The 56,356-nt window shown below is 69.4% G+C and carries 49 protein-coding genes and 1 pseudogene (1 of these 50 cut by a window edge); 22 read left to right on the top strand and 28 right to left on the bottom strand.

What is annotated here, in order from left to right:
• The 6 genes from EEY80_RS17935 to EEY80_RS17910 form a co-directional block, all read right to left on the bottom strand.
• Positions 1-397, bottom strand: partial view of a DUF1217 domain-containing protein gene (locus EEY80_RS17935; protein WP_126978927.1) — the start only. It extends 449 nt beyond the left edge of the window; only the first 397 of its 846 coding nucleotides appear in the window; it begins with the start codon at positions 395-397; its stop codon lies off the left edge, out of view.
• On the bottom strand, positions 394-798 hold the full coding sequence (gene flbT / locus EEY80_RS17930) for a flagellar biosynthesis repressor FlbT (RefSeq protein ID WP_126978925.1): 405 nt from the start codon (positions 796-798) through the stop codon (positions 394-396). Before flbT ends, EEY80_RS17935 begins: the two co-directional genes overlap by 4 nt.
• The gene (gene flaF / locus EEY80_RS17925) at positions 795-1,247 is read right to left on the bottom strand and encodes a flagellar biosynthesis regulator FlaF (protein ID WP_126978923.1); all 453 of its coding nucleotides are present in this window, start codon (positions 1,245-1,247) and stop codon (positions 795-797) included. The genes flbT and flaF overlap by 4 nt, the downstream gene beginning before the upstream one ends.
• 92 nt (positions 1,248-1,339) lie before the next feature.
• The gene (locus EEY80_RS17920) at positions 1,340-2,578 is read right to left on the bottom strand and encodes a flagellin (RefSeq protein WP_126978921.1); all 1,239 of its coding nucleotides are present in this window, start codon (positions 2,576-2,578) and stop codon (positions 1,340-1,342) included.
• 201 nt (positions 2,579-2,779) lie between these two features.
• Complete coding sequence (locus tag EEY80_RS17915) at positions 2,780-3,127, bottom strand: hypothetical protein (protein ID WP_126978919.1); 348 nt, start codon at positions 3,125-3,127, stop codon at positions 2,780-2,782.
• On the bottom strand, positions 3,124-3,417 hold the full coding sequence (locus EEY80_RS17910) for a rod-binding protein (protein WP_126978917.1): 294 nt from the start codon (positions 3,415-3,417) through the stop codon (positions 3,124-3,126). Before EEY80_RS17910 ends, EEY80_RS17915 begins: the two co-directional genes overlap by 4 nt.
• Before the next feature lie 1,671 nt (positions 3,418-5,088).
• On the opposite strand from EEY80_RS17910, the gene fliK reads away from it, so the two are divergent.
• Both fliK and EEY80_RS17900 read left to right on the top strand, forming a co-directional pair.
• On the top strand, positions 5,089-5,604 hold the full coding sequence (gene fliK / locus EEY80_RS20530) for a flagellar hook-length control protein FliK (RefSeq protein WP_164738308.1): 516 nt from the start codon (positions 5,089-5,091) through the stop codon (positions 5,602-5,604).
• Between the two features lie 24 nt (positions 5,605-5,628).
• The gene (locus tag EEY80_RS17900; protein ID WP_126978913.1) at positions 5,629-6,324 is read left to right on the top strand and encodes a flagellar hook capping FlgD N-terminal domain-containing protein; all 696 of its coding nucleotides are present in this window, start codon (positions 5,629-5,631) and stop codon (positions 6,322-6,324) included.
• 45 nt (positions 6,325-6,369) lie between these two features.
• On the opposite strand, the gene metC (EEY80_RS17895) is transcribed toward EEY80_RS17900, so the two are convergent.
• Positions 6,370-7,536 carry a cystathionine beta-lyase gene (metC, locus tag EEY80_RS17895; RefSeq protein ID WP_126978911.1) on the bottom strand — a complete coding sequence of 389 codons (1,167 nt, stop codon included), beginning with the start codon at positions 7,534-7,536 and terminating at the stop codon, positions 6,370-6,372.
• A 118-nt stretch (positions 7,537-7,654) separates the two neighbouring features.
• Here metC (EEY80_RS17895) and EEY80_RS17890 point away from each other — a divergent pair, with 118 nt between their 5' ends.
• From EEY80_RS17890 to EEY80_RS17870, 5 genes are all read left to right on the top strand, one after another.
• The gene (locus EEY80_RS17890; RefSeq protein WP_126978909.1) at positions 7,655-8,695 is read left to right on the top strand and encodes an amino acid ABC transporter substrate-binding protein; all 1,041 of its coding nucleotides are present in this window, start codon (positions 7,655-7,657) and stop codon (positions 8,693-8,695) included.
• An 86-nt stretch (positions 8,696-8,781) separates the two neighbouring features.
• A complete protein-coding gene (locus EEY80_RS17885; protein WP_126978907.1) occupies positions 8,782-9,978 on the top strand; it encodes an amino acid ABC transporter permease in 1,197 nt (398 codons plus the stop codon).
• Between the two features lie 3 nt (positions 9,979-9,981).
• Positions 9,982-11,103, top strand: a complete 1,122-nt coding sequence (locus tag EEY80_RS17880) for an amino acid ABC transporter permease (protein ID WP_126978905.1) — start codon at positions 9,982-9,984, stop codon at positions 11,101-11,103.
• A 19-nt stretch (positions 11,104-11,122) separates the two neighbouring features.
• The gene (locus tag EEY80_RS17875; protein ID WP_126978903.1) at positions 11,123-11,890 is read left to right on the top strand and encodes an amino acid ABC transporter ATP-binding protein; all 768 of its coding nucleotides are present in this window, start codon (positions 11,123-11,125) and stop codon (positions 11,888-11,890) included.
• A 165-nt stretch (positions 11,891-12,055) separates the two neighbouring features.
• Complete coding sequence (locus EEY80_RS17870; protein ID WP_126978901.1) at positions 12,056-12,655, top strand: glutathione S-transferase family protein; 600 nt, start codon at positions 12,056-12,058, stop codon at positions 12,653-12,655.
• Between the two features lie 120 nt (positions 12,656-12,775).
• Here the strand turns inward: EEY80_RS17870 and EEY80_RS17865 are convergent, their stop codons facing one another.
• The 14 genes from EEY80_RS17865 to ubiE form a co-directional block, all read right to left on the bottom strand.
• The gene (locus EEY80_RS17865; RefSeq protein WP_126978899.1) at positions 12,776-14,128 is read right to left on the bottom strand and encodes an MmgE/PrpD family protein; all 1,353 of its coding nucleotides are present in this window, start codon (positions 14,126-14,128) and stop codon (positions 12,776-12,778) included.
• A 48-nt stretch (positions 14,129-14,176) separates the two neighbouring features.
• Positions 14,177-15,550, bottom strand: coding sequence for an MmgE/PrpD family protein (locus tag EEY80_RS17860; RefSeq protein WP_126978897.1), 1,374 nt, complete (start codon positions 15,548-15,550; stop codon positions 14,177-14,179).
• An 8-nt stretch (positions 15,551-15,558) separates the two neighbouring features.
• Positions 15,559-17,211 (bottom strand): hydantoinase B/oxoprolinase family protein, encoded by a 1,653-nt coding sequence (locus EEY80_RS17855; RefSeq protein WP_126978895.1) that lies wholly within the window; start codon positions 17,209-17,211, stop codon positions 15,559-15,561.
• The gene (locus tag EEY80_RS17850; RefSeq protein ID WP_126978893.1) at positions 17,208-19,322 is read right to left on the bottom strand and encodes a hydantoinase/oxoprolinase family protein; all 2,115 of its coding nucleotides are present in this window, start codon (positions 19,320-19,322) and stop codon (positions 17,208-17,210) included. Before EEY80_RS17850 ends, EEY80_RS17855 begins: the two co-directional genes overlap by 4 nt.
• Positions 19,323-19,495: 173 nt before the next feature.
• A complete protein-coding gene (gene metC / locus EEY80_RS17845; protein ID WP_235829901.1) occupies positions 19,496-20,638 on the bottom strand; it encodes a cystathionine beta-lyase in 1,143 nt (380 codons plus the stop codon).
• A gap of 120 nt (positions 20,639-20,758) precedes the next feature.
• Positions 20,759-22,642 carry an ABC transporter ATP-binding protein gene (locus EEY80_RS17840; protein WP_126978889.1) on the bottom strand — a complete coding sequence of 628 codons (1,884 nt, stop codon included), beginning with the start codon at positions 22,640-22,642 and terminating at the stop codon, positions 20,759-20,761.
• Positions 22,642-23,562 (bottom strand): ABC transporter permease, encoded by a 921-nt coding sequence (locus EEY80_RS17835; protein WP_126978887.1) that lies wholly within the window; start codon positions 23,560-23,562, stop codon positions 22,642-22,644. The genes EEY80_RS17840 and EEY80_RS17835 overlap by 1 nt, the downstream gene beginning before the upstream one ends.
• A complete protein-coding gene (locus EEY80_RS17830; RefSeq protein ID WP_126978885.1) occupies positions 23,562-24,542 on the bottom strand; it encodes an ABC transporter permease in 981 nt (326 codons plus the stop codon). The genes EEY80_RS17835 and EEY80_RS17830 overlap by 1 nt, the downstream gene beginning before the upstream one ends.
• A gap of 60 nt (positions 24,543-24,602) precedes the next feature.
• Entirely contained in the window at positions 24,603-26,213 is a 1,611-nt protein-coding gene (locus tag EEY80_RS17825) for an ABC transporter substrate-binding protein (protein ID WP_164738307.1), read from the bottom strand.
• Positions 26,214-26,507: 294 nt separating this feature from the next.
• Positions 26,508-27,152 (bottom strand): GntR family transcriptional regulator, encoded by a 645-nt coding sequence (locus EEY80_RS17820; protein ID WP_126978881.1) that lies wholly within the window; start codon positions 27,150-27,152, stop codon positions 26,508-26,510.
• A gap of 185 nt (positions 27,153-27,337) precedes the next feature.
• Entirely contained in the window at positions 27,338-29,686 is a 2,349-nt protein-coding gene (locus EEY80_RS17815; protein WP_126978879.1) for a molybdopterin-dependent oxidoreductase, read from the bottom strand.
• A 227-nt stretch (positions 29,687-29,913) separates the two neighbouring features.
• Positions 29,914-30,981 carry a selenide, water dikinase SelD gene (gene selD / locus EEY80_RS17810; protein WP_126978877.1) on the bottom strand — a complete coding sequence of 356 codons (1,068 nt, stop codon included), beginning with the start codon at positions 30,979-30,981 and terminating at the stop codon, positions 29,914-29,916.
• 78 nt (positions 30,982-31,059) lie between these two features.
• Entirely contained in the window at positions 31,060-32,586 is a 1,527-nt protein-coding gene (ubiB, locus tag EEY80_RS17805; RefSeq protein WP_126978875.1) for a 2-polyprenylphenol 6-hydroxylase, read from the bottom strand.
• Positions 32,587-32,590: 4 nt separating this feature from the next.
• Positions 32,591-33,340: a bifunctional demethylmenaquinone methyltransferase/2-methoxy-6-polyprenyl-1,4-benzoquinol methylase UbiE gene (gene ubiE, locus EEY80_RS17800; RefSeq protein WP_126978873.1), complete on the bottom strand. Its 750-nt coding sequence runs from the start codon at positions 33,338-33,340 to the stop codon at positions 32,591-32,593.
• Positions 33,341-33,439: 99 nt separating this feature from the next.
• Here ubiE and mutM point away from each other — a divergent pair, with 99 nt between their 5' ends.
• From mutM to EEY80_RS17750, 10 genes are all read left to right on the top strand, one after another.
• Complete coding sequence (mutM, locus tag EEY80_RS17795) at positions 33,440-34,303, top strand: bifunctional DNA-formamidopyrimidine glycosylase/DNA-(apurinic or apyrimidinic site) lyase (RefSeq protein WP_126978871.1); 864 nt, start codon at positions 33,440-33,442, stop codon at positions 34,301-34,303.
• Positions 34,304-34,408: 105 nt separating this feature from the next.
• Positions 34,409-35,185, top strand: a complete 777-nt coding sequence (locus EEY80_RS17790; protein ID WP_126978869.1) for an enoyl-CoA hydratase — start codon at positions 34,409-34,411, stop codon at positions 35,183-35,185.
• Positions 35,186-35,287: 102 nt separating this feature from the next.
• Complete coding sequence (gene rpsT / locus EEY80_RS17785; protein WP_126978867.1) at positions 35,288-35,557, top strand: 30S ribosomal protein S20; 270 nt, start codon at positions 35,288-35,290, stop codon at positions 35,555-35,557.
• A gap of 485 nt (positions 35,558-36,042) precedes the next feature.
• Positions 36,043-37,470 carry a chromosomal replication initiator protein DnaA gene (gene dnaA / locus EEY80_RS17780; protein ID WP_126978865.1) on the top strand — a complete coding sequence of 476 codons (1,428 nt, stop codon included), beginning with the start codon at positions 36,043-36,045 and terminating at the stop codon, positions 37,468-37,470.
• A gap of 176 nt (positions 37,471-37,646) precedes the next feature.
• Positions 37,647-38,765, top strand: a complete 1,119-nt coding sequence (gene dnaN / locus EEY80_RS17775) for a DNA polymerase III subunit beta (RefSeq protein ID WP_126978863.1) — start codon at positions 37,647-37,649, stop codon at positions 38,763-38,765.
• A 55-nt stretch (positions 38,766-38,820) separates the two neighbouring features.
• Positions 38,821-39,945, top strand: a complete 1,125-nt coding sequence (gene recF / locus EEY80_RS17770; RefSeq protein ID WP_126978861.1) for a DNA replication/repair protein RecF — start codon at positions 38,821-38,823, stop codon at positions 39,943-39,945.
• Positions 39,942-40,376: a VOC family protein gene (locus tag EEY80_RS17765; protein ID WP_126978859.1), complete on the top strand. Its 435-nt coding sequence runs from the start codon at positions 39,942-39,944 to the stop codon at positions 40,374-40,376. The genes recF and EEY80_RS17765 overlap by 4 nt, the downstream gene beginning before the upstream one ends.
• Positions 40,377-40,386: 10 nt before the next feature.
• On the top strand, positions 40,387-41,007 hold the full coding sequence (locus EEY80_RS17760) for a LysE family translocator (protein WP_126978857.1): 621 nt from the start codon (positions 40,387-40,389) through the stop codon (positions 41,005-41,007).
• A gap of 84 nt (positions 41,008-41,091) precedes the next feature.
• On the top strand, positions 41,092-43,542 hold the full coding sequence (gene gyrB / locus EEY80_RS17755) for a DNA topoisomerase (ATP-hydrolyzing) subunit B (protein ID WP_126978855.1): 2,451 nt from the start codon (positions 41,092-41,094) through the stop codon (positions 43,540-43,542).
• Between the two features lie 76 nt (positions 43,543-43,618).
• Positions 43,619-44,020 (top strand): DUF2177 family protein, encoded by a 402-nt coding sequence (locus tag EEY80_RS17750; RefSeq protein ID WP_126978853.1) that lies wholly within the window; start codon positions 43,619-43,621, stop codon positions 44,018-44,020.
• Here the strand turns inward: EEY80_RS17750 and EEY80_RS17745 are convergent.
• From EEY80_RS17745 to ubiA, 3 genes are all read right to left on the bottom strand, one after another.
• The gene (locus EEY80_RS17745) at positions 44,017-44,346 is read right to left on the bottom strand and encodes a hypothetical protein (protein ID WP_126978851.1); all 330 of its coding nucleotides are present in this window, start codon (positions 44,344-44,346) and stop codon (positions 44,017-44,019) included. The two genes, EEY80_RS17750 and EEY80_RS17745, sit on opposite strands and share 4 nt — an antisense overlap.
• 84 nt (positions 44,347-44,430) lie before the next feature.
• Entirely contained in the window at positions 44,431-46,920 is a 2,490-nt protein-coding gene (locus EEY80_RS17740) for an OmpA family protein (protein WP_126978849.1), read from the bottom strand.
• A gap of 63 nt (positions 46,921-46,983) precedes the next feature.
• Complete coding sequence (gene ubiA, locus EEY80_RS17735; protein ID WP_126978847.1) at positions 46,984-47,964, bottom strand: 4-hydroxybenzoate octaprenyltransferase; 981 nt, start codon at positions 47,962-47,964, stop codon at positions 46,984-46,986.
• A 43-nt stretch (positions 47,965-48,007) separates the two neighbouring features.
• Between ubiA and EEY80_RS17730 the strand changes: the two genes are divergently transcribed.
• The 4 genes from EEY80_RS17730 (at position 48,008) to EEY80_RS17710 (ending at position 51,512) form a co-directional block, all read left to right on the top strand.
• Positions 48,008-48,730, top strand: a complete 723-nt coding sequence (locus EEY80_RS17730) for a 16S rRNA (uracil(1498)-N(3))-methyltransferase (RefSeq protein WP_235829899.1) — start codon at positions 48,008-48,010, stop codon at positions 48,728-48,730.
• Positions 48,727-49,569, top strand: coding sequence for a GNAT family N-acetyltransferase (locus tag EEY80_RS17725; RefSeq protein WP_126978842.1), 843 nt, complete (start codon positions 48,727-48,729; stop codon positions 49,567-49,569). Before EEY80_RS17730 ends, EEY80_RS17725 begins: the two co-directional genes overlap by 4 nt.
• Positions 49,566-50,102, top strand: a complete 537-nt coding sequence (locus tag EEY80_RS20200; protein ID WP_205749151.1) for a hypothetical protein — start codon at positions 49,566-49,568, stop codon at positions 50,100-50,102. The genes EEY80_RS17725 and EEY80_RS20200 overlap by 4 nt, the downstream gene beginning before the upstream one ends.
• A 63-nt stretch (positions 50,103-50,165) precedes the next feature.
• Positions 50,166-51,512, top strand: coding sequence for a glutamate--cysteine ligase (locus EEY80_RS17710; RefSeq protein WP_126978836.1), 1,347 nt, complete (start codon positions 50,166-50,168; stop codon positions 51,510-51,512).
• 3 nt (positions 51,513-51,515) lie between these two features.
• Here EEY80_RS17710 and plsY read toward each other — a convergent pair whose 3' ends face one another.
• Genes plsY through EEY80_RS17690 form a run of 4 tightly spaced genes read right to left on the bottom strand, consistent with a single transcriptional unit; the run spans position 51,516 to position 56,029 of the window.
• Positions 51,516-52,127, bottom strand: a complete 612-nt coding sequence (gene plsY, locus EEY80_RS17705; protein WP_407920743.1) for a glycerol-3-phosphate 1-O-acyltransferase PlsY — start codon at positions 52,125-52,127, stop codon at positions 51,516-51,518.
• Positions 52,124-53,416, bottom strand: a complete 1,293-nt coding sequence (gene pyrC / locus EEY80_RS17700; RefSeq protein ID WP_126978834.1) for a dihydroorotase — start codon at positions 53,414-53,416, stop codon at positions 52,124-52,126. The genes plsY and pyrC overlap by 4 nt, the downstream gene beginning before the upstream one ends.
• 4 nt (positions 53,417-53,420) lie before the next feature.
• Positions 53,421-55,070, bottom strand: a complete 1,650-nt coding sequence (gene rmuC / locus EEY80_RS17695; RefSeq protein WP_235829898.1) for a DNA recombination protein RmuC — start codon at positions 55,068-55,070, stop codon at positions 53,421-53,423.
• Complete coding sequence (locus tag EEY80_RS17690) at positions 55,067-56,029, bottom strand: aspartate carbamoyltransferase catalytic subunit (RefSeq protein ID WP_126978832.1); 963 nt, start codon at positions 56,027-56,029, stop codon at positions 55,067-55,069. Before EEY80_RS17690 ends, rmuC begins: the two co-directional genes overlap by 4 nt.
• Before the next feature lie 112 nt (positions 56,030-56,141).
• Here EEY80_RS17690 and EEY80_RS20315 point away from each other — a divergent pair.
• Positions 56,142-56,356, top strand: a pseudogene (locus EEY80_RS20315) (hypothetical protein); the annotation flags it as partial.

The raw sequence follows: 56,356 nt of genomic DNA, 5'->3' as shown, positions 1-56,356 counted from the left end.
CGTCCGGAAAACCGGACAGGACCGTGCGCGGCGTCGCGAAATCGCCGAAGCCGAAGGCCGAGGACAGCTCCAGATAACTCTTGTCCGACAGCCGGTTCGCCAGCGCCTTTTCGTCGAGCGTGCCCTCGTCGAGGACCGTCTCGATGAAATGGCGGTTGCCGATGTCGTCCTGCAGCCCGAAGGCGCCGAGCGCCACGGTCAGAAGCCGCCGGTCCGCCACCAGATCGGCCGCCGTCCGCGCCGTGGCGATCTGGTCGCGGAAATGCGCCACGTCCCGGGCCACCGTCGGCTGGCCGGCAAAGGCGGTCTTCTGTGCCTCCATCGTCCGGTTCAGGTAGGTCCAACCGGCAAAGCCGCCCGCGGGCAGGACCACGGAATAGGTTCCGCCGAGGATCATGGGCGCATCGCGGCCATCAGCCGCTCCTCCCGGGGCAAAAGGCTGCGCAGTGCCTTGAGCGCCTGATAGGGCTGTTCCTCGATCACGGCGGCGGTGGCGGCCGTCAGATGCGCGCGGCTGTCGGGATCGGTCAGCACCTGGCTGAGCTGCTCGATCCCGCGCAACAGCTGCATCCGGGCCGCGGCGGGTTCCGCATCGCCCGACAGCACCAGCTGCGCCACATAGCAGACGCGGCGGACCGGGGTCGTCACCTCCTCGGGATGGATCGCGTCGCGCAGGCGCAGGATATGGGCGTTCGGCGTCATGATGGCCAGGCGCGAGCGGCGTTCGCCATTCTCGATGACGGCGCCGTTGATCAGCACCCGTTCATGCGGGCCGAGCTTGAGGACGAGCCCGCTCATCGGGCCGCCCCGCCGGGCGCGGCTGCGGGAAGCGCCGGGTCGCCCGCCCCGGGATCCGCGACGGGATCCTCCCCGGCATCCGCCACGGTGCCGCGCAGCCCGCCCATCACCGCGGTGTTCACGTCGACCAGAACCTCGGCACTGGCCTCGCCCGCCAGCACCTTCGACGAATGCGACAGGGTGAACTGCGCGAGGTACAGAAGCCGCGCCCGCAGCGTCGCCGGCAGGCCATTATCCGGCCGGGCAAGGTCGGCGGCCAGCGTCGTCCACAGGCGGCGGTTGTCGTGAAGCGCGCGCGCTAGGGCCGAAAACCCCGGCCGGCCCTGCTGATGCGCGGACCGGAGCCGCTGGGTGATCCGGGCGAAGAGGTCGTATTCCACGCTGCGCGGGGTGCGCAGCGGCGAAGCCGGGCTGCCATAGGCCGACTGCGCCAGATGAATGGCGTTCACGTTTGGTCCTTCCGCAGACTGGGATTTCGTTCATGACGCGGCGGCCGGAACGGCCGTCAGCGCGGGGGCGGGTGGCCCGCCCCCGGCCGGCGTCACTGGAACAGCGCGAGGATGTTCTGCGGCTGCTGGTTGGCGATCGACAGCGCCTGGATGCCCAGCTGTTGCTGGGTCTGCAGGGCCTGCAGGCGCGCCGAGGCTTCCTCCATGTCGGCATCGACGAGCGAGCCGATGCCCGACTTCATCGCGTCGGTCAGCTTCGAAACGAAATCGGCCTGGGTCTCGATCCGACCTTCGACCGAACCGAAGGCCGAGGCGGCGGCGGTGGCGGTGTCGATCAGCGTCTCGATCGTGGACAGCGCGGCGGTCGCGCCGGCTTCAGTCGAGACGTCGATCGAGGCGAGGGCGCCGAGCCCGCCCGAGTCCGCGTTGGTGTACTGGCCGCTGACGGTCAGGTCGACGGTTCCGTCGTTGGTGAAGCTCAGCGTGCCGGGCGTGCCGCTGTCGTAAGAGACGCTGAGCCCGTCGATGTCGAGCGCGTCGATGGCGTTCTTCAGGCCGAGCGCGATGACATCGGGGATCGAGCTGTCGGGCGAACTGTCGCCATCCGCATCCAGCACGTCATCTTCGGTCAGGGTGTAGGATACCGACTCGCCGCCGATCTGCAGGGTGATCTTGTCCCCGGCCGCCCAGGCGTTGGTGCCGTCCTGCAGCTCGATCGTGTCGGTGCCGCCGGCGGCGTCGAGGCTGAGCACGAAGGTGTCGGCCGCGTTCGAGATGGTGCCATTGGTCGAGGAGGCGAAGACGTCGTTCGCCGTATAGTCGCCGGTCGACAGGTTTTGCGCGCCGACGGTGATGGTGGAGGCGCTGACATCGCCGCTGCTGTCGCGGTCCAGCGACGACAGGATCGTGGCACCCGACGCCGAGCCGTCCACGAGGTTCAGCCCGTTGAACTGAGCGGCCGAGATCACGGATTCGATCTGGTCGATCAGCGCCTCGACATCCGTCTGCAGCGTGGCGCGGTCGACATTCTCTTCCTGCCCCGCGACGATCGTCTTCTTCATCTCGGTCAGCAGGTCGGTGATCGACTCGGCCGCCTGGCGCGCCACGGCGACGGTGGATTCGCCGAGCGCGAGGCTGTCCGAGATTGCCTGGAACCCGGCGACATCCGATTCCATCACCTTCGAGATCGACCAGACCGCTGCGTTGTCCTTGGCGCTGGCGACGGTCTTGCCGGTGGAGATTTCCGACTGGGTCTTTTCGAGATCGGAATTGATGGCCTTCAGGGTCTGCAGCGCGACCATCGCGCCGTTGTTCGTGAGGATGCTCGACATGGGGTCGTCCTTGATGGGCGGCGCTTTGCGCCGGGTTGCACGGGCCGCGACACGCGGCGATTGTGCCATTCTGACCAAGGCGCGCAGGTTGCGCGCCGCCCCGTTCCGGGATGCAGGTCCGACCATCGGCCCCAAGTTCTAAGCCTTCGCTAAGCGCGGCGGCGCTTTGCGCCGGATTTGACGCAAATGCCGGCTGCCGGTTCAGGTCCGGACCAGGGTGCCGCCGTTCCGCCCGATCTCCGCCGGCCGGCCGAAGGCGTCGTAGGCCTGCAGGCTGTCGCCCGCGCGGCGGATCGACTGCACTCGGCGCAGGGCGCCGCGCAGCCCCTTCAGCACCGCCCCGAGCCGGCGGCGGTTGCTTTCCGCCCGCGCGCGCAGGGTGCGGAGCGATGCCGGGTCCGCCGCGGGCAGCGCCCGGTCGATCTGCGCAAGCACGGCCTCCGCCTCGGGGGCGAGCGCGGCGAGGCGGCGCAGGTCACGGGCGGCCAGCGCGCCCTCCTCCATCTCGATGAGGGCGCGCAGGCGTTCGATCGTCTCGAGTTCCGTCATGGGTCAGCCTTTGTCACGTTGGTGTGGGTCTTGAGGGCGTTGAAGATCGACTCGGCCAGCCCGATGCCGCCGTGCCGGACCAGCGCCCGGGCCTGTTCGTCGCGCCAGAGCGAGGCGAACTGCGCCTCGCCCGATCCGCCGCCCAGCATGTCGCGCGCGGCGCCGAAACCGGCGGCGCCCAGAATCTCGGACAGGAAGACGGCTTCCAGCGCCTCGGCGGCGGCGCGCAGCCTGCGGTCCGCATCCGGGGGCGGAAGGGAGGGGGGCGGGGCAACGGGCAGGGGAGTCATGGTCCGATCCTTCGAAGTTTCGCGATCCTGTCCTGCCGGCGGTAAAGATCGGGTAACCGTGGCTCGGCAATCTGGCCCCCGAATGCGAGAGGTCCGATGCGGATGCCCCCTGATCCCTGCCCCTGCCTGCCCCCGATCGCGCCGCCACAGCTCGCGGCACCCGGCCTTCCGTCATTCGCGGCGCCGGGCGCCGCCGCGGGCGGTCCGGTTCCGGTGGGGGAGTTCGCGCGCGCCGTCTGGGCGGCGTCGGGCCTTGTGCCGGCCGGGGGGGCGGTCGCAATGCGAGGCGACGCGCCTGCTGTGGGCGCGCCTCCGGCCCTCCTGCTGTCGGCGCCGATGGTCCCGGCTGGCCCGGCGGCCGATCCGAGCGTTCCGGTGCCGGCCGGACCCGCTGTTCCGGCTGCCGCAACCTCGGCGCCCCCTCCTGCGGCGAAGGGCGCCTTGGCAGCACCGGCTCCGGACGCGGCGTCGCTGTGGTCCGCGGCCGGGACGAGACAGGATGCGCCGGCCCCTCCCGCAGCGCCAGACCGAGGCGCGGAGGCCCCACCCGCGCCGGACGGCGGCGCGGAAGCGGGACCTTTCCGGCCGGAGCGTCTGGAGGACGACCCGGCGCCGCCACCGGCGGTCACGCCATGGAACATCGTGGTGCCGATGCGCGCTGCACCCGCCGCAACTGGCGTGGAGGCCGGGCCTCGCGCGGACCGGACCGTTATGGCAGCGGCGCGGGGGGCGGCATATGCTGCCGCGTCGGACCCATCGGCTGGGACGCGCCCTGTCCGGTCGTCGCCGGTCCCGGCCTCCGCCCGAGATGGTCAGCCGGTTGGACCAGAGGTTCCGGCGGGCGCCGGGATGTCTTCGGGCGTTTCGCAGCAGGAGGGATCGGGCCAGGAGTCAGGCGCGCCACTCAAGGTGGCGCGCGGCGCAATGGCGGTCCCGGACCGCTTCGAGGCGAACATGACGCCCCGTTCGCCGCAGGCTGCCCGTGATGCCGCGCCGGTGCCCGCCCGGGCCGCCAAGCCGCCGCAGGCGATGCATGACCCTGCGGCGGCTTCGGACCCGACCGAGCCTTTGCTGGTGCGGGGGGGCGATCGCACGGCCGGCGGCCTCCCGGCGACGGAGAAGGTTCGCTCGGTCCAGCTGGCCACAGGGTCCAAGGGTCATTCCATCGCCCCGCCGGCGCCGGTGAAGGTGGGGCCGGCCATGGTCGAGGTGCCGTCACCGAACGCGGCGCCGGCGGATGCACAGGCCGCGGATGTGCGTCCGGTCGCTGCGCCCGGGCAAGTCTTAGCCGGACCGCCGCGGGAGACGGCGACCGGCATCGGAGACCCGGCCCGGGCGGCAGCCATCGTGGCATTGGCCGATGTCGCGGCCGCCCGTCGCGACCCCATATCGACCGCGCCGATGCCGTCGCTGTCGGCAGTCGACAGCCTCTGGCCCTTGGCTCAGCAAAGCGCGCCTTCGGCCGCGGCCTTTGTCACAGTGGCTTCGCTCGAACATGCCGGGGCCGCGCCGCCCGACCATGCTCCGCCGATCCAGCCCGCTGCCGTTCCGGCGGCGCGCGGCGAGCCGGCAGAGGCGACTCCAGGTCCGCCCCGGACCGAGGCGCCCGCGGCCGGCGGCACAGCCCTGACCGCGCCGCCGTCCGCGCCGGCCGACTTGCAAGGGGCCGACATGCAGCGGGCCGACATGCAGCCGGCGAAGATCGCAGCCGCCCCCGGCACTGACCCGCCGCGCCCTGCCGCCGCGCCGCCGCCCGCTCCATTTGCCGCGCTTCCGGCCGCGCCGGACGAACCGGCAGTGCTGCGGCAGGTGGCGGACCATCTTGCGACCGGCCCGGACCGACCCGTCGAACTGACCCTCGCCCCCGAGGAACTGGGCCGGCTGAGGCTGACGCTGACGCCGGTCGACGGGGGGATGACGCTCTCCGTCGCCGCCGAACGGCCGGAGACGCTGGATCTTTTGCGACGCAACATCGACGGGCTCGCGCGCGAACTTCAGTCGCTGGGTTATGCGGAACTGTCCTTCAGCTTCGCGCAGGACCAGCGCCATCCGCGCGATCCGCCGGCGGGGCCGCTGCCCCGAACGGCGCCCGACGGCCCGGGCGTCCGGCCCGGGACAGCCGCGACCCCGCCCGCCACCGCCGCCATGGACCGCCCGGCCGGATCGGCGCTCGACCTGCGGCTGTGATGCCGCCCCAAGACAGGAGCCCACATGCCCGTTACCGATTTCGCCGGCAGCACGACATCTGGTGCCGCATCGTCGACAGGCGCGGCCACGACGGCGGCGTCCTCGACCGCGGCGACGCTGATCGACAGCGACTTTCAAACCTTTCTGCAGCTGCTGACGGAACAGCTGAAGAACCAGGACCCCACCAATCCCGTCGATTCGACCGATTTCGCCGAACAGCTTGCGACCTTTTCCGGGGTCGAGCAGCAGGTGCAGACCAACGCGCTGCTGGAACAGCTGGTGGCTTCTGCCAGCCGGTCTGACGTCGCCGATCTGGCCGGCTGGGTGGGGATGGAGGTGCAGACGACGCAACCGGTCTGGTTCGACGGCAGCACCGCGATCACCCTCGACCTGGCGCCCGAGGCGGGTGCAACCTCGGCGGTGCTGGCCGTGCAGGACGGCGCGGGCCGGACCGTCGCCGAACTGCCGGTGCCCGCCGCCAGCGGCCAGACGGTCTGGGCCGGGGCCGACGGCACGGGCGGAACGCTGGCGCCGGGGACCTACAGCTTTGCGCTGGTCAGCCATGACGGCGACAGCGTGATCGGTACCGCGGCGGTCCCGGCCTATGCCACGGTGCAAGAGGCGCAGATCCGGGACGGCGCGGTGACGCTGGTGCTGGAAGGCGGGGCAGGGATCGCGGCGGACAGCGTAACCGCCCTTCGCACGCCGACGGACGGATAGGCCGCGGCACCGGATGCCTGCGCCGCCGCGACAGCCGCGGGCGGGTCAGGCGACCAGGCGGTCGAAACCCTGGCGCAGGTCGTCGATCAGGTCTTCGGGGTTCTCGAGGCCGACATGTATCCGCACCGTCTGGCCGCCGGGGTTCCATTCGGTCGCGGTGCGATAGGCCGCGGGGTTCGACGGCACCAGCAGGCTTTCGAACCCGCCCCAACTCGATCCCATGCCGAACAGGCGCAGCCCGTCGAACATGCGGCCCAGGGCCGGCCGGTCGGTCCGGGTCATCACGAAGCCGAACAGGCCCGAGGCGCCCGAAAAGTGGCGCTGCCACTGCGCGTAGCCGGGGTCGCCCGGCAGGGCCGGATGGATCACCCGCCGCACCTCGGGCTGCTGCAGCAACCAGTTCGCCACGCTCAGGCCGCTGGCGTGATGCTGTGCCATGCGGATGGGCAGCGTGCGCAGCCCGCGCAGGGCGAGGAACGCATCGTCGCCGCCGATGCAGAGCCCGAAGCGCAGATAGGTTTCGCGCAGCCGGTCATACTGGTCCGCGCGGCAGGCGATGGTCCCCAGCATCAGGTCGGAATGGCCCGAGATGTATTTGGTGCCGGCCTGAACCGAGATGTCGGCACCCTGCGAAATGGGCTGGCAGAAATACCCGCCGCTCCATGTGTTGTCGATCGCCGTCGCCACGCCACGCCGCCGGGCCACTTCGGTGATCGCGGTGACGTCCTGCACCTCGAAGGTCTGGGATCCCGGCGATTCCATCCAGATCAGGCGGGTCTCGGGCCGGATCAGCGCCTCGATCCCGGCGCCGATGCAGGGGTCGTAATAGGTCGTCTCGACGCCGAACTTGCGCAGCATGGTGTCGCAGAACTTGCGGGCCGGGCCATAGGCGCTGTCCGACATCAGCAGATGCGCGCCCGGTTCGGCAAAGCTCATCAGCACCACGCTGATCGCGCTGACGCCCGAGGGGGCGACCAGCGCATGATCGGCCTGTTCCAGCTCGCAGACCGCATTTTCCAGCGCATGCGTGGTCGGGGTGCCCCGGCGGGCATAGCGCAGCCGGGCGCTCTCCTTCGCCTCCAGCGCGGCCAGATCGGGAAAGAGGATGGTCGAGGCCCGGTACACCGGCGTGTTCACGGCGCCAGAGTGGTCGGCCGGACGGCGCCCGGCATGGGTCAATCTCGTTTCGAGCCCCAGAGTCTGCGTCTTCATTCCCGGCTTCCTTGCTGGACCAGTTTGCTGTTGCATTTATATAAGAACATATGTATACAATAGTTCATCGGGCGTCAACCGGATGGTTGGACAAGCCTCAGAACAGGGAGAAACAGCAATGAACGCGATCAAACTGGCCGGTCTTGGCGCAGCGGCAACGCTGATGCTGGGCGTGGCGGGAGCGCCGGAGGCGCGGGCGGATTCCGGCGATACGCTGGCGGCGGTGAAGGCGCGGGGCGAACTGCTCTGCGGCGTGCACCCGGCGCGCCACGGTTTTGCCGCGCCGGACAGCCAGGGCAACTGGAGCGGTTTCGAGGTGGATTACTGCCGCGCCATCGCTGCCGCCGTCTTCGGCGATGCCTCGAAGGTGCGCTTCGTCGCGCTGTCGTCCCAGCAGCGCTTTCCGGCGATCCAGTCGGGCGAGGTGGATGTGCTGGCCCGCAACGTTACCGCGACGCTGGGCCGCGACACGGCCCTGGGCCTGAACTTCGCGCCGCCGATCTTCTACACCGGCACGGGCTTTCTGGTCCGCAAGGCCGACGGCATCGAAAAGATCGAGGATCTCGACGGCGCGGCAATCTGCATGGCCCCCGGGTCGACCACCGAACGCAATGTCGCCCAGGTCTTCGCTGCCCGCGGGCTGACCTATACCCCCGTGGTGATCGAGAACAACAAGCAGCTGGTCGATGCCTATGTCACCGGCCGCTGCGACGCGTTGACCAAGGACAAGGCGGCGCTGCCCGGCGTGGCGGCGTTCGATACCGAGACGCCCGACGACCACATGATCCTGTCCGGCATCTACTCGAAAGAGCCGCTGGCCATGGCGGTGCGGCAGGGTGACGATCAGTGGTACGATCTGGTCAAATGGGTGACCTACGCCACCTTCAACGCCGAGGAGCTGGGGGTCTCGCAGGCGAATGTCGAAGAGATGATGTCGTCGGAAGATCCGGACATCCAGACCCTGCTGGGCGTCATCGGCGACAATGGCAGCAAGCTGGGCGTCGACAACGACTGGGTCCATGCCATCGTCGAACAGGTCGGGAACTACGAGGACATCTACACCCGGCATTTCGGACCCGAGAGCCCCGTGGCGCTGGAGCGCGGCCAGAATACCCTGTGGACCGACGGCGGCCTGCTGTACGGCTTCCCGATGCACTGACGCCTGTCGGTCCCGTCCACTTCCTTCGCGCCGCCTGCAGGGCGGTGCGGAGCGCATGCTGCCTTCGTCATTGCCGGGAACGACTCATGACAGATGCTACCCCGGGCCGCCTCGGGAAACCGCCGACGCGCCGCCCGAAGGACCTTCTCTACAGCGAAAGCTTCCGCACCGCCCTCTATCAGGTCGCGCTGGCGGCCGGTGTCGTGCTGCTGGGCCTCTACCTGTACCAAAATGTCGTCGAGAACCTCGGCCGCCAGAACATCGCCACCGGTTTCGGATTTCTGGACGAGGTCTCCCAGTTCGAGATCGGCGAGCGGCTGATCGACTATTCCTCGCGCGACAGCTATGGCCGGGCGCTGCTGGTCGGGCTGATGAACACGCTGTCCGTCTCGGCCGCGGGGATCGTCGTGGCGACGGTCATCGGCTTTGCCGTGGGCATCATGCGGGTATCCACCAACTGGCTGCTGCAGCGGATCGCCCTGACCTATGTCGAGATCGTCCGCAACATCCCGGTGATCCTTCAGGTGATCTTCTGGGCGGCGGTGATCCGCAACCTGCCCGCGCCCCGTCAGGCGCTGGATCTGTGGGGCCTTGGCTTCCTGTCCAACCGGGGCCTGACCTTCCTGCTGCCGGCGGCGCATCCGGCGCATGTCTGGATGCTGGCGGCCTTTGCCGCCGGGATCGCGGCGGCCAGCGTGGCCGCGCGGATGGCCCGGCGCCACCGCGAGGCGACGGGGCGCTATGTCGACATGCTCTGGCCCTGCATCGGCCTGATCCTCGGGCCGCCCGTGCTGGTCTGGCTGGGCTTCGGCGCGCCGCATGAGCTGAGTTTTCCCGAACGCCAGGGCTTCAACTTCACCGGCGGCGCCACGATCAGCCCCGAATTCGTGGCACTGATGGCGGGGATCGCGCTCTACTCCTCGGGCTTCATCGCCGAGATCGTGCGCGCCGGCATCCAGGCGACGCCCCGGGGCCAGGTCGAAGCGGCCCGGTCCATCGCGCTGCGCCCGCGGTTCATCCTGCGCTATGTGGTGCTGCCGCAGGCGCTGCGGGTGATCGTGCCGCCGCTGACCAGCCAGTATGTCAGCCTGATCAAGAACAGCTCGATCGCCGTGGTGATCGGTTATCCGGACCTGGTGAACATCGGCAACACGGTGATGAACCAGACCGGACAGGCGGTCGAGGCGATTGCGGTGATGATGACGGTCTTTCTGGCCATCAGTCTGGTCACATCGCTGGCGATGAATTTCTACAACCGCCTCGTCGCGATCAAGGAGCGCTGAGCCATGACGCTTGCCCCGATTGAGGTTGTCCGGCGCGAGGCCGTCGTGCCGGTGCCCGCCTACGATCCCGATGCCCGGACCCCGGTGGGGGTCTGGCTGAAGGCCAACCTGTTCCGGTCCGTCGGGCAAAGCCTGCTGACGCTGGCGGTGGCCGCGGTCCTGCTGCGGATCCTGTGGTTCGTGCTGGACTGGGGCGTCTTCAACGCGGTGTTCTACACGACCGATCCCGATGTCTGCCGTGCCGCGACGGGCGCCTGCTGGGCCGTCGTCGTCGAAAAGCATCGCCCGATGCTGTTCGGTCTTTACCCATATGACGAACACTGGCGCCTCGTCCTGATGATGGCGATCTATCTGGCGACCGTGGTCCTGTCGCTCTGGCCGCGCTGCTGGAACCTGCGGTTTCTGGTGCCGCTGTGGACCGGGGCGGTGCTGTCCATCGGCATCCTGATGTTCGGCGGGGTCTTCGGTCTGCCTTATGTGCCGACGTCGGAGTGGGGAGGGCTGCCGCTGACGATGCTGCTGTTCACCGGAACGGTGCTGATCGGCATGCCGGTCGCCGTCCTGCTGGCCCTGGGCCGCCGCGCCCCGCTGCCGGTGGCGCGCGGCGTGTCGGTCGTGTTCATCGAGTCGCTGCGGGGCGTGCCGCTGATCACCATCCTCTTCGTCGCGGTGAACGTCTTTCCGCTGTTCCTGCCCGCCGGCGTGGAGGTGAACAAGCTGCTGCGGATCACCGTCGGCATCGCGATCTTCTTCGCCTGCTACCAGGCCGAGGTGATCCGGGGCGGGCTGCAGGCCATTCCGCGCGGCCAGTACGAGGCGGCCACCTCGCTGAGCCTGACCTACTGGCAGACCACCCGGCGGATCATCCTGCCGCAGGCCCTGCGCATCAGCCTGCCCGCCATCACGAACCACATCATCGCCGCGATGAAGAACACCTCCTTCGTCATCATCATCGGGTTGTTCGACATCCTGACGGCGACCACCGCCGTGATGCAGGACCCGCTCTGGCGCAGGTTCTATATCGAGGCCTACCTCTTTGTCGCCGCCGTCTACCTCTTCTTCGGCTACGCCCTCTCGCGCTATGCGCGCCAGGTGGAGAAGTGGATCGCTTCGGGCCGGATCTAGGCCCCTTCCGGAGATCACCATGACCCATTCCGCACAGATCGAACCGACCGGCGCGCCGGTCATCCAGATGAGGGACGTCTCGAAATGGTTCGGCCAGTTTCAGGTCCTGCACGAGGTCGACCTTGACGTCGGCAAGGGCGAACGCGTCGTCGTCTGCGGCCCGTCCGGCTCGGGCAAATCGACGCTGATCCGCTGCATCAACCGTCTGGAGGTGCACCAGTCGGGCCAGATCGTCGTCAACGGTCTGGAACTGAGCGACAACGTGAAGAACATCGAGAAGATCCGCCGCAACATCGGCATGGTCTTCCAGAACTTCAACCTGTTCCCGCATCTGACCGTGCTCGAGAACCTGACGCTTGGCCCGATGCTGACCCGGCACATGAAGAAGGCCGCGGCCGAAGAGCTTGCGATGCATTTCCTGCACAAGGTGCGCATCCCGGAACAGGCGCAGAAATATCCGCTTCAGCTGTCCGGCGGCCAGCAGCAGCGCGTGGCCATCGCCCGCAGCCTGTGCATGGAACCCGAGATCATGCTGTTCGACGAGCCGACCTCGGCCCTCGATCCCGAAATGATCAAGGAGGTGCTGGACACGATGATCGAGCTGGCCGAAAGCGGCATGACCATGATCGTGGTCACCCACGAGATGGGCTTTGCGCGCACGGTGGCCGACAAGGTCGTCTTCATGGCGGACGGCCGCAAGGTCGAGGCGGCCCCGCCCGAGGAATTCTTCGGCAACCCGCGCGAGCACCGCACCCGCGCGTTTCTGGACCAGATCCTGAAGCACTGACCGCCTGCCGGCGCGTCGCGGCGGGCCACTGCCGGACCCGCGACTGTGCCGGGGCCCGGCCGGGCGAGGCGGCGGCCGGGATCTACGACGCGTTCCTGCGTCCGGGGCCGGAAACGCCGGTGGCCCCGCGAATGGCACAACCGGCGGAAAACGGAGCATGATGCGATGCTGACGGTCTACGGACGACACAATTCCTCGAACAGCGCCAAGGTGTTCTGGCTGCTGGACGAGCTGGGGGAACGCTACGAGCTGGTGCCGACCGGGACCGGCTTCGGCGCCACCGACACCGCGGCGTTTCTGGCGATGAACCCCTTCGGCAAGGTTCCCGTGGTCCGGGACGGCGACACCATCGTCTGGGAATCGAATGCCGTGCTGCGCTATCTTGCCGGCCGCGCGCCGAATGCCCTCTGGCCCGAGGATGCGGCCGGCCGCAGCGGGGGCGACCGCTGGATGGACTGGTCGGCCATTTCGCTGACCCCGCCGCTGACCCGGCTCCGCAAGGCGCGCGCCGCGGGCAAGGCAGAGACGGAGGCGGATCTGGCCGCGGTCATCCGGGGGGTGCAAGTCCTCGATCACGCGCTGGCCGGGCAGCCCTATCTGGCGGGCGAGACGCTGTCGGTCGCCGACATTGCGCTGTCGCCCTCGGTATGCCGCTGGTTCCGGCTGCCCGAAAGCGCCATGCCGCTGCCCGCGCTGGCGGCATATCGTGATCGGCTGGAAACGAATGACGGCTACCGGCGCCACATCCGCGACGCGCTGGCCTGATCCCGGCCTGCCCGGCTGTGTGGGATGGCGCGGCCGGCGCCGCGCATCCGGTTCGGGGGCGGCGCTTTCGACGCAGGTTCAGCCGGGGTCGCCGCGCCGGCGACCCCGGAATTTTTGCCCCTACGTCGCTGAGGGCATCACAAGGGCATCCATCACCAATGCCAGATCGGAAACCTCTTCCAGGTCGTTGATCAGGCTTGCGGCGCGGGCGGCCTGCGCCTCGGGCAGAAGGCGCGTCGCGCAGCCGGTGAACTTCGCCTGCACCTCCTCGTCCGACATCGGGTTGAAGCGGGGATGGCCCTTGGAATATTCGACCCGGTGGGTCAGGCGGCGCCCGTCGTTCAGCACGATCGCCACCTCGTTCTGCGCCGGCCCCGGGGCCTGCGGCACGTGGTGGATGCGTGCCAGCATGTCGGTCGTGCGGGCGTCGCCGATCCGGTCATCGGCGAACTGGTCCAGCCCCAGCGTGCCGTCCAGCAGGCAAAGCGCGATGCCGTAACCCAGGCTGTAGCGCGCCTCCAGATCGGTCTTGGGGGCGAGATAGCGATAGGTCGGCTTGTCCGATTGAAGGTCGACCTCGACGCGGGCCACCTGATCGGCCCGGATATCGTGGGTCATCCGGAGGTGAAGGACCGAGTCCAGAACCTTGTGATGGGCCCAGCAGTTGGGATAGGGCTTGATGGTGATCCCCGGCTCCAGCAGCCGGAACGGCGTGCCCAGACCGTCGGTCAGGGCATGTGTCTCATAGGTGCCGGGCCCGCACAGGGCGTCCATCAGGCCGAACCGCCCTTCCAGCGGATCGGCGTCGGCCCGGAACCCCTCTTTCGACAGATGCGCCGCGATGATGCCGTTCCGGCTGGCGTTGCCGGCATGCAGCCCCATACCCATGCTGCCGATGTTCTGGCTGAGCCCGCCCCCCATCGTGGCCGCAATGGCGATGGCGTTCACGCTTTCATCCAGCGTCAGCTTCATCAGCTTTGCCGACAGGATGGCCGACGCGACGGCCCCGAAGAAGCCGGTCGGATGCCAGCCCCGCTTGCGCATTTCCCATGCATCCTCGGTCACGGCATTCAGCCGCTGGAACACGTCATAGGCCAGAACCTGCGCGGTCAGGATCGCCTTGCCGTCCAGACGATACATCTCGCCCATGGCCAGCAGGGGCGGCACGATGGTCACCGAGGGATGCGACGGGCCGCTGTCATCGAAGCTGATGGTATGGGCCAGAACGCCATTGGCGAAGGCCGCGTTGTCGATGGTGGCCTTGCGCCCGTAACCGATGACACGGCACGGGCCGTCGGCGCCCACCCGTCCGAGGTAGTTCTGCACGATCCGCGACCGCGGATGCGCGGCTTCGGCCAGGGCAGAGCCGACGCAGTCCAGGAAGTGCTTCTTGGCCAGGACGATGACCGCGGGATCCAGCTGTTCATAGCTGCTGTCGAGGACGAATTCGACCAGCTGCGTCGTGCGTGACATGGGGATGTTTCCTTTTGTGGGACGTTCCGCGCGAAGGCGCGGGCAGGCTCAGCGCGGCGGGGACGCCAGCGCCGTCGTGAAGAGGTTTCGTGCGAGATCGGCCAGCGCGGCGGTGTTGCCCTCGGGCGCGCCCAGATCCGCGATCACATCGCGCACCGTGGCGGCAGGCGGCAGGCCGCGGGCCAGACTGAAGCAATCGGTCAGCTTGGCCTCGATCCCGGCGGGGCTCATCGGCCGGTCGGTATGGCCAAGCGCGCGGGTGACGGGCGGGCTGTGGACCGGGGGCGCGCCGGGTGGGTAAACCGTCACCTGATCGAAGGCGGCAAAGCCTTCCAGCGCGGGGTCGGGCTGGGCGGACAGCTGGCGCCGGCACAGCGCCATCAACCGGCGCAGCCGGGGGTCGATGAGCCAGTCTCCGGTCAGTTGCCGCAGCCCGACCTGGCCGGTCAGCAGCGCCGTGCAGACGGCGAATTCAAGGCTGAAGCGGGCCTCGGTCACCGACTGGGGCATCGGATAGCGCAGCGTGCCGGAATGGCGCGGGCTGATCAGGACCTCGATCCGTTCCAGACCAGCGGCGTCAAAGCCGCCTGCGTCATGCAGAGACAGGGCGGCATCGACGGCCCGGTGGGCGGCATAGCAGACGGGATACCGCTTCACGCTGGGCGCGACGCTGTCCAGCCGGAACGATCCGCCCTGCAGAGACACCGGCCGCGTCAGGTCGACGTCGCCTTTGGGCGAATGGACCCGAAGAAAGCCGTTGGCCGCCTCCAGCGCATCCGGGGCCGCCGTCATGCCGTTGCGGGCCAGACGCGCGGCGAGGACCCCGGCTTCGGCCGCGCGGCCGGCGTGGAACGGCTTTGTCATCGTGCCGAAACTGACCGTCAGCCCGGCCCCGAGCGAGGCCGCGATTCCGAGCGCATGGGCCTGGGCCTCCGGCGGCAGCCGCAACAGGCTGGCCGCCGCCGCCGCCGCGCCGATGGGACCCAGAAGCCCGGTGGGATGGCCCCCCTTGGCGTGGTAGAGCGTGGTTTCCCTCGACGCCACCTCGGCCCAGGCCTCGAAGCCCGCGGCATAGGCCAAAAGCACTGCGGCCGAGGGCGTGTCTTCCGGCAGATCCGGCAGCAGCGCCAGAATGGCCGGAACGATCACCGCGCTGACATGGCCGCCGAAAGCCACGTCATCGTAGTCCAGCGCATGGGCGGCGGTGCCCAGAACAAGCGCCCGATCCCGCGCGGTGCGGCTGTCCAGCGTTGCCGCCAGCGCGCGGACGGCCGGATCGTGCAGTCCGGCCGCGATCACGGCCAGCGTATCCAGAAAGGCGATCCGGGCGCGCCCGGCAACCGGTTCCGGCAGGCCGGAGGCGCAGGACCGGGCCAGCGCCCGCGCCAGATCGAGGGTCAGGGGGACGGGGCTGTCCGGCATGCGGCGGCCTAGTCCTCGGCCGGCGTCCGGCCGTAGTCGCCGGCGGCGCCCTCGGGGGTGACATAGCCACAGCGGATGTCATACGCCAGCGCCTCGGCCGGCCGGTCCTCGGGGCGGCCATACCCGCCGCCGCCCGGCATTTCGATCACCACCGTATCGCCCACGGGAATGGATTGGAGCCCCTTGGCGCGCAGCGCCGTGCCCGAGCCCAGGCTGACGCGGCCGGGCTGGCCCGGGCTGCCGCCCTGCCGCCCCTTGGCCGGGTTCTCGACCCGCTCGTAACGGGCAAAGAAGGCCAGCGGCACGTCGGCGCGGTTGCCGATCTCCATCGTCTGGCCCAGCCCGCCGCGCTGCCGCCCGGCGCCGCCGGAATCCGGGCGGAACTCCTTGCGCCAGATCACCAGCGAGGTGATGGCCTCGGTCACCTCGACCGGCACGTTGCGGATTCCAGAGGGAAAGGGCGTCGCCGACAGCCCGTCGAGGAACGGCCGTGCGCCGGTGCCGCCGCTGTGGAAGGTGGTGACCATGAATCCCGGATGGGTGCCGTCGGGCTGCTGGCCCAGGCGGATGTTCCACAGTGTGCCGGTGCTTTCCGCCGGAACCCGGTCTTCCAGCGCCTGTTCGAAACAGCCGAAGACCAGATCGGGCAGGAACATCCCGATGGTGGATCGCGCGACGACCGGTCGCGGAAACTGGGCGTTTGCGATGCAGTTCTCGGGCGCCGACACGGTGATGCAGGCCATGGTCGCGGCATTGTTCGGCAACTGCGGCGCGACCAGGCATTTCACCCCGAACGAGGCATAGGCCTCGGTGTAGCACATCGGGCAGTTGATGCCGTAGCGCGACGGTTCCGAGGTGCCTTCCATGTCGATATGGATGCCGGTGTCATCCACCGTCAGCGCCGCGCACAGGTCGATGGGGGATTCGAACCCGTCGATCGTCATCTTGTTGTGCCAGGTGCCGCGCGGCAGTCTGGCGATCTCTTCCATCATCGCCTTGCGCGAGCGGGCGAAGATCTCGTCGCCGACGGTGTCGATCTCGTCGAGCCCGCATTCGTCCATGATGGCCAGCAGGCGCTTGCCGCCGATCTCGTTGCAGGCGACCAGCGCGAAGATGTCGCCCTCGACCTGCACGGGTTCCTTGACATTGGCCCGCACGATCTGCAGCAGGCTCTCGTTCATCACGCCGCGGTCGGCGATCTTCATGATCGGGATGAACAGCCCCTCGCCATAGACATCGCGCGATTCCGGCGACGGGCCGTTGCCGCCGATATCGACGACATGGGTGGTGCAGGCGAACAGCGCCACGGCCCGGCCGCCGCGGAAGACGGGTGTGACGACCGACAGGTCGGACAGGTGGCCGGTGGCCTTCCACGGGTCATTGGTGATGTAGACGTCGCCCGGCTGCGCCGTGGCCATCGGGAACACGTCCAGAAAATGCCGGACCGACCGGGCCATCGAGTTGATGTGGCCCGGCGTTCCGGTGACGGCCTGGGCGATCATCTCGCCCCGGGTGTTGAAGACCCCGGCCGACACATCGCCCGCCTCGCGCGTCGAGGTGGAGAATCCGGCGCGGATCAGGCTGCGCGCCTGTTCTTCCACCGCCGAAATCAGCCGGCTCCAGATGACCTGCAGTTGAATGGGATCGACAGGCGCGGTCATGCGGCTTCTCCTTGGCTGGCCTGGGCCTTAAGGGCGTCCAGCACCAGATGCCCGGACGGCGTGAGATGCGCGGAAAAGCCCTCGGGGATCATGGTGTTGGTTTCATCCTCGGTAATGATCGCGGGCCCGGTCACCACCTCTCCCGCGCGCAGGTCGGTGCGCTGGTAGACGTTGGCGGTGCTGTCCTTCATCGTCTGCAGATCGACCAGGACCTGCTGTTTGCGCGGCGTGGGACGGGTGCTGCCGGAGGGGGTGGCCCGGGTCGCTGCGCTGCCGCTCCGCGGACCGGACAGCGCCAGTTTCCACGTCAGGCATTCCACCTCCATGCCCGGGATGACCCGGCCAAAGTGGCTGCGGTATTCCTGTTCGAACAGATCCAGCAGCGTCTGCCGCAGGGCATCGGCCGGGGGCATGCGGTCCAGCGTGACCATGATCTCGTGCCCCTGACCGCGATAGCGCATGTAGACCGAGATGATCTCGGTCAGCGGCGCGCCGGCGGGCAGGCCCAGTTCCACGATCGCCGTGGCCTCGGCCCGCATGGCGGCCACGATGCTGTCCATCTGCGGGGCCTCCAGCGCGTCCAGCGGGATCAGCCGCGTGCGCACGGCCTCGTAGGAGACGGGCGCCAGCAGGAAACCGTGCGCCGAACCGACCCCGGCCCCCTTCGGCACGACGATGCGCGAGATCGACAGCTTTTGCGCGATGCGCGCCGCATGCATCGGGGCGGCGCCGCCAAAGGCGATCATCGTGCGGCCTTCCAGCTGGGCGCCGTTGTCGGTGGCGTGCACCCGCGCCGCGTTGGCCATGTTCTCGTCCACCGCCTCGACCACCGCGATGGCGGCGGTGCGGGTGTCCATGCCCGCCGGCCCGCCCACATGCGTGTCCAGCGCCCGGGCGGACAAGCTCAGGTCCAGCGTGATGCTGCCGCCCGCGAAGCCCACGGGGTCGATCTTGCCAAGGATCAGGTCCGCATCGGTGACGGCGGGGCGGGTGCCGCCCCGGGCATAGGCCGCGGGGCCGGGTTCGGACCCCGCGCTTTCGGGTCCGACGGCCACCCGGCCCAGCGTGTCGATCGAGGCGAGCGAGCCGCCCCCTGCGCCGATCTCCACAAGGTCGATCACCGGCACGCGCAGCGGCATGCCCGAGCCGCGCAGGAAGCGATAGGCGCGGGCCACCTCGAGGTTGCGGCTTTGCTGCGGGGTGGCGTTGTCGATCAGCACCAGCTTGGCCGTGGTGCCGCCCATGTCGAAGGCAATCGCCTTCTCGATCTTCAGTTCTTCGGCAATGCTGGCCGCCAAGACGGCCCCGCCCGCGGGGCCGGATTCCACCAGCTTGATCGGCTGGGCGCAGGCAATGTCCAGGTTGCACAGCCCCCCGGAAGACATCATCAGCATGATCTCGCTGCGGATTCCCAGATCGGCCATGCCCTGTTTCAGCCGCCGGAGATAGCTTTCCATCACCGGTTGCACATAGGCATTGGCGCAGGTGGTGGAGCCGCGTTCGTATTCGCGGATTTCGGGGCAGATCTCGTGCGACAGGGTGATGCGGACCCCGGGCAGTTCCTGGCGCAGGATCTCGGCCGCCATCTGCTCATGCCGGCCGTCGACATAGGAATGCAGGAAGCAGACGGCGATGGCCTCGACCTGCTCGTCGCGCAGCTGCGGGATCAGGGCCAGCAGGCTGTCGGGATCGAAGGGGCGCAGGACCGATCCGTCCGCCGCAAGCCGTTCGTCCACCTCCAGCCGCAGCCAGCGCGGCACCAGCGGGGCGGGGCGTTCCATATACAGGTCCGAGACCTCGAACCTGTGCTCGTAGGCCATTTCCAGCGAGTCCCGGAACCCCCTGGTGGTGATCAGGGCGACCTTTGCCCCCTTCCGCTCGATCAGGGCATTGGTGGCCAGCGTCGTGCCGTGCACCACCAGTCCGATCCGGTCGGGGTCGAGGCCGCTCTTGGCGATCAGGTCCCGGGTGCCGTCCAGAACCGCCTGCTCCGGCTGGGCGTGGGTGGTCAGGTACTTGCCGGACAGGAACTCGCCGGGCGCCAGTTCCAGAACGATGTCGGTGAACGTGCCGCCTATGTCCACGGCAAGACGTGCGGGATGATCGGTCAAGGGTCGGTCCTTTCAGGGTTGACGGGCCGGGACGCCGGCTGTGGCCGAAGGATGGGGCGGACCCGGAAGGCTGCCTGCGGCCGCGGATGAAGGTTTCGGCGTCCGGTCCGGCCGGCGCGATATGCGGCCTTCGGCCCGGTCCATGGCGCCGGACGGGTCATGCGGGACAATGGTCATGCGAGACGGGCCAGACCGGCCGCCAGATCCTCGATCAGATCCGCCGGGTCCTCCAGACCGACGTGAATCCGCATCGACTGGCCGCCGGGGTTCCAGCTGGTCGTGCTGCGCAGCTTCGCCGGGTCGGTGGGGATCAGCAGGCTTTCGAACCCGCCCCAGCTGGACCCCATGCCGTAGAACCGCAGGCCGTCCATCATCCGCGCCAGCCGGGGGCGGGGCACGGGGGCCAGCACGAAGCCGAACAGTCCTGAGGCGCCGCTGAAATCGCGCGACCACAGCGCATGACCCGGATCGGACGGCAGGCCGGGATGCATGACGCGCAACACCTCGGGCCGCGTCTCCAGCCAGGCGGCCACCTGCAGCGCCGCCTCGTGGTGCTGCCGCATGCGCACGGCCAGCGTCCGCATGCCGCGCAGGACAAGATAGGCGTCATCGGGGCCGACGCAGACGCCAAGCCGGGCGGCAAAGGCCTTCATCCGTTCATGTGCGCCCGCACCGCAGGCGATCATGCCGGACATCACGTCGGAATGGCCGGACAGGTACTTGGTCCCGGCCTGCACCGAATAGGTCACGCCCAGGGACAGCGGACGCAGGAAGAACCCGCCCGACCAGGTATTGTCCAGCGCCGTGGGAATGCCACGGGCGCGGGCCGCTTCGACGATGGCGCGGATGTCCGGCATCTCGAAGGTCTGCGACCCCGGCGCCTCGATCCAGATCAGCGCCGTCTCCTCGCGCAGAAGCCCGGCGATGCCGGCGCCGATCCGCGGATCGTAGAAGGTGTAGTCCACCCCCATCGGCTTCAGGATTTCGTGGCAGGTATGGCGGCAGGGCCCGTAGGCATTGTCCGGGATCAGGAAATGCGCGCCGGGCCGGGCATGGGCCAGCAGCGTCACGGTGATCGCCATCACGCCCGAGGGCGTCAGCACGGTGCCCTCTGCGCCTTCCAGCGCCGAGACGGCGTCTTCCAGCGCGTGGCTGGTGGGCGTGCCGCGCCGTCCGTAGCGGACCGGCGCGTCGCCCTTCGCGTCCAGCTGTTCCAGCGTGGGGAACAGGATGGTCGAGGCATGGAAGACCGGCACATTGACGGCGCCGCTGTGGTCCTCGGGGTGGCGGCCGGCATGGCAAAGCGTGGTCTGCACCCGCGGGTCCGGGGCCGGCGTCTTTGCCACCGTTGCGGGTCCGGCGGCCTGAGGAAGGGAAGTTGTCTGCATCGGCGTCTCTTGCTTCTCTTGTGTCCCGGGTCGGGAGGATGTCGCGGTTCAGGCGCCGGCACCGGGCTGCAGCCCGGCAGGCACGTGATCCGGCAGGTCCAGGACGAAGTGGTCCGGGGCGACTTCGATCATGCGGGTCGGGGCGGGAACGTAATCCGGGCGCCGGATCGGCGTGCGGATCTCTTCCGCGACCAGTCCGCGCCGCAGATGCCGGCGTGCGGTGTCCGGCACCGGCGCCGCGGCCATCAGCTGGCGGGTGTAGGGGTGCGTGGGATGTTCGAACACGGACCGGCGCGGGCCGATCTCGACGATCCGGCCCAGATACATCACCGCCACCCTGTGGCTGATCCGTTCGACGACCGCCATGTCATGGCTGATGAACAGATAGGACAGCTGCCGCGCGCGCTGGATGTCCATCAGCAGGTTGATGACCTGCGCCTTCACCGACACGTCGAGCGCCGACACCGCCTCGTCCGCCACCACAAGCTGCGGGTCCAGCGCCAGCGCGCGGGCTATGGCAATCCGCTGGCGCTGTCCGCCCGAGAACTGGTGCGGATAGCGGTGCGCCATCTCGGGGTTCAGCCCGACCGCCCGCAGCAGGGCCGCGACCTTCTGTCCGATCTCCTGGCCGGACAGTTTCAGATGCACGCGCAGCGGCTCTGCCAGCAGATCCCCGACGCGAAAGCGCGGATCGAGGCTGGCGAAGGGGTCCTGGAAGATCATCTGCTGCCGGCGGCACAGCACGCTGCGCGGGGCGGCGTTCCGGCCCGCGGCCAGCACGTCGCCCAGCCGGATCTGGCCGCCATCCATGCGGTTCAGGCCCATGATCGCCCGCGCCGTGGTGCTCTTGCCAGAGCCGCTCTCGCCGACGAGCGACAGGGTTTCGCCCGGAGCGATGCGGAAGGACACATCCTCGACCGCATGAACCCGCCCCGCCAGCCGGTTGAAATACCCGCCGCGCACGTCGAAGCGCAGCGAAAGCCTGTCGACCTGCAGCAGCGGCTTCGCGTCTGCCGGGGCGGGCGGCAGCGGCGCCACGGGGGCGTCCAGGGGCTCTCCTGTCCGGTGGTCGATCAGGCGGAACGGCTGCGGCGCGTCGGTTCCGTTCATCGACCCCAGCCGGGGGATCGAGGCGAGGAGCGCCTTGGTATAAGGCTCGCGCGGGCGGGCGAAGACCGCCTCGGTGGGACCGGTCTCGATCAGGTCGCCACGGAACATCACGGCGGTGCGGTCCGCGACCTCGGCCACCACACCCATGTCATGGGTGATGAAAATGACCGACATCCGCTCTTCGTCCTGCAGGACCTTGATCAGTTCGATGATCTGCGCCTGGATCGTCACATCCAGCGCCGTCGTCGGCTCGTCCGCGATCAGCAGCCGCGGCTTGCAGGCCAGCGCCATGGCGATCGCCACCCGCTGTCGCATCCCGCCCGACAGCTCGTGCGGATAGCTGGCAAGCCGTCTCTCCGCCGCCGGAATCCGCACCTTCTCCAGCAGGTTGACGGCTTCGCGCAGGGCATCGGCCTGGGTCATCCCCCGCTTCAGCCGCAGCACTTCGGTCAGCTGAAACCCCACCGTGTAGACCGGGTTCAGGCTGGCATCCTGAAAGATCATCGAGATCTCCGAGCCGCGGGTGCGCCGCATGCGGGCGTCCGGCAGGCCGGTCAGGGCGGTGCCGTCGAAGCGGATCTCGCCTTCGATGCGCGAGGTGCGCGGATTCAGAAGCCGCATGATCGACAGCGCGGTGACGCTTTTCCCCGATCCGCTTTCGCCGACCACGGCCAGGGTTTCCTGCGGCCGGATGTCGAAGCTGACCGTCCGCACCACGGGGTTCCAGCCATCCGCCGTCCGGAACGAGGTCGTCAGATCCCGCACCGACAGCAGCGGGTGAACAGCCTCGGCCGTGTCGCTGTGCACGGTTTCAAGATGCATCAGGTGTCCTTCCGCGGGTTCAGGACATCGCGCAGGCGGTCGCCCACCAGATTGATCGCCACGATCGTCACCAGCAGCGACAGGCCGGGAAAGACGCTCATCCAGTACATCCCCGAGAACATGTATTGGTAGCCGTTGGAGATCAGCAGGCCGAGGCTGGGTTCGGTGATCGGCACGCCGACCCCGAGGAATGACAGCGTGGCCTCCAGCGAGATGGCGCGCGCGACCTGCACCGTGGCGATGACGATCAGGGGCGGAATGCAGTTCGGCAGCAGGTGCCGCAGCATGATGCGCCAGGCGGGCACGCCCAGGACACGACTGGCCTCGATATATTCCTTGCGGCTTTCGACAAGGCCCACCCCGCGGGCGGTGCGCGCGAAGGTGGCCCACTCGACCAGAACCAGCGCCAGGATGACATTGGCCACGCCCTTGCCAAGGATCGCCAGGATCATCAGCGCGATCAGGATCGTGGGAAAGGACAGCTGGAAATCCACCAGCCGCATGATCACGCTTTCCACGCGGCCGCCCCGGTAGGCGGCGATCAGGCCCAACGTGGCACCGATGACCGCGGCCGTCGTGGCCGAGATGATGCCCACCCCAAGCGAGATGCGCAGGCCATAGAGGATGGCCGAATACATGTCGCGGCCCTGATCGTCGGTGCCCAGCAGATAGGGGAAGCCATAGGCGGCCGAGACCTCGCCCGGGGGCAACTGGCCGTCCATGATGTCCAGTTGCAGCAGGTCATAGGGGTTCTGGAACGAGAGCAGCGGCGCGAAGACCGCCGACAGCACGATCAGCACCAGCAGGATCAGCCCGAATGTCCCGCCCGGGGACTGGAAGTATGACCGCAGGAAGCTGCGCAGCGGTCGCGCGGTCTCTTCGGCCTCGCGTGCGAAGGGGTCTGCAAGATCGACGGGCATCAGCTGGTCCGTGCTTTGGAGAACTGAACCCGCGGGTCCAGAACGGTGTAGAGGATGTCCACCACCAGATTGATCGTGACGAACAGCAGCACGATGATCATGAGGTAAGCGACGATGATGGGCCGATCGAGGTTGTTGATCGAATCGATGATCAGCTTGCCCATGCCGGGCCAGGCAAAGATCGTCTCGGTGACGACCGAGAAGGCGATGACAGAGCCGAATTCCAGCCCGACCACGGTCACCACCGGGATCATCACGTTCTTCAGGACATGCACGAAGACCACGCGGCGCGCGCTCAGCCCCTTGGCATGGGCCAGCCGGACGTAATCCTGCGGCAGGACCTCGGCCACGCCGGCCCGCGTCAGCCGCAGGATCAGCGAGGCCTTGAACAGCGCGAGGTTCAGCGCGGGCAGCAGCATGTGGGACAGGCCGTCCAGCGTCAGGAACGACCACTGCACCCCCAGAACCCTGACCGTCTCGCCCCGGCCGCCCGAGGGAAGCCAGCCGAGCTGCACCGAGAAGGCCAGGATGAGCATCATCCCCACCCAGAAGGTGGGCAGCGAAAAGCCCAGGATGCTGCCCGTCATGATGATGCGGGAAACGGGCGAATAGGGGCGCAGGCCCGCATAAAGACCCAGAGGCACGCCGATCAGCACCGACAGGAACGTCGCCGCCAGCGCCAGCTCCATCGTTGCCGGGAAACGCTGCATGATCACCCGCAGGGCGGGTTCGTTGAAGATGTAGCTCGTGCCCAGATCGAGCTGCACCAGCCCGACCAGAAAGCGCCAGTACTGGACCCAGATCGGCTGATCCAGGCCGAATTCGGCGATCAGCCGCGTGCGTTCGGCCGGGGTGGCGCTGGGCGAGATCAGCAGGTCGATCGGATTGCCGATCAGGTTCATGCCGATGAAGATCACGATGGTCATGCAGAACATGACGAACACGGCCTGCCCGATCCGCTGAAGGATGGAAGCGAACATTGGTGGCTCCGGAGGTGGGGCGCAGCCGGGCAGGGCCCGGCCGCGGAATGGGCCTGACCGTCAGCCTGCGGGGTGGAAGTCCATGGCCAGCGTGCGTTCGTCCGAGCGGCCGGCGAACTGGATCGAGCTTTCCATGCCCCAGACGCTGATCGGGTAGTAAAGCGGGATCACCGCCACGTCGGCCACCGCCATGGCGCAGGCCTGCTGATAGATCTCCTCGCGCCGGGCGTCGTCGACCGTGGCCATCCCCTCCTCGATCAGCCTGTCGATCTCGGGGTTGGAATAGCGGCCGCGATTGTTCGATCCCAGGCCGGTGACATCGTCATAGGTGTGGATCAGGTTGCGCAGGATGCCCGAGACCTCGCCGGTGGCGGCGCCATAGCCGACGAGAAAGAAGGTGAACTCGGGCACGCCGCCGTCGCCGCCGCTGGCGCGCTTGTAGAAGATGTTCGCGGGCATGGCATCGACATCCACGGCAATGCCGATCCGGGCCAGCATCTGCGCCGCGGCCTGCAAGACGGCGGTGTCCCGAATGAAGCGGTCGTTCGGCCCGTGCATCGTCAGCTTGAAGCCGTCGGGATAACCAGCCTCGGCCAGCATCTCCTTGGCCCGGGCGGTATCGGCGTCCCGCAGCTCGATATCGGGGTTGTTGCCGAAGATTCCGGCGGGAACGAGTTGTTCGGCCGGCGCGCCGTTGCCCGACAGGATGCGTTCGGCAATGGCCTTCTTGTCGATGGCCAGATCGAAGGCATCGCGCACCAGCTGGTTCTTGAACGGGTTCGGAATTTCGCTGCCGTCCTTGGCCGTCGCATAGGGCGACACATCGCGGCCGTGATCGAAGGACAGGAAGATCATCCGGTTGGCGGTGCCCCGGCCCAGCGTGATCCCGGCGTCCTTTTCCAGGCCCTCGACATCCGAAGGCGGCACGGAATCGATCACCGAGACATCGCCCGACCGCAGCGCCGCCACCCGCGAGCCACCCGTGGGGATCGGACGGAAGACGACGCGGCTCCAGTCCGGCTTGTCGCCCCAATAGGCATCGTTGCGCTCGACCTCGATCACCTGGCCGGGGATATACTGGCTGAACTTGTAGGGACCCGAGCCGATGCAGGCCTTGCCGGAGTTGTAGTCCTCGGGAAGGGCCGTCTCGCCGACCTTCTTCGAGATGATGGCCGTCGTGGCCAGTTCGCGCGGCACGATGGGGTTAGCGAACTCGGTGATGACACGCAGCGTGCGGTCGTCGGCCTTCTCGAAGGTCTTGTCGCCCAGATAGGCCCGCAGGTTGAAGATGGCGCCCGGAACATCGCTGGCGCGGGCGTAGCTGAAGATCAGATCCTCGACCGTCACCGGGTCGCCGTTGTGGAAGGTGGCGCCCTCCCGCAGCGTGAACTCCCAGACATTGCCGTCCACGTTGCGCCAGCTCTCGGCCAGGCCCGGCACTTCAAGCTGGTTTTCGTCCATATGGACGATCCGGTCGAAGATGTGCTGCGACACCGAGCTGTTGGCCGTCTGGATGTGCCAGTGCGGGTCCATCGACGAGCTTTCGGTCGACATGCCGATCGTCAGCGTGCCGTCGCGTTCGGCGGCAAAGGCGGGGGCAATCGACAGCAGCCCGGTCGGAAGGAAGAGCGTTCCGAGGCCGCCCAGAACGTGACGTCTTTCGAGGTTCATGGCTTTTCCCTGTTGTTCGTATTTTTGTTGCAACTGCTTCATCGGATCACGGTCCAACCGAAGTATGCAACTGTTTTATTTTGTTTGCGCATAAGAACAGGTGTTCTCTGCTGCGGGTGGACAGTGCCGGTGTCGGCAGGGCACTGAAAGTAAAAGAAAAGCCCGCCGGAAGGACCCCGGCGGGAGGAATATCGGAAGGAAGCCCGATCGGATCATGTCGGGGTGGTCGCCGCTTTGCAGGGCAGCAACCCCGCCCCGCGCCCACAAAACCGGCGCTGCCCGTCTGCGCTGGAATCACGCAGAGGCGAGAAGCAGGCGATGCTGGTGCGACGCGCGGATGTGCTGACGGATCGCCTTTTCGGCCGCTTCCGGGTCGCGCTTCTGCAGCGCCTCGACGATCTGGATGTGCTGCTCGTGCGCCGTCTGCGCCCGTCCGCCCTCTGCCAGCAGGCTGGGCAGCAGGGACATGGTGATCGACAGCTGCTCGATCGCCGCCAGCAGATAGCGGTTGTGTGCGGCGAGGGCCAGCAGCCGGTGGAACCGCTTGTTGATCTCGGACAGCCTGTTCGGATCGTCCATCGCACCGGCCTCGGTGGCCACCAGATCCTGCAGTGTGGTGATCTCGGCGTCGCTGCCGGCCAGCGCGGCCAGCCGCGCGGCGGCGCCCTCCATCACCTCGCGCATCATGTACAGCTCTCCGATCTGCTGATGGCTCAGATCGGTGATGATCAGCCCGCGCCGCGGCACGTTCGTCAGCAGCCCGTCGGCCTCCAGCTTCGAGATCGCGTCGCGGATCGGGGTGCGCGAGACGCCGAACTTTTCGGCCAGAGCGACCTCGGTCACCCGGTCGCCCACCCTGAACTCGCCACTGTGGATGGCGTCGCGCACCTGTTCATACACCGTGTGGCTGATGTCGCGGGCTTTGGATATTTTTGTCATGATACCTGTTCAACGAATACCTGATGCCAACAGGATACACATGTTCGCGGCTGTATCCAAGTTTCGGGATCGGGGTGCAGGCACCAACCGGTCGCAGTGTCGCGCGGGGTCCGCCGCACCCTGCATAGCAGAAACGCGCGCCCCTTGCCCAGCAGGGTCGGGACGATCAGCCACGGCGCACCGGCTCAGTTCCGGTCCGGCCGGGGCAGGATCCGGTCATGCGGAACGGGCCCGGGATCCCCATCGGCCAGCCGCTCGACCGAGACCAGCGCCAGTTGCCCCGCGCAGCCCTGGCTGAAGACCGAGGCCGGCCTGTCGGCCGTCAGCGCGTTCGGGTTGCCGTTCACGCAGGCCAGCCCGATGCCGGGCACAGGCCGCGGCGCATACCAGGCGCCGGTCGACAGCTGGATGACCGAGGGCGCGATCCCCGGCGACGGTCGCGCCATGGCCAGAACGGCACCGCGATCGTTCCAGATGCGGATCACGTCGCCCTCGCCGATGCCCAGGCGTTCGGCATCGGCGGCGTTCATCCGCGCCACCTCGCGCCCGCCGATCTTGCGGGCCATGCTGGTGGGGCCGAAATCCAGCTGGCTGTGCAGCTTGCCCGCGGGCTGATTGGCAATCAGCTGGAACCCATGGACGCGGGCCAGAGGCGCCCCCAGCCATTCGTCGGGCGGGATCCAGGCGGCATGTCCGGGCAGGCCGCTGGCGGCCACCTTCGCGGAGAACAGTTCGATCCTGCCGCTGGGCGTGGCAAGCGGATGGGCCGCGGGGTCGGCGTGAAACGCCTCCATCATGCCGGGCGCCTCGGAGGTCGGCAGGGCCAGGGGCGGGCCGGCGAAGAAGTCGCCGAACGGCGGCGCAGGATGACCCGCCGCGGCCAGCGCCGCACGCGTCTCCTGATACAGATGGTCCAGCCATTCCCCGGCCGACCGGCCTTCGGAAAAGGCCTGCAGGCACCCCAGCCGTGCCGACAGCTCGCAGAAGATGCTGTAGTCGTCCCGGGCCTCGCCAAAGGGCTCCGCCAGTCCGCGCATCGGGATCAGCAGGGGATCGCCCGCGCTGGCGCCGATATCGTCCCGCTCGGCCGTGACGGTGGCGGGGAAGATGATGTCGGCATGGGCGGTGGTGGCGGTGCCCACGCTGTCATGGACGATGATCGTGTCCGGCCGGGAAAACGCCTCGCGCAGCCGGCTGAGGTGCTGGTGGTGGTGAAAGGGGTTGCCCCCGGCCCAATAGATCAGCCGGATGTCGGCATAGCGCCGGGGCGCGCCGCGATAGCTGTAGGTGCCGCCGGGGTTCAACAGCAGATCGGCGATCCGCGCCACCGGTATGACCTCGCCGGCGCGGTTGGTGCCTTGGGGCAAGGTGGGTGTCGGCACGTCCAGCTGCGGTTTGCCATGGTTCCCCATGGAGCCGAGCGCGTAGGAGAAGCCGGAACCCGCCCGCGCGCCGCCGCCCAGCATGCAGGACAGCGCCAGTGCCATCCACACCGGCTGTTCCCCGTTCTGCGCCCGCTGCAGCCCGTAGGCGACGGTGACGACCGTGCGCTTTCGCGCCGCCAGATCCGCCAGCGCCGCGATCCGGTCCGCCGCGATGCCGGTGATCTCTTGCGCCCAGTCGGGGGATTTGGGGATGCCGTCGCTCTCGCCTTCGACATAGGCCCGCAGGGCCAGCCAGCCGGTGGTGTAGCGGTGCAGATAATCCTCGTCGACGGCGCCGCTGCGGATCAGGCGGTGGGCCATCCCCAGCATCAGCGCCACGTCGGTGGACGGGCGCGGGCGCAGCCGGTCCACCGGGCAGTCTTCCGGGAAGTCATCGTCCAGCGGGCTGATCGACACGAAGCGGGCGCCCCGGGCGATGGCGGCCCGCAGCGAGCCGGCGGCCTCGTGCCGGGAGATACCGCCGGGGCTGACGGCCAGATTGCGCAGGGGCAGCCCCCCGAACGCGATCACGAGTTCGGTCCGGTCCCGCAGATGCTCCCACCAGCGGCCCTCGCGCGAGAGGCGGCGCCAGTTGCCCGCCACCGTGTCCAGAATGACGGAACCCGCCGCGCTGGAGTAGGACTCGGACGAGGCGACATAGCCGCCGAAGGCCATGTTCAGGAACCGGTGGACCTGGCTTTGCGCGTGGTGAAAGCGTCCGGCCGATGACCACCCGTAAGAACCGCCGAAAACATGGCGGCCCGGCACGTCGTCTGCCGTCCAGCCCGCTCCGCCGCCCAACCGGGCCAGTTCGGTCGCGGCAAGGTCAAGCGCGCGATCCCACGGCAGTTCGACATAGCTGTCGGCGCCCCGGCGCGCGTCGGGGCCGGGCCCGTTCTCCAGCCAGCCCCGCCGGACCATCGGCCGCGCCAGACGCGCGGGGTGGGTGAGGGCGGCCGGGATGTTCCACAAGAGCGGCGAGGGCGACGGATCGCCGGGCAGCGGTTCGATCCGCAGTTCGCCCGCCTCCCGCACCGCCGAGAAGGAGCCCCAATGGCTGCTGTGATAGCGGCGGTCCGCCGGATTGGCTGAGGGGGTGTCCGAGGGCATCTGCGGCCTTCCTTGTCCGGGGCAAGCGGTCCGCGATCCCCGGCAAGGGCCGCAGAGGTCCAGCTTGATGCGTAAGGTTTCAACCTAGTGTATACAAATGTCCACAAATGGTCAATTGCCCCGCCGGCCGCTTCGCCAGCGATCCTCCGCGTGAACGATGTCCCTTGGTGGTGCGGGCCCGCCCTTCGATGCGTCCCGGAACGGTCGGGGCGACGATCTCCGCCCGCTCAGCGAAACCGCAGCGTTGGCGTCGCCGCGCGGGGGCCGACGCGGCCGATGGCGGCCGCGGCGTCGAAGCCCTGGGCATGAAAGACGTCCAGCACCGCTGCGGCGGCCTCGGGCGCGCAGGCGACCAGCAGCCCGCCGGCCGTCTGCGGGTCGCAGAGCAGCGCGCGTTCGGTGTCGGGCAGCCCCTCGGGCAGCGCCACCTCGGCCCCGTAGCTGGCCCAGTTCCGGCCCGAGGCGCCGGTGATGCAGCCCCGCGCCGCGAGATCGCGCACGCCTTCGATCACCGGCAGCGCGGCTAGGTCGATGGCGATGTCGCAGCCCGCGCCGCGCGCCATCTCCAGCGCGTGCCCGGCAATGCCGAAGCCGGTCACGTCGGTGATCGCATGCACCCCGTCCATCGCCGCCAGGTCCGGCCCCGGCGTGTTCAGCCGGGTGGTGGCGGCGATCATCCGGTCATAGCCGGCCGGGTCCAGCAGACCCTTCTTCAGCGCCGCCGACAGCACGCCGATGCCCAGACCCTTGCCGAAGACCAGCACGTCGTCCGGCCGGGCGCCGGCATTGGTCATCACCCGGTCGGGATGGACGAGGCCCAGCACGACGAGGCCATAGATCGGCTCGACCGAGTCGATGGTGTGGCCGCCCGCGACCGGAATGCCCGCCGCCGCGCAGGCCGCCGCCCCGCCGGCGAGGATCGCGCCGATCGTCGCCTCGGACAGGACGTTGACCGGCATCCCGACGATGGCCAGCGCCAGGATCGGGCGCCCGCCCATCGCGTAGACATCGCTGATGGCGTTGGTCGCGGCGATCCGGCCGAAATCATGCGGGTCGTCGACGATGGGCATGAAGAAATCGGTGGTGGCCACCAGCGCCTGCGTGTCGTTCAGCCGCCAGACTGCCGCGTCGTCCGAGGTGTCGAGGCCCACGATCATCTCGGGCGGCACCGGCAGCGCGGGGCTGCGGGCGAGGATCCGCGACAGCACGCCGGGCGCGATCTTGCAGCCGCATCCGCCGCCATGCGCCAGAGAGGTCAGGCGCGGTTCGGCCGCGGTCCCGGCGATGTCGTCCATGTCACCCTCCATTCCCCGCGGCGCCGGATGACGCCAGCTATAGACGCGCGCGCCGTCCCGCGCTAGCCGGGCGGGCGACTACAGCAGGCCCGCGACGGCGACCCCTGCCAGTGCCAGCCCGGCGCCGAGCGCCACGTAGAGCGCGGGGCGCCCCCGCTGCGGGCGCAGATTCACCACGACCGGTTCCGTCTGCCGGATCAGCGCCGTTTCGACCAGCGCGGGCAGCCGGGGACCGAAGCGCGACAGCACCCGCATCGTCCGCGCCGCGTCGCGCAGCGCGGCCTTCGGCCCCACATTCTCGCGGATCCAGGTCTCCACCACCGGCCGCGCCACCTGCCACATGTTCACATGCGGGTCGAGCGACCGGGCCACGCCCTCGACCACCACCATGGTGCGCTGCAGCAGGATCAGTTCGGTCCGCGTCTGCATGCCGAAGCGTTCCGTGACCTCGAACAGATAGGCCAGCAGCCGCGCCATCGAGATCTGGCTGGCATCCATGCCGAAGATCGGCTCGCCCACCGCGCGCAGGGCGCGGGCGAAGGCGTCGACATCGCGGTCGCGGGGGACATAGCCCGCCTCGAAATGCACCTCGGCGACGCGGCGATAGTCCTTCTGGATGAAGCCGTAGAGGATTTCGGCATAGACCCGGCGGGTATATTCGTCGATCTGGCCCATGATGCCGAAGTCATAGGCGACAATGTCGCCATTCGCGGCGACCTTCAGGTTGCCCTGATGCATGTCGGCATGGAAATAGCCGTCGCGCAGCGCATGGCTGAGGAACAGCTGCAGCACCCTTTCCGCGATCACCACCGGGTCCAGCCCCGCCGCTGTCACCACCACCGGGTCGAGGGGCATGCCCTCGGCCCAGTCCATGGTCATCACCCGCTTGCCCGACAGATGCCAGACGGGCTGCGGCACGCGGAAGCCGGCATCCCGGCGGGTGTTGGCGCCGAATTCAGAGGCCGCGGCCGCCTCCAGCCGCAGGTCGAGCTCGCCCTGCACCACGCCGTCGAAATGGCGGATCACGTCCGAGGGCCGCAGCCGCCGGGCGAAGGGCGCAACTCGCTCGATCAGGGCGGCGGCGAAATAGAAGGCGTCGATGTCACGGCGAAAGGCGCGTTCGATGCCGGGGCGGACGATCTTCACCGCCACCTCGCGCCCGGTATCGGCCAGCCGCGCCCGGTGGACCTGCGCGATCGAGGCCGCGGCGACGGGTTCGGAAAATTCGCTGAACACCGCATCGACGGCAAGGCCGGTCTCGGCCTCGAACACCAGCTTGGCCGTGCCCGTGGCGAAGGGTGGCAGCCGGTCCTGCAGCATGCGCAGCTGTTCGGCCAGTTCCGGGCCCACCACATCGGGCCGGGTGGACAGGACCTGGCCGAACTTGATGTAGGCCGGGCCGAGCGCGGTGATCGCCTGCGTCACCGGCGGCAATGCCGGATCGCCGCGATAGCCTAGGAACTTGAACGGCCGGCCCAGCACCCGCGCCAGCACCCGCAGCCGGGGCGGGGCCTCCATCGCCGCGAGCGCCGCCTGCATGGCGCCCGACCGTTCGAAGGTCGCGCCGGTGCGGATCAGCCGCCAGATGTTGTGCGGTCCGCGCATCCGGTCAGATCTTCCAGCCCGAATGCAGCGCGGCGACGCCCATGGTCAGGTTGCGGTAGCGAACCTGCCCGAAGCCCGCCTGCCGGATCATCCCGGCGAAAGTCTCCTGATCCGGGAAGCGGCGGATCGATTCCACCAGATACTGATAGCTGTCGCGGTCGCCCGCAACCGCCTGCCCGAGCGCCGGGATCACGTTGAAGGAATAGCGGTCATAGGCCCATTGCAGCAGGTCGTTGGGGATCTGGCTGAATTCCAGCACCATCAGCCGGCCGCCCGGACGCAGCACGCGGAACGCCTCGGCCAGCGCGTCCGGGATGCGGGTTACGTTCCGGATGCCGAAGCTGATCGTGTAGACATCGAAACTGCTGTCGGCGAAGGGCAGGGCCATCGCGTCGCCCACCTGCCAGTCCAGCCGGTCGGCCATGTCCTCGGCCTCGGCGCGCCGCTGGCCCTCGACCAGCATCGCCTCGGTCATGTCGCAGACCATCGCGGTCGCCCCCGGCGCGCGCCGCAGGAAGCGGAAGGCCACGTCGCCGGTGCCGCCGGCCACGTCCAGCAGCCGCTGACCGGGGCGGGGGGCCAGCCAGTCCATCATCGCATCCTTCCACAGCCGGTGGATGCCGACGCTCATCAGGTCGTTCATGATGTCGTATTTCGACGCGACGCGGCTGAACACGCCATGCACCATGCCGGCCTTTTCGCCTTCGGAAACCGTCTGAAAGCCGAAATGGGTGGTCTTCGCCTCGTCGGTCATTCGGGCCTCCTGCGCCAGTCGCCTTGCGGGATATACTCCGATCGTGGCAGAGGCAAACCCCCGACGGCCGATCTGCGCCCGAGCATCGAGGATCCCGCCATGCCCGAACTGCCCGAAGTGGAAACCGTGCGCCGGGGCCTCGTGCCGGCGATGGAGGGTCGGACGATCCTCGCCGCCGCCGTCAACCGGCCCGACCTGCGCTGGCCGCTGCCAGAGGCGATGGCGGCGCGGCTGACCGGGGCGCGGGTGACGGCGCTGCGGCGCCGGTCGAAATACATCCTGTCGGATCTGTCCACCGGCGAGACGCTGCTGATCCATCTGGGCATGTCGGGGCGGATGCTGGTGGGGGGCACGATGCCGGATGCCGTGCCGGGCGCCTTTCATCACGACCTGCCGGTGGCCGGCAAACACGACCATGTCGTGCTGACGATGGAGGGCGGGGCGCAGGTCACCTTCAACGATGCCCGGCGGTTCGGCGCGATGGACCTCGTTCCCACGGCGGCGGCAGGCGACCACTGGCTGCTGAAGGGGCTGGGGCCGGAACCCTTCGGCAACGACTTTCACGAAGACTATCTGGCGGCGCGGCTGGCCGGGCGGGCGGCGCCGGTCAAGGCGATCCTGCTCGACCAGCGGGTGGTCGCGGGTCTGGGCAACATCTATGTCTGCGAGGTGCTGCACCGCGCCGGGATCGACCCCCGCCGCCCGGGGGGCGACCTGACGGCGGCCGAGGCGCGTGGGCTCGTGCCCCTGATCCGCGAGGTTCTGGCCGAGGCGATCGAGGCCGGCGGATCCTCCTTGCGCGACTACCGGCAGGCGGGGGGCGAGCTCGGCTATTTCCAGCACCGTTTCCGCGTCTATGGCCGCGAGGGCGAGCCCTGCCTGCGCGAGGGCTGCGGCGGCACGGTGGCGCGGATCGTGCAGTCGGGACGATCAACCTTCTGGTGCCCGGACTGTCAGCATTGACGCAACGCCCGGGGCCGGATCGGGCGCCCGGCGGGCCAAGAGGCTTGCGAACTGGCCCCGTCCTGCTAGGAGTCGGCACCGGACCGAAGGAAAGGGATGCGCCCGATGGCCTATCAGACGCTGATCGTCGAGATCGAGGATTCCGTCGCCCTGATCCGCCTCAACCGCCCCGATGCCCTGAACGCGCTGAACTCGCAGTTGCTGGGTGAACTGGCCGAGGCGCTGAAGGCGGTGGACGCGAACGACAAGGTGCGCTGCATCGTGCTGACCGGGTCCGAAAAGGCCTTTGCGGCCGGGGCGGACATCAAGGAGATGTCCGACAAGAGCTTCGTCGAGATGTTCGGGTCCGACTATTTCGCGCCCGAGGCCGAGGCGATCACCCGCACCCGCAAGCCGATCATCGCCGCGGTCTCCGGCTATGCCCTGGGCGGCGGCTGCGAACTGGCGATGATGTGCGACTTCATCATCTGTTCCGACACCGCCAAGTTCGGCCAGCCCGAGATCAATCTGGGCGTGGTGGCGGGCATCGGCGGCACCCAGCGGCTGACCCGCTTCGTCGGCAAGTCCAAGTCGATGGACATGCACCTGACCGGCCGCTTCATGGATGCGGCCGAGGCCGAACGGTCGGGCCTCGTCAGCCGCGTCGTGCCCGCCGCCAAGCTGGTGCCCGAGGCGCTGGCCGCCGCGAAGAAGATCGCCGAGAAATCGGCGCTGACCGTGATGGCGGTCAAGGAGGCGGTGAACCGCAGCTATGAGACGACGCTGCGCGAGGGCGTGCTGTTCGAACGGCGGCTGTTCCACGCGCTCTTCGCCACCGAGGACCAGAAGGAGGGCATGAGCGCCTTCCTGGAAAAGCGCCAGCCGCAGTTCCGCGACCGCTGAGGGCGCGGCGCGGCCCGCGCCCCAGTAGGCGGTTGACTTGCCGGCGAGTCGCGACTAGAAGCGCGGCTTCAGATTTACCCGAGTTGAGACGGACACCGATACATGGCCAATACGCCCCAGTCCAAGAAGCGCGCACGCCAGAACGAGCGCCGGAACGACATCAACAAGGCGCGCCGGTCGCGCATCCGCACCTTCCTGCGCAAGGTCGAGGAAGCCATCGCCTCGGGCGACCAGGCTGCCGCCACCACTGCGCTGAAGACGGCGCAGCCGGAACTGGCGCGCGGCATCACCAAGGGCGTGCTGCACAAGAACACCGTGGCGCGCAAGATGTCGCGCCTGTCCGCCCGTGTGAAGGCGCTGTCGGCAGCCTGATCGCGACGACAATCTGGACGCCGGAAGGCGCGGCAATAGCCGCGCCTTTTTTCATTTAATCTAGGTATTTCAGACACTTCATGGCATCCGTGCATCACCCCGCGGATTCGTCCGGACGAAGGGTGAGTCAAGCGCGAAGTTCGGTTGCGGACGTCTCGGGGGGCGGGCTAGCGTAGCATTGCGATTCACATCGTCTTGGGGGGACAGGCTCTCCATCGACCTGCGGCTCTGCCAGCCAAGGGACGGCGTTTCCGGTTGATCGGGAACGTTATGGAGCGTTTTGTCGGGGTGGATGGCTAGGGGTAGCCGGAAGCCCATCATCAATGTAGCTCGGCCAATCTGCATTGGCCGTGCGCTATGTTTTTGTCCGGCGGCCTGCCCGTCCTCGTTCCGTGCGCAAAGCAGGGGGCGGGGCAGGTTCCAAGACGGTTGGGTCGTGGCGACAGGCTAGTCGTCGCGTATTCCATACCGACTGGGCGATAATAATGACGAACGACAGCTGGGGCAGGGTCCGGGACGAACTTCTCAGGACCGTGGGCAGGAATAACTACGTCACCTGGATCGAGCCGCTGCGGCTCTCGGACCTCAAGAACGGGATCGCCCGGATCGAGGTGCCGACCAGTTTCATGGGCGACTGGGTCGCGCGCAATTTCGGGGACCAGATCCGCACCCTGTTCCAGAAGGCCGGGGCCGAGGTCGAGCGGCTGGAGTTCCATGTGCCGGCCATCGGCGCGGCGCCGCGGGCGAAGGCCGAGGACGGCACCGGCGCGGTGAACGGTCGCGGCGCGCGTCCTGCCGCGGGCTCTGCCCCCGCCGAGGCGCGGTCCGAGGCGCGGGCGGCGCGTGCCGGCGCGCGCGGGGATGAGGGCGACCTGCCCGGCGCGCCGCTCGACGCGCGCTTCACCTTCGACAGCTTCGTGGTGGGCAAGCCCAACGAACTGGCCCATGCCGCCGCCCGCCGGGTGGCCGAGGGGGGACCCGTCACCTTCAACCCGCTGTTCCTCTATGGCGGGGTCGGGCTCGGCAAGACCCACCTGATGCATGCCATCGCCCACGAGATGCAGCTGCGCCGCCCCGAGGCGCGGGTGCTGTACCTGTCGGCCGAGAAATTCATGTACCAGTTCATCCAGGCGCTGCGCGAAAAGCAGATCATGGACTTCAAGGAACTGTTCCGCTCGGTCGACGTGCTGATGGTCGACGACGTGCAGTTCATCGCCGGCAAGGACAGCACGCAGGAAGAGTTCTTCCACACCTTCAACGCACTGGTGGACCAGAACAAGCAGATCGTCATCTCTGCCGACCGCGCGCCGGGCGAGATCAAGGATCTGGAGGAACGGATCAAGTCGCGCCTGCAATGCGGGCTGGTCGTGGACCTGCATCCCACCGACTACGAATTGCGGCTGGGGATCCTGCAGACCAAGGCCGACGGCTATCGCCAGCAGTATCGCGGGCTGGTGCTGGCGGACGGGGTGCTGGAATTCCTCGCCCACCGGATCACCACCAATGTCCGGGTGCTGGAGGGCGCGCTGACCCGGCTGTTCGCCTTCGCGAGCCTCGTGGGGCGCGAGATCACGCTGGAACTGGCGCAGGACTGCCTTGCCGACATCCTGCGCGCCAGCGACCGCCGGGTGACGGTCGAGGAAATCCAGCGCAAGGTGGCCGAACACTACAACGTCCGCCTGTCCGACCTGATCGGGCCGAAGCGGGTGCGCACCATCGCCCGCCCCCGGCAGATCGCCATGTATCTGTGCAAGCACATGACCACCCGCAGCCTGCCCGAGATCGGCCGGCGCTTCGGCGGGCGCGATCACACGACCATCATGCACGGCATCCGCAAGGTCGAGGAACTGCGCGGACAGGACCAGCAACTGGCCGAGGATCTGGAACTGCTGCGCCGGCTGCTGGCGGCCTGAGCGGGCGGCGAAACGGCGCGACGATGCGAAGCGCCGGAGGGCGGGCCGCAGCCCCCCGCGGGGCCCGATCCGCGGCGCGCTTGGCCTTGACGCCTCTGGCTTTTCACCGGACAGTCGCGCGAAACACTTTGGCGGCGGGGCGGCGGCATCCCCGTCCGCAGCACTGGGGGACGAGGATGAGGTTCAGCATCGAGCGTGGCGCGCTTCTCAAGGCGGTCGGTCAGGCGCAATCGGTGGTCGAGCGGCGGAACACCATCCCGATCCTCGCCAATGTCCTGATCGAGGCGGAAGGCGACCGCGTCAGCTTTCGCGCCACCGACCTCGATATCGAGGTGGTGGACAAGGCGCCCGCGGTGGTGGAACGGGCCGGGGCGACGACCGTATCCGCAGTGACGCTGCATGAAATCGTCCGCAAGCTCCCCGACGGGGCGCTGGTCAGCCTTGCCGAGGATGGCGCGGCGGGGCGGCTGACGGTGACGGCGGGACGCTCGACCTTCAACCTTGCCACGCTGCCGAAGGAAGACTTCCCGGTGATGGCCTCGTCGGAATACAGCGCCAATTTCTCGGCCCCGGCGCCGGTGCTGCGGCGGCTGTTCGACAAGTCGAAATTCGCGATCTCGACCGAGGAGACGCGCTATTACCTGAACGGCGTCTACATGCATGTGGCCACGTCCGAGGACGGACCGGTGCTGCGCTGCGTGGCGACCGACGGCCATCGTCTGGCCCGGATCGACGCGCCCCTGCCGCCGGGCGCCGAGGGCATGCCGGGCGTGATCGTGCCGCGCAAGACGGTGGGCGAGCTGCGCAAGCTTCTGGACGATGACGAGGCGCAGATCGCCGTCTCGGTCAGCGAGACGAAGGTGCGCTTCGCCACGCCGGCGATCACTCTGACCTCGAAGGTCATCGACGGCACCTTCCCGGATTATTCCCGCGTCATCCCCACCGGCAACACCCGCCGGCTGGAGGTCGACGCGACCGAATTCGCCAAGGCGGTGGACCGGGTCGCCACCGTGTCATCGGAACGGTCACGCGCGGTGAAGCTGAGCCTCGACGAGGACCGGCTGGTGCTGTCGGTCAACGCCCCCGACAGCGGCGCCGCCGAAGAGGAACTGGCCGTCGCCTATGGCGACGAACGGCTGGAGATCGGCTTCAACGCGAAATACCTGCTGGAAATCGCCAGCCAGGTCGATCGCGAGAATGCGGTGTTCCTGTTCAACTCGTCGGGCGATCCGACGCTGATGCGCGAGGGCGGGGACACGACCGCCGTCTATGTCGTGATGCCGATGCGCGTGTGACCGGCGGCGCGGCGGGGGCCAGCCCCCGCACCCCCGGGATATTTGCCAACAGAAGATGGGGGCAGGGGTGGTCCTGACGGGTCTGCTCATGTCGCAGTTCCGCTCGCACCGGCGGGCGCAGCTGGCGCTGGACGGGCGGCCCGTCGCCATCTGGGGCGCCAATGGCGCGGGCAAGACCAATATCCTCGAGGCGGTGTCGCTGCTGTCGCCGGGGCGCGGCCTGCGCCGGGCGGGGGCCGAGGAGCTGGCGCGCCGGCCCGAGGCGGTGGGCTGGAAGATCGCGGCGGATCTGGCGCCGGCGGAGCCGGGTCCGGTGCGCGAGGTCGAGACCGGGGCCGAGCCCGGCCAGCCCCGCTGGGTGCGGATTGATGCCAAGGCCGCGCCGCAGGCGGCGCTGGCGCGGCTGCTGCGGGTGGTCTGGCTGGTGCCCAGCATGGACCGGCTGTGGATCGAGGCGGCGGAGGGGCGGCGGCGGTTCCTCGACCGGCTGACGCTGAGCTTCGAGCCCGCCCATGCCGAGGCGGTGCTGGCCTATGAAAAGGCGATGCGCGAACGCAACCGGCTGCTGAAGGACATGGTGCGCGACCCGGCCTGGTACCGGGCGGTCGAGGCGCAGATGGCGGCCGAGGGTGCGGCGATCCAGCGTCACCGCGCGGATGCGGTGGCGCGGCTGATGGCGGGGCAGGCCGGTGCCGCCACCGCCTTTCCGGCGGCGGAGCTGGCCCTGACCGCACCCGAGGGCGAGGCGGACCCGCAGGGGGCCGAGGCGCTGGCGCAGGTCTTCGCCGAGGGTCGTGCCCGGGATATGGCGGCGGGGCGGACGCTGGCCGGGCCGCACCGGGCGGATCTGGCGGCGGTGTTCGCGGCCAAGGGGGTGCCGGCGGGGCAATGTTCGACGGGCGAGCAGAAGGCGCTGCTGATCTCGCTGGTGCTGGCGAATGTGCGGGCGCTGCGCGCGGCGGGCGGGGCCGGGCCGCTGGTCCTGCTGGACGAGGTGGCGGCGCATCTCGACGCGGGGCGGCGCGCGGCGCTATACGATGAGATCTGCGCGCTCGGGGTGCAGGCGCTGATGACCGGGACCGGGGCCGAGCTGTTCGCCACGCTGGGCGCGCGGGCGCAGGGCATCGAGGTGACGGAAACCGGCGGCCTGTCCGCCATCGCGGAAAGGGACGTGCCATGACTCCGCAGCGCGTGACGCTGATCACCCTCGGGGTCGCCGATCTGGACCGGGCGCGCGGCTTCTATGCGGCGCTCGGCTGGACGCCGGCCAGCGCGCCCGAGGGCGTGGTCTTCTACCAGATGCAGGGCTGGGTGCTGGCCTTGTTCGGCCGCGCCGACCTTGCCGCCGATCAGGGCCGCGCGGGGGCCGAACTGGGCACGGGCGCGATGACGCTGGCACAGAATTTCGTGACCCGGGCCGAGGTCGATGCCGCCTTCGACGCGGCGCTGGCCGCCGGGGCGGTGGCGCTGAAGCGGCCCGAGGAGGTGTTCTGGGGCGGCTATTCCGGCTATTGGGCCGATCCCGACGGCCATGTCTGGGAAGTGGCGATGAACCCGTTCTGGCCGCTGGCGGCGGACGGGACGCTGACCCTGCCCGCGGCCGAGGGGTGACATCCGGATCATGACGATTTCCGCCGAAGGGCTGTGGCTGTATGCTGGGGCGCTGGTGCTGTTGTGGCTGACGCCCGGGCCGGTCTTCGTGGCGATCACCGCGCGGGCGCTGACGGGCGGGTTCCGCGCCGCCTGGCCCCTGGCGGTGGGCGTCACCCTGGGCGACATCCTCTGGCCGCTGGTGGCCATCTTCGGGCTCAGCCTGATCGTGGACCGGGTCGCGGTGCTGATGGAGGTGCTGCGCTGGACGGCGGCGGGCATCTTCCTGCTGATGGGGATCGGGCTGATCCGCCACGCCACCCGCCCGCTGACGACCGACAGCCGGCTGACGCGGCCCGGCCTGTGGGCCGGGTTCTCGGCGGGGGTGGCGGCGATCCTCGGCAATCCCAAGGCGATCCTGTTCTACATGGGGGTGCTGCCGGGCTTCTTCGACCTGACGCGGGTGGGCTGGCCGGATGTGCTGGCGATCCTCGCCCTGTCGGCGGCGATCCCGCTGGCGGGCAATCTGCTGACCGCGGCGACGATGGGGCAGGCGCGGCGGCTGCTGTCCTCGCCCCGGGCGCTGGCGGCGGTCAACCGCGTCGCGGGCGGGCTGCTGATCCTTGTGGGTCTGGCCATCCCGATGCTGTGACGGCAACCAAATCTTGTGTCCGGTCGCGTGACATTGCCGGGGCGATCCACTATAAGTCCTCATCCAGGACGCAGGACCAGCCACATGACCGAAGCCCAACCGAAGCCGAATGAGTACGGCGCGGAATCCATCAAGGTTCTCAGGGGGTTGGAGGCTGTTCGCAAACGCCCCGGCATGTATATCGGCGATACGGATGACGGGTCCGGCCTGCATCACATGGTCTATGAGGTCGTGGACAACGGCATCGACGAGGCGCTGGCGGGCCATGCCAACTATGTGCATGTGAAAATCCACGCGGATTCCAGCGTCTCGGTGCGCGACAACGGCCGCGGTATTCCGGTCGACATGCACAAGGAAGAGGGCGTTTCGGCGGCCGAGGTCATCATGACCCAGCTGCATGCGGGCGGGAAGTTCAACAATACCGACGACAGCGGCAATGCCTACAAGGTCTCGGGCGGGCTGCACGGGGTCGGCGTCTCGGTGGTGAACGCGCTGTCGGACTGGCTGGAACTGCGGGTCTGGCGGAACGACAAGGAATATTTCGCCCGGTTCGAGGGCGGGGAATGCACCGTGCATGTCCACCCCGTCGCCGATGCGCCGGGCGAGAAGGGCACCGAGGTGCGCTTCCTCGCCTCGGCCAAGATCAACGATCCGGCGGGCACCTTCTCGAACCTCGACTACAGCTTCAAGGTGCTGGAAACCCGGCTGCGGGAACTGGCCTTCCTGAACTCGGGCGTGCGGATCATCCTGGAAGACGAGCGCCCGGCCGAACCGCTGCGGACCGAACTGTTCTACGAGGGCGGCGTCCGGGAATTCGTCAAGTATCTCGACCGGTCGAAAAGCCCGGTGATGGCGGAACCGATCTACATGACCGGCGAGGTGCGCGGCATCGGCGTCGAGGTCGCGATGTGGTGGAACGACAGCTATCACGAGACGGTGCTGCCCTTCACCAACAACATCCCGCAGCGCGACGGCGGCACCCATATGGCGGGCTTCCGCGGCGCGCTGACCCGGACGCTGACGAAATACGCGCAGGACAGCGGCATCGCCCGGCGCGAGAAGATTGATTTCACCGGCGACGACGCGCGCGAGGGGCTGACCTGCGTGCTGTCGGTCAAGGTGCCGGACCCGAAGTTTTCCAGCCAGACCAAGGACAAGCTGGTCTCGTCCGAGGTGCGGCCCGCGGTCGAGAACCTGGTGAACGACAAGCTGTCCGAATGGTTCGAGGAAAATCCCGGCCCGGCCAAGGTGATCGTCGGCAAGATCATCGAGGCGGCGCTGGCGCGCGAGGCGGCGCGCAAGGCCCGCGAACTGACCCGGCGCAAGACGGCGATGGACGTGGCGAGCCTTCCCGGCAAGCTGGCCGACTGTCAGGAGAAGGATCCGGCCCTGTCGGAACTGTTCATCGTCGAGGGTGACTCGGCCGGCGGTTCGGCCAAGCAGGGGCGCGAGCGCAAGAACCAGGCGGTGCTGCCGCTGCGGGGCAAGATCCTGAACGTGGAACGCGCCCGCTTCGACCGGATGCTGTCGTCCGACATGATCGGCACGCTGATCACCGCGCTTGGCACCGGGATCGGGCGCGACGAGTTCAATCTGGGCAAGCTGCGCTACCACAAGATCATCATCATGACCGATGCCGATGTGGACGGCGCGCATATCCGGACGCTGCTGCTGACCTTCTTTTTCCGGCAGATGCCCGACCTGATCGAGGCGGGGCACCTCTATATTGCGCAGCCGCCGCTCTACAAGGTGGCGCGCGGCAAGTCCGAGGTCTATCTGAAGGACCAGCCGGCGCTGGAGGACTACCTCGTGCAGGCCGGGATCGACGGTGCGGTGCTGCGACTGGCCTCGGGCGAGGAGATCAGCGGTCAGGACCTGGCGCGGGTGATCGAGGAGGCGCGGGTGGTGCAGCGCATCCTGCGCGCCTTTCCCACGCATTATCCGCAGCATGTGCTGGAACAGGCGGCGATCGCCGGGGCGTTGCGCCCGGGGCAGGTCGATGTCGATGCGCAGGGCACCGCGGATGCGGTGGCGCGGCGGCTGGACCTTGTCGCCGTGGAATACGAACGCGGCTGGCAAGGCCGGCCCACGCAGGATCACGGCCTGCGCTTCTCGCGCAGCCTGCGCGGGGTCGAGGAGGTGCGCACGCTCGACGGTCCGGTGCTGCGCTCGGGCGAGGCGCGGCGGCTCGGCAGCCATACCGACAGCCTGCACGAGGTCTATGGCGACCCGGCGCGTCTGGTGCGCAAGGACCGCGAACAGGTGATCCACGGGCCCGTGGACCTGCTGCGCGCCATCCTGGCCGAGGGCGAGAAGGGCCTGACGCTGCAGCGCTACAAGGGTCTGGGCGAGATGAACCCGGAACAGCTGTGGGAAACCACGCTCGACCCCTCGGCCCGGACGCTGCTGCAGGTGAAGATCGACGATCTGGCCGAGGCCGACGACATCTTCACCAAGCTGATGGGCGACGTGGTCGAACCGCGCCGCGAATTCATCCAGCAGAACGCGCTGAGCGTCGAGAACCTCGATTTCTGAGGCCATTGCCGCGACCGGGCTTTCCTCGGTCGCGGGCCGCACTACCTGCCGCGGGTCGCAGCATCCGGAGCAGATCGTGCAGCTTGTCGTCCTTTACCTCTCCACCGCCGTCCTCTTCCTCGGGCTCGATGCGGTGATGCTGAGCCGCGTGATCCGGCCGCTGTTCGAACGGCATGTGGGCGATCTTCTTGCCGACAACCTGCGTCTTGGCGCGGCGGCGGTGTTCTACCTGTTCTATGTGGCGGGGGTGATCTGGCTGGTGTCCTGGCCGGCGCTGAAGGCCGGCCAGCCGATGCAGGCGCTGTGGCAGGGCGCGGTGCTGGGGGCGCTGGCCTACGGCACCTACGAATTCACCAACTTCGCCACGCTGCGGGGCTGGCACCCGGCAATGGTGGCGACCGATCTGATCTGGGGCACGGTGCTGACCGGCGTGTCGGCCTGGACGGGCGTGCTGATCGCGGGGGCAATCGCGCGCTAGCTGCCGCGGTTCGTCCGTTCGATATAGGCGCGCAGTTCCTCGGCCTCTTGCCGCGCGTCGCGCAGCCCCTCCATCGCGGCGCGCAGTTCCGCCTCGGTCTGCGACAGCTGGCTGGCGAGGTCGTGTTCGCGGCTTTCCAGATAGGCCAGCGCCTGGTCGCGCGTCTCCTCGGCCTCGTGCAGCGCCTGCGCCATCTGGTCCAGTTCGCTCATCTCGGCCTGCGTGACCCGGGTCAGCCGGTGCAGCAGCCACGAGGCGAACCAGCCGATGCCGAAGGCCACGAACAGCACGATGGCCGTGGCGAGGATGAATTCCGTCCTGTTCATGTGGCGACTGTCCCTTTGTCCCCGGTATCTGGTCGGGCCTGTTCCGGCCCTTGTCGTTGATCTCCGCCGCCGTGGCCGGCGCCGTCAGTCGGCGGCCGCGGCGCTGGCGCGTTCGACGATCGCCTCGGGCCGGACCGGGGGGCGGATGGTGTCGTCGCCGGGGACCTGAACCTCGATCGGCTCGACCGGGAAGGCCGCGGCCGGAACCTCGGTGAAGGGCGTGCCGGCCGGCGCCGCCCCGGGCTCCGCCGCGGCCAGCGCCGCCGCGGCCTCGGCCGGCGAGGGCGCGGGTTCCGATGTTTCGGTCTCCGCGGTTTCGGTGTCGGCGGTTTCCGTTCCGGCGGTGGTTTCGGTCCCGGCGGCGGGCGGGGCATCTTCGGCGGTCACGGCCTCCGTCCCCTCTTCCGCCGCCACGACCTCCTCGGTCGCCTCCCCGGGCGCATCATCCTGCTGCGGTTCGGCCATGTCCTCGCCGCTGCCGTCCTCGGGCAGCGCATCGGTGCCCGGATGGCTTTCGTCGATGCCGGCGTCCAGCGCTTCTTGCAGGGTGTCCGCCGACGCGGGGGCGGCATCTTCGGCCGCTGCGGGTTCCTCCGCCGTATCCTCTGCCGCCTCGTTCTCCCCGGCGGCCGCCACCTCTTCGGGGCGCGGTTCGGGGCGGCCCGGTGCGGCATCGGCCGAGGCGACCGGGATGTCGCCCGGTCCCGGCTCGCCCGCCGCCGCCGTGCCAGCCTCATCCCCGGCCCCGGTGCCGCTCAGCAGCGTGAACTCGATGCGCCGGTTCGCCTCGCGCCCGGCATCGGTGTCGTTGTCGGCGACCGGTCGCGTTTCGCCATAGCCGCGGGGGAACAGGTTGCCGGTCAGGATCCGCCGCTGCATCAGCGCCGCGATCACTGCCTCGGCCCGGTCCTCGGACAGGGCGAGGTTCATTTCCTCGCCGCCCTGGCTGTCGGTATGGCCCGCGACCTCGATGGGATAATCGGCGCAGTCCTTCAGGTCCTCGGCGATCTCGTCCAGCAGCGGCCGTGCCGAGGCAGAGATGATCGCCTCGCCGGGCTCGAAGGCGATCTGCGTCTCGGCCAGCCGCGCGTTGATCCGGGCCACGCATTCCTCGGCCGAGGGTAGGGCCAGCGTCGGGTCGAGGTCGGGCATGTAGCGCACGGCGATGTCGAATTCCTGTCCCTCGCCCAGTTTCTGGGACAGAAGCCGGGCGATTTCGGCCGGGGTGTCCTTGTAGCCCGTCACCCCGTTCACCGTCACCAGATCGGGCTGCACCCGCACGTCGCCGGTTTCGACCCGGTCCAGCGCCTCGAGCGCGGCCAGCGCCCGCACCGGCCAGCCTTCGGGCAGCGACGGGTCGAGCCGCGTCGCCATGTAGACCCGGTCATTGCCGAAGCGCGCCCGGGCGAAGCTGGTCACGGCATCGCGGGTCAGCTCGTCCGGCAGCCGGCCGCGCAGCTGCACGCGCCCGTCCTCGGCCAGCGTGGCGGTCAGTTCCGGCGGGCCCTCGGGCGCCGCGGTCTCGGGCTTGGGCGTCAGCACGGCGGTCAGCGAGAACACCTCGGGCAGGGCGGCGTCGAGTTCGCCCACCACGCGGTCGAAGGCCGCCTGTTCGACGCTGTCGGCCGCGATCAGCGACACGTCGGCATCCGACAGCGTGACCGATCCCGCGCCCAGTTCCGCCATCGCCCGCATCGAGACCTCGGCGGCGGCGGCCCAGTCGGGCGAGGGGACCCCCATGCCGATCACGCAATCGGCCGACTCGGGCAGGTCAAGGTCGCGCGCCGTGGTCAGGATGCGGGTGCGCGCCCGGTCGGTATCGGCCGAGCAGGCGTCGAAATGCGGCCCCTGTTCGTCGATCACGAAGCGCAGGGTAAAGGGCGTGATCACGGGGCGGGGGGCAGAGATGTCCAGCACCAGCGCCACCCCCTTCGGTGCCCGGCGCCGCAGGTCGGCCTCCAGCCGCGCCTTCTGGTCGGCGCTGTCGGTGATGGCCGTCACCTGCACCCGGCCCGGACCGATCGACAGCTTCGACCGCGGCAGGTCGGCCAGGGCTGCCAGCCCGAAATCCTGCGCCGCCTGCCAGCCCGCCGGCACCGGATGATCGGCGGTTTCCAGCATGTCGGTGACGCCACCCTCGCCCGACAGCGCCTTCAGCCGGGACAACACCGCGTCGCGGTCCACCCGTTCGGGCAGAAGGCCGATCAGCGAGATGCCGTCGTCGTTGCGCAGGATTTCCAGCGAAAATTCCGGCGCCTCGATCGCGGCGGCATCGGGCACCGTCATCGCGTCGATCACGCGCTGCGCGTCGACCACCGTTCCCGCGGCGCCGAGTGCGCGAAAGCGCTGCGCCTCGGTCGGGGCCTCGCCATAGATCGCCACGTTCAGCCCGTCCGCCTCGGCCCGCGCCCAGGAATAGCCCTGTTCCAGCAGCACCCGCCGCACCGCGCTTTCCGAGGCGCGTTCCATCGCCGTCGCCGCCCATGTCGCCGCGGCCCAGGCCAGAAGCGCCGCGAGGGCGAAGGCGATCAGGCCCAGACCGTGGATGCCGAGGGCTTTGGGGGACAGGCGCATGGGCAGGAGGCTTTCTTCGTTCCGCGACAGGCCTTTCCTTGCGGTCCGGCCGGCGGGAGTCAATCAGACCAGGGCGGCTGCGGCAATAAACAGCGCAGTGATCAGCCCGGCATCGCGGTTCGACCGGAACAGCATCAGGCAGCGGTCCGGGTCGTCGATGTCGAGCCGGCGCATCTGCCATGTCAGGTGCCAGCCCATGCCCCAGGGCGCTGCCAGCGCCAGGATCAGGGACAGCGCGCCCGCATCCGCCGGCAGCGCCAGCAGCACCGCCACCGCCAGCAGCAGCACCGTCAGCACCAGGAAGGCCAGCAGCCAGCGCGCGGTCTGCCGGTCGAACAGCCGGGCGGTGGACTTCACCCCGATCAGCGCGTCGTCCTCCTTGTCCTGATGGGCATAGATCGTGTCGTAGAACAGCGTCCAGGCGATCCCGGCAAGGTACAGCGCCGCCGCCGCCCAGCTGACCTGCCCCGCATGGGCGGCATAGGCCAGAAGCGCGCCCCAGTTGAAGGCGATGCCCAGAAATACCTGCGGCCACCAGGTGAACCGCTTGGCGAAGGGATAGACGGCGACCGGGATCAGCGACAGCAGGCCCAGCCAGATCGCCGCCGCGTCGAAGGTCAGAAGGACGGCGAGGGCCAGCAGCGCCTGAACCACCATCCAGACCGCCGCCCCCCTGGCCGCCACCTGCCCCGAGGGGATCGGGCGCGACCGGGTGCGGGCCACCTGCGCGTCGAAATGCCGGTCGGTGATGTCGTTCCAGGTGCAGCCGGCGCCGCGCATCAGGAAGGCGCCGATGCCGCAGCCGGCGACCAGCCACAGGTCGCCGGGCCGGAACGCATCCGACAGCGCGGCCAGCGCGATCCCCCACCAGCAGGGGATCAGCAGCAGCCATGTGCCGATCGGCCGGTCCGCGCGCGACAGCCTCAGCCAGGGCCGCGACCAGGCGGGGGCGAGGCGATCAACCCAGTTGCCGCGCACGGCGTCGCTGACCTGCCCGGCGATGCCGCGGCTGGCCGGCTCTGGCGGAGGCGGGGCGTGTGTCATAGGCTCGGCCCTGTTCTGGGGAAGGCGATGGCGGGACAAGGTCTTGGCGGGCAGGATCAGGCTCTATGTAGAACAGCCGCTCGGCCAAGGGCAATCCGTCGCCCTGACCGAGGCGCAGGCGCATTACCTGTTCGGGGTGATGCGGCTCGCGGCGGGCGCGGCGGTGGCGCTGTTCAACGGCCGCGACGGCGAATGGACCGCGACGGTGGCGGAGGCCGGCAAGCGCGGCGGGCGGCTCGACTGCGTCGAACGGTCGGCGCCGCAGCGGATGCCGCCCGACCTGTGGCTGATCTTCGCGCCGATCAAGAAGGCGCGCACGGATTTCATTGTGGAGAAGGCCGCCGAACTGGGCGCGGCGCGCATCCTGCCGGTGCAGACCGACCACACCAATTCCGAACGCATCCGGCAGGACCGGCTGCAGGCCCATGCCGTCGAGGCGGCGGAACAATGCGGCGGCACCTTCGTGCCCGAGGTGGCGGAGCTGCGCCCCCTGTCCCGGCTGCTGGCGGACTGGCCCGAAGGCCGGCAACTGATGTGGGCCGATGAATCGCTGGCCGGACCGGCGCAGACACTGTCCGGGGCCGCGCCCGGACCCTGGGCGATCCTGATCGGGCCGGAGGGCGGGTTTTCCGAGGCCGAACGCGCCCGCCTGCGCGGCCTGCCTTTCGTGATGCCGGTCAGCCTCGGCCCGCGCATCCTGCGCGCCGATACCGCGGCGGTGGCCGCCATCGCGCTGTGGCAGGCGGTGCTGGGGGACTGGCAATGATGCGCCCGGCCACGCCCGCCGACATTCCGGCGCTGGAGGCGTTCCTTGCGCGCCATGCCGAGACGTCGATGTTCCTGCGCGCCAATCTGGCGCACGGGGTCACCGGCGGCGCCGACCCCTACGCCACGCGCTACTGGCTGGCGGGCGATCCGGTCGGCGGTGTGGTGGCGCTGACGACGCAGGGGATGGTGCTGGTGCAGCGCCCCGGCGGGGCAGGGGGCGGCGCGCGGGCGGTGCTGGCGGGCCAGGCCGTCACCGGACTGAACGGCGCTGCCGATCAGGTGCAGGCGCTGTCCGCGGAACTGGGGCTCGACGGCGCCCCGGCGGCGCTGGCCCGCGACGAACCGCTCTATCGCCTCGCGCTGGCCGAACTGACGGTGCCGCCCGGCACCTCGCGGATGCGCCCCGCGGGGCCCGAGGACGCGCCGCTCCTGTCCCGCTGGCGCGCCGGTTACATGGCCGAGGCGCTGAACGCCGCGCCCGGCCCGGCCAACGAGGCGACGGCGGCGCGGCAGATCGCGGCGCAGACCGCGCTCGGCACGCTGCGGGTGCTGGAAGAGGCGGGCGCGCCGGTGGCGATGACCGCCTTCAACGCGGTGCTGCCCGACATGGTGCAGGTGGGCGGCGTCTGGACCCCGCCCGCGCATCGGGGGCGGGGCCATGCCCGGCGGCTGGTGGCGCTGCATCTGGCCGAGGCGGCGGCGCAGGGCGTTTCCCGCGCGATCCTCTTCGCTTCGGGGCCGCCGGCGATGCGCGCCTACGAGGCGGTGGGGTTCCGCCGGATCGGCGCCTACCGGCTGGTGCTGTTCGACGCGCCCAATACGGTGGCCGCGTCATGATCCGTCCCGAGGTCGCGGCGGCCCTGCGCCGCTGGCAGGAGGTGATCGCCGCGGGCGCGGTGCTGGCGGCGGGGCTGTGGCTGGCATGGCTGGGTGGCTGGCTGCTGCTGCCGCTGGGTCTGCTGGTCGCGGCGGCGGGGCTGGGGCTGGGCTGGCAGGGGTTGCGGCGGATGCGCTTTGCCCGCGGCGCACAGGCCCCCGGTCTGGTCGAGTTCGACGAGGCGCAGATCGCCTATCTGGGTCCCGAGTCGGGCGGGTTCGTCTCGCTGGCGGAACTGGCCGAGATCCGGCTGGTGACGCTGGCCGGCCGGCCGCACTGGCGGCTGAAGCAGGCCGACGGTCAGGCGCTGCTGGTGCCGGTCGATGCGGCGGGGGCCGCGGCGCTGCACGATGCCTTCGCCGTGCTGCCGGGCATCGAACTCGGCCGGCTGGCGGCGGCGCTGCAGGCCGGGCCGGACGACGGTGCGGCGGCCCCCGGCCTGCCGCCGCCACTGTGGCGCCGCCCGCCGGCCGGCAGGATCGGGCGGGCTTGACTTGCCCGATGCCGCGTTCCACCTGTGGCAGCGCAATGACGGCAGCACTGGCACGAGGGGCCCATGTCCATTCCACAAAGCGGCGGCGGGCCAATCGAACATGTCGGACAGCTGGCGGAATTCATCGCCCGCGGCGAAAAGCCCAAGGCGGAATGGCGCATCGGCACCGAGCACGAGAAGTTCGGTTTCCTGACCGACAGCCGGCTGCCGCTGCCCTATGACGGCGACCGCTCGATCCTGACGATCCTCGAAGGCCTGCGCGACCGTTTCGGCTGGGAACCGATCCTCGAGGGCGAGGCGCTGATCGGCCTGTCGCGGAACGGGGCGAATGTCAGCCTCGAACCCGGCGGGCAGCTGGAACTGTCGGGCGCGCCGCTGGAGACCTTGCACCAGACGGCGGCGGAACTGGACAGCCATCTGGCCGAAGTGGCGGCGATCGCCGGGCCGATGGGGGCGGGGTTCCTGGGGCTGGGCGCCGCGCCGGAATGGACCCATGCGCAGATGCCGATGATGCCCAAGGGCCGCTATCGGCTGATGACCGACTACATGGGCAAGGTCGGCGCGCTCGGCACCCAGATGATGTATCGCACCTGCACCGTGCAGGTGAACCTCGACTTCGGGTCCGAGGCGGACATGGTGCAGAAGCTGCGCGTGGCGCTGGCGCTGCAGCCGGTGGCCACCGCGCTCTGCGCCAATTCGCCCTTCCTCGAGGGCCGGCCCAACGGCCATCGCAGCTGGCGCAGCCGCATCTGGCGCGATCTGGACGCGGCGCGCACCGGGATGCTGCCCTTCGTCTTCGAGCCGGGCATGGGCTACGAGGCCTGGGTGGACTGGGTTCTCGACGTGCCGATGTATTTCGTCTACCGCGACGGGCGCTATGTGAACGCGCTCGGCCAGTCGTTCCGCGATTTCCTGAACGGGCGGCTGCCGGCGCTGCCGGGCGAGGTGCCGACCCTGTCGGACTGGGCCGACCACCTGACCACCGTCTTCCCCGAGGCGCGGGTGAAGAAGTTCATCGAGATGCGCGGCGCCGATGCGGGCGACCGCGGGCAGCTGGTGGCGCTGCCGGCGCTGTGGGTCGGGCTGATCTACGACCAGTCGGCGCTGGATGCCGCCTGGGATCTGGTCAAGGGCTGGGATCACGAGACGCGGCAGGGCCTGCGCGTCGCCGCCTCGGTCGAGGGGCTGCGAGGCGAGGCGGGGGGCGTGCGGCTGGCCGATCTGGCGGCGCAGGTGCTGGACATTTCCGAGGCCGGCCTGCGGGCGCGGGGCCTGGGCGAGGACATCCACCTCGCGCCGTTCCGGCAGGCGGTGGCCGCAGGCGAATGCCCGGCGGACCGGCTGCTGGCGCTGTACGAGGGCGAATGGGGCGGGCGGCTGGAACCGCTCTACGACCTCGCCCGGCTCTGACGCTCAGCCCTTCTTGCCGATCTTCGGTTCGGTTCCGGCGCGCAGGCGGCGGATATTGGCGGCGTGGCGGATATAGACCAGCGCGGTCATCGCGATCCCCAGCAGGATCATCCGCTCGTCGCCGGTGAAGGTCATCCACAGCACCGAGGTTGCCGCAGCGACCAGCGCGGCCAGCGAGGAATAGCGGGTGAGCGCCGCCACCGCGAGCCATGTGCCGCAGCACAGCAGGCCCACCGGCCAGGACAGCGCCAGCATGGTGCCGAGGAAGGTTGCCACCCCCTTGCCGCCGCGAAAGCCGAGCCAGACCGGGAAGACATGGCCGAGGAAGGAAAAGAACCCGGCCAGCTGCGCCGCCTCTTCCCCCGCCACGGCCCGGGCGACCAGTACCGCGATCGCGCCCTTGCCGCTGTCGAGGATCAGCGTCGCCAGCGCCGCGGGCTTGTTGCCGGTACGCAGCACGTTGGTGGCGCCGATATTGCCCGACCCGATCTTGCGCAGGTCGCCCAGCCCGAGCGCGCGGGTGATCACCAGCCCGAACGGCACCGAGCCCAGCAGATAGGCCAGCACCGCCACCGCCAGCAGCATCGGCAGGCCGTTGTCGACGACCGGGATCATGCCGTCCCCCCGGTCGCATGGTCGAAGACGGCCTCGCCGCCGACAAAGGTCATCAGCACCCGTCCCTCCATCCTCTGCCCGTCGAAGGGCGTGTTCTTCGACTTGGACCGCAGGGTGAAGCGGTCCAGCACGAAGGGCGCGTCGGGGTCGAACAGCACCAGATCGGCGGGCGCGCCCTCGGCCAGCCGGCCCTGCGGCAGCCCCAGCCGCTTCGCCGGGTTCAGCGCCATCGCGCGGAACAGCTGCGGCAGCGTCAGCTGGCCCGCGTGGTAAAGCCGCATGGCCGCCGGCAGCAGCGTCTGCAGCGCCACCGCGCCCGAGGCCGCATCCTCATAGGGCAGGCGCTTGCTTTCCTCGTCCTGCGGGGTGTGCATGGAACAGATGATGTCGATCAGGCCCGAGGCCACTGCCTCGACCACGGCCAGACGGTCCTCTTCCGACCGGAGCGGCGGCTTTACCTTGAAGAAGGTGCGATAGTCGCCGACATCCAGATCGTTCAGCGTCAGGTGGTGGATCGACACCCCCGCCGTCACGTCGAGCCCGTTCCGCTTGGCCCGTTCCAGCGGCGGCAGGCTGCGGGCGCAGGTGATCTGGTCGGCGTGATAGCGCACGCCCGCCATCTCGACCAGCGCAAGGTCGCGATCCAGCCCCATGCGTTCCGCCATGGGCGACACGCCGGGCAGGCCGCGCAGGCTGGCGAACTTGCCCGTGGTCACCGCGGCGCCCGCCGACAGGCCCGGATCCTGCGGATGGGCCACGACCAGCGCGTTCAGGCTGCGGGCATAGGTGAAGGCGCGGGACAGGACCTTGGTGTTGCCGGTGACATGGTCGCAGTCGGAAAACGCCACCGCGCCCGCGTCCAGCAGGAAGCCGATCTCGGTCATCTCGCGGCCCTCGCGGCCCTTGGTCAGCGCCGCCATGTGGCGGATGCGGACGGGGCTTGCCTCGCGGGCGCGGCGGGTGACGAATTCCAGCATCTCGGGGCTGTCGATGGCGGGGGTGGTGTCGGGACGCACGATCATCGTGGTCACGCCCCCCGCCGCCGCGGCGAGCCCGGCCGAGCGGAAACTTTCCTTGTGCCGTTCGCCCGGCTCGCCGACCTTCACCCCCAGATCGACGATGCCGGGGGCGAGGCACTTGCCGCCGCAGTCGATGACCCGCGCGCCCTTCGGCGCGACCGCCGCGCCGATCACCGCGATCTCGCCGCGGTCGAGGATCACCGTGCCCTGGCGTTCCTCCAGCGTCTCGGGGTCGATCAGGCGGGCGTTGTGCAGGTAGGTGGTGGTCATCCGGTCACTCCGCGGCATCGTCCCGGGGCTGCGGCAGGCCGGCGGCATCCTCGGCCGCCGCCAGTTCCCCCGGCGCTTCGGGTTCGGCGTCGAAATCGCTGCCGATGGTCTTCGAGGTGCGGGCGCCCAGCCGTTTCAGCTTGTCCACCTGGCCCAGCACATTGCCGCTGCCCCGGGTCAGCCGGTCCATCGCGGTGCCATAGGCGTTCTGCGCCTGGCCGAGGTTGCGGCCCAGCGTCTCCATCGCGTCGACGAAGCCCGCGACCTTCTCGTACAGCAGCCCCGCGCGGTTGGCGATCTCCTCGGCATTGCGGTTGCGCCGCTCGATGGTCCAGGTGCTGGCGATGGTGCGCAGCGCCATCATCAGCGTGGTGGGCGTGGCGATCATCACCGACCGTTCCAGCGCGTATCCGGTCAGGTCGCCCGCCTCGCGCAGCGCCTCGGACAGGGCGCCCTCGATCGGCACAAACATCACCGTGTAATCGACGCTGTGCCCCGCCGCCCGCGCATAGTCCTTGGACGAGATCGTGTCGACATGCCGGCGCAGGGCCATGACATGGCGCTTGCGGGCAGCCGTGGCCTCGGCCTCGTCCTCGCAATTCACGCAGGTCTCGTAATCGACGAGCGACACCTTGCTGTCGATCACCAGCGCCGAGCCGTTGGGCATCCGCACGATCACGTCCGACCGCAGCCGCCCGCCCTCGTCGCCGGCATGGCTGTCCTGGGTGGTGTATTCCTCGCCCTTGCGCAGCCCGGACCGTTCCAGCAGCGATTCGAGGATCATCTCGCCCCAGGCGCCTTGCCGCTGCTTGTCGCCCTTCAGCGCGCGGGTCAGGGCGACCGCCTCTTTCGACACTTCCTCGGACCGGCGCGACAGCATCTCGATTTCCGTCTTCAGCGCCTGCCGGTCGCGCAGCGCGCCTTCATGCACCGCCTTCAGCTCGGTCTGGAACAGCGCCACATGTTCCTTCAGCGGGTTCAGCGCCGCCTCCAGCCTTTCGCGGCTGGCGCGGGTCAGTTCCTCGCTCGACGCCTTCAGCGACAAGTCGGCCAGTTCCTTGAACTTGCGCTCCATATCCTCGCGCACGGTGCCGAGCAGGGCGATCTTCTCTTCGCCCGCCAGCCGCTGCTGTTCGGATTGCGCCCGCAGCGCGGCAAGGTCGCGTTCGGCGGTGGCGGCGCGTTTCAGCACCTCGGCATGGCGCAGTTCCATCGTCTCGCGCAGCTTCTCGACATGGCCCTTCGCCTCGACCAGCGCCTGTTCGGCCCGGGCGGCGCGGGCGGCCGCGGCCTCCAGTTCCGCCGTCCGCTGCGACAGCCGCACCTCGGTGTCGTTGCGGACGCGGCGCGCCTCGTCGGCCCGGGCGGCGGTGTCGGCCAGCACCGCCTGCACCCGCGCGCTTTCGTCCACCGTGGCGTTCAGCAGGGCCGACACCCGCGCCAGTTCCACCTCGGCCGCATGCAGCGCCGCGCCGCGTTCCGCCTCGGCCTCCTGCGCGCGGGCGGCGCGGGCCTCGGCCAGCGCCAGCCGCCCCGACCGCCGCCAGACCAGCAGCGCCAGCGCCGCGACCGCCACCAGCGCCAGCCCCGCCCAGGGCAGCCACAGGGGCGTCGCCGCGTCCAGACGGGCGGCGAAGTCGATCAGCGGGGTCATGCCATCACCCCGGTCGCGGCGCGGCCGCGTTCGGCGCGCAGGTTGCGCGCCAGCAGGTCCATGCAGGCCATGCGCACCGCCACGCCCATTTCCACCTGTTCCTGGATCACGCTGCGGTTGATGTCGTCGGCAATGGTGCCGTCGATCTCCACCCCCCGGTTCATCGGGCCGGGATGCATGACGATGGCGTCAGGCCGGGCATGGGCCAGCTTTTCGGCATCCAGCCCGTAGCGGTGGAAATATTCGCGTTCCGAGGGGATGAAGCCGCCGTCCATCCGTTCCTTCTGCAGGCGCAGCATCATCACCACATCGGCGTCCTTCAGGCCGGCCGCCATGTCGTCGAAGACCTCGCAGCCGAATTCGGCCACGCCCGAGGGCATCAGCGTCGGCGGCCCGATCAGCCGGACGCGGTTTTCCATCTTGCCCAGCAGGATCAGGTTCGACCGGGCGACGCGGCTGTGGGCGATGTCGCCGCAGATCGCCACCGTCAGCCGGTGGATGCGGCCCTTGGCCCGGCGGATCGTCAGCGCGTCGAGCAGCGCCTGCGTCGGGTGTTCGTGCCGCCCGTCGCCCGCGTTCAGCACCGCGCAATTGACCTTCGAGGCCAGCAGGTTCACCGCGCCCGACGAGGGGTGCCGCACCACCAGCAGGTCGGGATGCATGGCGTTCAGCGTCAGCGCGGTGTCGATCAGCGTCTCGCCCTTCTTCACGCTGGACTGGGCGACGGTCATGTTCATCACATCCGCGCCGAGCCGCTTGCCCGCCAGTTCGAAGCTGGACTGCGTGCGGGTCGAGTTCTCGAAGAACATGTTGATCTGCGTCATCCCCGCCAGCGCGTCGGTGCGCTTCACCGTGCGGCGGTTCAGTTCGACATACTGGTCGGCCAGATCCAGCACCGCCCGGATCTCGTCCGGGGCCAGATGCTCGATGCCCAGAAGGTGACGCGCGCGGAACGACATGGGCGGGCTCCTCTTCGGGGGTGTCGGGGCGCTTATCGCAAACGGGGGGGCGGGCGGCAAGGGCGGGACGCGGTCGCTTTACCCCGGGCGGGGCCGGGCCTAGGGTGCGGCCATGCTGAACCTCGACGGTCTCGATTCCCGCACGCTGGCCGCGCTGCTCGACTGGCAGCGGGCGATGGGCGCGGACGAGGCCATCGGCGACGTCCCCGTGGACCGCTTCGCCGAGGCCGAGGCGGCCAGCCGGCGCGCGCCGGCCCCGGTTCCTGCGGCCCCCGCCCCGGCGGCCCCGGCGGCGGGCGGTCCGGCGCGGCAGGCCTGGACCCCGCC

The sequence above is a fragment of the Frigidibacter oleivorans genome, assembly GCF_003993775.1.
Classification (GTDB): Bacteria; Pseudomonadota; Alphaproteobacteria; order Rhodobacterales; family Rhodobacteraceae; genus Frigidibacter; species Frigidibacter oleivorans.
Note: the sequence above shows the minus strand (reverse complement) of the source record. Positions and strands in the feature narration are given on the sequence as shown.

Excerpts from the sequence above, each read along its gene's own strand:
- EEY80_RS17790 (WP_126978869.1), top strand. The coding sequence starts at position 34,409 with ATGGCCTATCAGACGCTGATCGTCGAGATCGAGGATTCCGTCGCCCTG.
- rmuC (WP_235829898.1), bottom strand. The coding sequence starts at position 55,070 with ATGACCCCGCTGATCGACTTCGCCGCCCGTCTGGACGCGGCGACGCCC.
- gyrB (WP_126978855.1), top strand. The coding sequence starts at position 41,092 with ATGACCGAAGCCCAACCGAAGCCGAATGAGTACGGCGCGGAATCCATC.
- EEY80_RS17865 (WP_126978899.1), bottom strand. The coding sequence starts at position 14,128 with ATGTCACGCACGACGCAGCTGGTCGAATTCGTCCTCGACAGCAGCTAT.
- EEY80_RS17840 (WP_126978889.1), bottom strand. The coding sequence starts at position 22,642 with ATGCATCTTGAAACCGTGCACAGCGACACGGCCGAGGCTGTTCACCCG.
- EEY80_RS17825 (WP_164738307.1), bottom strand. The coding sequence starts at position 26,213 with ATGAACCTCGAAAGACGTCACGTTCTGGGCGGCCTCGGAACGCTCTTC.
- EEY80_RS17815 (WP_126978879.1), bottom strand. The coding sequence starts at position 29,686 with ATGCCCTCGGACACCCCCTCAGCCAATCCGGCGGACCGCCGCTATCAC.
- EEY80_RS20200 (WP_205749151.1), top strand. The coding sequence starts at position 49,566 with ATGATCCGTCCCGAGGTCGCGGCGGCCCTGCGCCGCTGGCAGGAGGTG.
- EEY80_RS17920 (WP_126978921.1), bottom strand. The coding sequence starts at position 2,578 with ATGTCGAGCATCCTCACGAACAACGGCGCGATGGTCGCGCTGCAGACC.
- EEY80_RS17915 (WP_126978919.1), bottom strand. The coding sequence starts at position 3,127 with ATGACGGAACTCGAGACGATCGAACGCCTGCGCGCCCTCATCGAGATG.
- EEY80_RS17870 (WP_126978901.1), top strand. The coding sequence starts at position 12,056 with ATGCTGACGGTCTACGGACGACACAATTCCTCGAACAGCGCCAAGGTG.
- ubiE (WP_126978873.1), bottom strand. The coding sequence starts at position 33,340 with ATGACCGACGAGGCGAAGACCACCCATTTCGGCTTTCAGACGGTTTCC.
- EEY80_RS17875 (WP_126978903.1), top strand. The coding sequence starts at position 11,123 with ATGACCCATTCCGCACAGATCGAACCGACCGGCGCGCCGGTCATCCAG.
- EEY80_RS17910 (WP_126978917.1), bottom strand. The coding sequence starts at position 3,417 with ATGACTCCCCTGCCCGTTGCCCCGCCCCCCTCCCTTCCGCCCCCGGAT.
- selD (WP_126978877.1), bottom strand. The coding sequence starts at position 30,981 with ATGGACGACATCGCCGGGACCGCGGCCGAACCGCGCCTGACCTCTCTG.
- EEY80_RS17765 (WP_126978859.1), top strand. The coding sequence starts at position 39,942 with ATGACTCCGCAGCGCGTGACGCTGATCACCCTCGGGGTCGCCGATCTG.
- mutM (WP_126978871.1), top strand. The coding sequence starts at position 33,440 with ATGCCCGAACTGCCCGAAGTGGAAACCGTGCGCCGGGGCCTCGTGCCG.
- EEY80_RS17690 (WP_126978832.1), bottom strand. The coding sequence starts at position 56,029 with ATGTCGTTCCGCGCGCGTCACCTTCTGGGCATCGAGCATCTGGCCCCG.
- recF (WP_126978861.1), top strand. The coding sequence starts at position 38,821 with ATGGGGGCAGGGGTGGTCCTGACGGGTCTGCTCATGTCGCAGTTCCGC.
- flbT (WP_126978925.1), bottom strand. The coding sequence starts at position 798 with ATGAGCGGGCTCGTCCTCAAGCTCGGCCCGCATGAACGGGTGCTGATC.
- EEY80_RS17835 (WP_126978887.1), bottom strand. The coding sequence starts at position 23,562 with ATGCCCGTCGATCTTGCAGACCCCTTCGCACGCGAGGCCGAAGAGACC.
- EEY80_RS17860 (WP_126978897.1), bottom strand. The coding sequence starts at position 15,550 with ATGCCGGACAGCCCCGTCCCCCTGACCCTCGATCTGGCGCGGGCGCTG.
- EEY80_RS17760 (WP_126978857.1), top strand. The coding sequence starts at position 40,387 with ATGACGATTTCCGCCGAAGGGCTGTGGCTGTATGCTGGGGCGCTGGTG.
- EEY80_RS17880 (WP_126978905.1), top strand. The coding sequence starts at position 9,982 with ATGACGCTTGCCCCGATTGAGGTTGTCCGGCGCGAGGCCGTCGTGCCG.
- EEY80_RS17890 (WP_126978909.1), top strand. The coding sequence starts at position 7,655 with ATGAACGCGATCAAACTGGCCGGTCTTGGCGCAGCGGCAACGCTGATG.
- EEY80_RS17725 (WP_126978842.1), top strand. The coding sequence starts at position 48,727 with ATGATGCGCCCGGCCACGCCCGCCGACATTCCGGCGCTGGAGGCGTTC.
- ubiA (WP_126978847.1), bottom strand. The coding sequence starts at position 47,964 with ATGACACACGCCCCGCCTCCGCCAGAGCCGGCCAGCCGCGGCATCGCC.
- EEY80_RS17740 (WP_126978849.1), bottom strand. The coding sequence starts at position 46,920 with ATGCGCCTGTCCCCCAAAGCCCTCGGCATCCACGGTCTGGGCCTGATC.
- ubiB (WP_126978875.1), bottom strand. The coding sequence starts at position 32,586 with ATGCGCGGACCGCACAACATCTGGCGGCTGATCCGCACCGGCGCGACC.
- EEY80_RS17745 (WP_126978851.1), bottom strand. The coding sequence starts at position 44,346 with ATGAACAGGACGGAATTCATCCTCGCCACGGCCATCGTGCTGTTCGTG.
- fliK (WP_164738308.1), top strand. The coding sequence starts at position 5,089 with ATGCAGCGGGCCGACATGCAGCCGGCGAAGATCGCAGCCGCCCCCGGC.
- metC (WP_126978911.1), bottom strand. The coding sequence starts at position 7,536 with ATGAAGACGCAGACTCTGGGGCTCGAAACGAGATTGACCCATGCCGGG.
- dnaA (WP_126978865.1), top strand. The coding sequence starts at position 36,043 with ATGACGAACGACAGCTGGGGCAGGGTCCGGGACGAACTTCTCAGGACC.
- pyrC (WP_126978834.1), bottom strand. The coding sequence starts at position 53,416 with ATGACCACCACCTACCTGCACAACGCCCGCCTGATCGACCCCGAGACG.
- dnaN (WP_126978863.1), top strand. The coding sequence starts at position 37,647 with ATGAGGTTCAGCATCGAGCGTGGCGCGCTTCTCAAGGCGGTCGGTCAG.
- EEY80_RS17820 (WP_126978881.1), bottom strand. The coding sequence starts at position 27,152 with ATGACAAAAATATCCAAAGCCCGCGACATCAGCCACACGGTGTATGAA.
- EEY80_RS17855 (WP_126978895.1), bottom strand. The coding sequence starts at position 17,211 with ATGACCGCGCCTGTCGATCCCATTCAACTGCAGGTCATCTGGAGCCGG.
- EEY80_RS17885 (WP_126978907.1), top strand. The coding sequence starts at position 8,782 with ATGACAGATGCTACCCCGGGCCGCCTCGGGAAACCGCCGACGCGCCGC.
- EEY80_RS17900 (WP_126978913.1), top strand. The coding sequence starts at position 5,629 with ATGCCCGTTACCGATTTCGCCGGCAGCACGACATCTGGTGCCGCATCG.
- EEY80_RS17830 (WP_126978885.1), bottom strand. The coding sequence starts at position 24,542 with ATGTTCGCTTCCATCCTTCAGCGGATCGGGCAGGCCGTGTTCGTCATG.
- EEY80_RS17710 (WP_126978836.1), top strand. The coding sequence starts at position 50,166 with ATGTCCATTCCACAAAGCGGCGGCGGGCCAATCGAACATGTCGGACAG.
- plsY (WP_407920743.1), bottom strand. The coding sequence starts at position 52,127 with ATGATCCCGGTCGTCGACAACGGCCTGCCGATGCTGCTGGCGGTGGCG.
- rpsT (WP_126978867.1), top strand. The coding sequence starts at position 35,288 with ATGGCCAATACGCCCCAGTCCAAGAAGCGCGCACGCCAGAACGAGCGC.